The sequence below is a fragment of the Longispora albida DSM 44784 genome, assembly GCF_000379825.1.
GTDB classification, from domain to species: domain Bacteria; phylum Actinomycetota; class Actinomycetes; order Mycobacteriales; family Micromonosporaceae; genus Longispora; species Longispora albida.
The window spans coordinates 110763-166906 of record NZ_KB903837.1 but is presented as its reverse complement, the minus strand read 5'-3'; the positions used below and the strand labels follow the sequence as shown (position 1 = coordinate 166906).

Below are 56144 nucleotides of genomic sequence, written 5' to 3'. Positions count from 1 at the left end.
ATCCACTGTGGATGGTTCCGAAGCGGTAGTGCATCGGAGCTGACGGCCGAAACGCCCATCGTGACGGAAAGTTCCTGGTGGTGACCTGGCCCGCCCGGTCCGGCGTACGGTGGGGTTATGGCGCAGGGCCCGGATCGCCTGGCGCTGCTGAGCTTCGCCGGCGCCTCGGTGCTGGCGGGCGGGAACGCCGTCGGGGTCCGGTTCAGCAATCGTGAGCTCGACCCGTTGTGGGGAGCCGGGCTCCGGTTCGGGCTGGCGGCCGGGATCCTTCTCCTGGTCATGGCGGTCATGCGGCTGCCGGTACCGCGCGGCCGGGCGCTGGCCGGTGCCCTGGTGTACGGCCTGCTGAACTTCGGTGGCGGGTTCGCGCTGGCCTACTACGCGCTGGTCAGCATCCAGGCCGGCCTCGGGCAGACCCTGCTGGCGCTCGTACCGCTGGTGACGTTGCTGCTCGCCGTGCTCCAGGGTGACGAGCGGCTGCGGCTGCTGTCCGTCGTGGGTACGGTGCTCGCGCTGGCCGGGGTCGCCGTGGTGTCGAGTACGCCGCTGCGCGGTTCGGTACCGGCGCTGTCGCTGCTCGCCGCGCTCGGCAGCGTGCTGTGCCTGTCCCAGGCGGCTGTGCTGGCGCACAGGTTCCCGGCGGCGCATCCGGTGGCGGTCAACGCCGTCGGCATGACGACCGGGGCGGCCGCGTTGCTGGCGGGTTCGCTGGTCGCCCGGGAGTCGTGGAGGCTGCCGGAGCGGGCTGAGACGTGGCTGGCGCTGGCCTATCTGGTACCGGTCGGCTCGGTGCTCGTCTTCGTGCTCTACCTCGTCGTGCTCCAGCGCTGGGCGGCGTCCCGGGCGGCGTACGTGGTCGTGATCGCCCCGATCTTCGCCATAGCGTTGTCCGCGTGGCTGGACGACGAGCCCGTCACGTCCTCGCTGGTGATCGGCGGGCTGCTGGTGCTGGCCGGCGTGTACACGGGAGCGCTCCGCCCCGCCCGGGACAAGGACGGGGCTGACGACCTCCGCTAGCGGATGTTGCTGGTGTGGCCGAGGGAGAACCGGCCGGGCTGCGGCCAGTACGTGAGCCCGTGCGGGCCGGAGCCGACCGGAATCCTGGCGAGCAGCCTGCCGTCCTCGGTGCTGAGCACGTACACCTCGTCGTGGTACCTGCCGCTGAGCCACAGCTGGGTGCCGTCCGCTGACACCGAGCCCATGTCGGGGCTGCCGCCGCCAGGGATGCGCCACTTGGTGAGGACCTGGTACGTGGCCGGGTCGACGACGGTGACGCTGCCCTCGCCCCGGTTGGTGACGAACATGCGCTTGGAGTCGCGGGAGAAGTACGCGGCGTGGGCGCCCTTGCCGGTCGGGATGAAGCCGGTCTGCTTCGTCGCCTGGCCGTCGAACATGTACACCCCGTCGGCGTGCATGTCAGCGACGAAGAACGTCTTGCCGTCGGGTGCGAGGCGGGAGTCCTGCGGCATGCCGTTGGGTACCCGGTCGAGCTGGAAGGTCTGCACCTGTTCCAGCGTCGTCATGTCCACGGCGATGAGCTTGTTGGCGAACTCGCAGGTGACCAGGGCCCGTTTGCCGTCCGTGGTGAAGTCCATGTGGTTCACGCCCGCGCACTCCGGCACGCTGAGCTGCTTGTGGAGCTTCCAGGTGCCGAGCTCGTAGAAGTCCAGCCGCTTGTACCACTCGGCGACGACGATCGCGTACTTGCCGTCCGGCGTGAAGTACAGGTTGTACGGGTCCTGGAGCATGATCGCCTCGCCGGGCTTGCCGGTCTTCGGGTCGATCGGGATCAGCGAGCCGGCCGGCACCTTGTCGGCGGTGACGTACAGCGTCGTCATGTCGTACGAGGGCACGATGTGCTGGGGTTCCTCGCCGCCGTAGTACTTGTCGATCACCTGGAACGTCTTGGGGTCGATCACCCAGACGTCGTTGGAGTTGTTGTGCGGCACGTACACCAGTTCCCTGGCGCCCTTGACCGCTTCGGAGAACTTGCCGGGTGCAGAGGCCGCGTAGACGTCGGCGGTGCTGACCGGCGGCGGCATGCCCGGCAGGCCGTCGAAGGCCGGTGATGGCGAGGCCGACGGCGAGGGGCTGGGGCTCGGCGAGGTGGCCGCTGGCGGGGCGACGGTCGCCTTCGGCTCGTTCGAACCGCAGCCGCTCAGCGCGGCCAGGCCAGCCATACTCCCCGAAGCAATCACCCAAATAACCTTTTTAAACACATATGCACTGTACCTGGGCGCCGATCAGTACTGTCTGCGCGACCGCAGCACCGCGCGCAGCTCCCGGGCCAGCCCGGCCAGGTCCTCGCGCATCCGCTGGGCCGTGACGTGCAGGACGAGCCAGCCGGCGGCTGCCAGCCGGTTGAGCCTGCGCCGGTCGGCGTGCAGCTGGCGCGGGTCGCCGTGCCAGAGCGCGTCGTACTCGGCGGCCACCCGGTACTCGGGCCAGGCGAGGTCGACCCGGCCGAGGAACTCGCGGCCGGTATGGATCTCGAACTGGGGTACCGGCACGGGCAGCCCGGCCAGGATCAGCCGGACGCGCAGCCGGGACTCCTGCGCCGACTCGGCTCTCGGGTCGACGAGCGGGGCTGCGAGCCGGAGCCGCCGGCCGCCGCGCCGCCCGGCCAGCCGGATCGCGTACCGCTCCAGCGCCTGCCGGTCGAGGACGCCGAGCCCGGCGAGCGCGTCGAGGTACGCGACGGCGTCGGCGGGCGGGAGGTCGCGGGCGAGTTCGAGGCCGGTGCGCTCGGGCGTGGTCACGGGGATGCGCCCGTGTTCCCGGAAGTCCACTTCGGAGGCCGGGACGGGGTACGTGCGGATGGCCAGGCCCGCGACCGGCCCGAACCGGTACTCCGGCGGGGTCACCACCTCCACCTCCGCCTCGTCGGCGAGCAGCTGGGCGCCGTAGAGCCACGCGGCAGACCGGCCGGTGACCGCCGCGCCCGGCGGCAGGAGCATCGCGGCGGCGAGGCAGCGGTGCCGGTGGTCGATGACCAGGTCGGCGTCCGCGTACACACCACGGAAGATCCGCTGCCAGCCGGCCCCGCGCAGCTGCGCGCCGGTCAGGCCGCACCGCCGGGCGTGACCGACCGGGAAGATCTTGCCGACCAGTTCGGGTGGCTTCCGCGCCGCACGAGCCATGCATCCAGAGTGACCGATCGATCACGCAGTTGCGCGCATTGCGGCGAAAGAAAGTCCACAGTCGGCACTGCGCTTTCGGGGAAAGTAAGCGTTCCCCGCCTTTGAATAACAGCACTTTCCGGGAAAGCGTGAAGCCTGACCAGGGCTTTACCGGCCAAAAGATCGACTGATAGAGATATATCGGCGGTCATTTGCCAACTCGGGCCGCCTCCCCTCGGCTAGGAGAATCGAATGCGAAAATCCATTGCCGTTTCCGGGGTACTGACGCTCGTCGCTGGGCTGCTGGCCACCGTGGCCACCACAGCCCCGGCGGGCGCCTCCCCGGCCACCAGCCAGGACCAGGCTCTCGCCGCCGCCACGGCCGCGCTGACCGCGCACCGGGCGGAGATCGCCGGTTCGGCTGGTGACGGCTATGTCGTGGCGCGGACGAGCGTCGACCCCGACGGCGCCTCGCACGTCCGGTACAACCGGACGTACCGCGGGCTGCCCGTGATCGGCGGCGACTTCGTCGTCCACAACGCACCGGGCGGGGCCTTCGCCGGTGCCTCCAGCGGCCTCGCGGCCCCGATCAGCGCGAACACCACGCCCGGCGTGCAGTCCGGGCAGGCTGCCGCCAGGGCGAGGCAGGAGTTCACCGGGCAGGTCAGCGGCGTGTCCGCGCCCCGGCTGGTGATCGACGCGACCTCGGGTACCGGCAGGCTGGCCTGGGAGACCGTGGTCTCCGGCGTGGCCGCGCAGACCCCGAGCCGGCTGCACGTGCTGACCGACGCCCAGACGGGCGCCGTGCTCGGCAAGGCTGACGCGATCAAGACGCTCGGGTCGCGGACGGCGAGCACGGGGACAGGTGACAGCGCGAGTGGTGGCGCGCTCGTCGCCGGTACCGGTAACAGCATCTACGCTGGCTCGGTCACCATCGACACGACGCTCAGCGGCAGCACCTACACGATGATCGACCCCTCGCACGGCAACGGCAACACCTGCGACATGAACCAGGGCACGTCCACCTGCACCAACTTCACCGACCCCGACAACACGTGGGGCAACGGCACCCAGTCGAACCGCCAGTCCGCCGGCGTCGACGCGCACTACGGCGCGGCTCTGACGTTCGACTACTTCAAGAACGTCCACGGCCGTAACGGCATCTTCGGCAACGGCCAGGGCGTGCCGAGCCGGGTCCACTACGGCAACGCGTACATCAACGCGTTCTGGGACGGCTCACGGATGACCTACGGCGACGGCGCGAGCAACCAGCGCCCGCTGGTCTCGATCGACGTGGCCGGGCACGAGATGGCGCACGGCGTGACCGAGGCGCTGTCGGGCCTGGTCTACTCCGGCGAGTCCGGCGGCCTGAACGAGGCCACGTCCGACATCTTCGGCAACATGGTCGAGTTCTACGGCGGCAACGCCTCCGACCCGGGCGACTACCAGGTCGGCGAGAAGATCAACATCAACGGGAACGGCACGCCGCTGCGGTACATGTACAACCCGGGGCTGGACGGTTCCTCGCACACCTGCTGGTCGACCTCGACCCAGAACGTCGACGTGCACTACTCGTCCGGCGTCGGCAACCACTTCTACTTCAACCTGGCCGAGGGTACCGGCGCCACCCCGTACGGCACCTCGCCCCTGTGCGGTTCGAACCCGGGCACCGTCGGCATCGGCCGCGCCAAGGCCGAGAAGATCTGGTACCGCGCGCTCGACCTGTACTTCACCACGACCACCCGCTACGTGCTGACCAGCAACCCGGCCAACACGTCCCGCGCGTACACCCTGACGGCCGCGAAGGACCTGTACGGGCTGTGCAGCACCGAGTACAAGGCCGTGCAGTCGTCGTGGACCTCCGTGAACGTCGCGGGTAACGACGCGCCGTGCACGAGCAGCCAGGACTTCTCGATCGCGGTCAGCCCTGGATCGGGTAACACGAACCCGGGCGGCACCCTCACGGCGACCGTCACCACGACGACCACTGTGGGCGCTCCGCAGGCCGTGACGCTGTCCTCGGCTGGCGCGCCGTCCGGCGTGACGGTGGGCTTCAACCCCGTTTCCGGCAACTCCGGTTTCACCTCGACGATGACGATCTCGACGACGGCCGGGGCGGCTCCCGGCACGTACACGATCACTATCACCGGCACGGGCACGGCAGTGACCCGGTCGACCTCCTACGCGCTGACCATCAACGGCACGGGTGGCTGCGGCAGCCCGGGTCAGAAGCTCGGCAACCCGGGCTTCGAGGTGGGCTCGGCACCGTGGACGGCGACGGCCGGCGTGATCGGCGCGTGGGGCGGCACTGGCGCTCCGCGCACCGGCACCCGCAGCGCGTGGCTCGACGGCTACGGCACGACGCACACCGACACGCTCTCGCAGACGGTGAGCATCCCGCAGGGCTGCGCGAACTACACGCTCAGCTTCTACCTGAAGATCACGACCTCGGAGACGACGACCTCGATCCAGTACGACCGGCTGACCGTGCAGCTCGGCGCGACGACGCTGGCCACGTACTCGAACCTGAACGCCAACAACGCCTACGCGCTCCGCTCGTTCAACGTGTCCGGCTTCGCAGGGCAGACGGTGACGCTGAAGTTCACCGGTACCGAGGATGTCACCCTCCAGACGTCCTTCGTCATCGACGACACGGCGCTGAACGTGTCCTGACCTGAGAGCAGTGCTTGACCGGAGGCCGTGGCGAGGAGTCTCATTCTCGTCATGGCCTTCGGCGTAGCGCTCATCATCGATGTCCTGCGGGTCTGGCTGCCGTCACTGATCACTGTGTACGGTTCGGCCGGAGCCACGCCAGCCGAGCAGATCGGGCTCTTCGCGCTCGTTTGCTTCGCGGCGGCGTTCGTGGCTGTCCCGCTGGCGAGGCGGGCCGGGCCGTCGTTCGCGCTGCTGTCGGCGCTGGGCCTGGTCGTGGCCAGGATCGTCCTCCAGGGCACGCACGGCGGCACGCCCCAGCTCGTCGCGTCGACGGCGGCGCTGGTCTTCGGCCTGTGGTGGCTGGTGAGCCTGGCGGTGGGCGGGCTGGGCAGCCGGTGGGCCGCGGTCGGCCTGGCTGGCGGTTTCGGGCTCAACGCGACGGCGCACGCGCTGCTCGGGGGCGTCGACCTGCAATGGCGTACGGGATGGTGGGTGTGGGTCATCCTGGTCCTGGCCGGGCTGATCACCCTCGCCGCGACCTCGGCGGTCCCCGAGCGTTCCGGGGCCGATCCGGCACCCGCGCGTTTCTGGCTCGCTGCCGGCCCGGCTCTCGTCCTGGCCACCATCGTCACCAGCGCCCCGATGGCGACCGGCGCGCTGGTCGGCCTGCCTGAACGCCCGCTCGCGATCGCCGCGACCGTGGCCGGATGCTCCCTCGGCGTCTGGGTCGCCTCGATCACGCACCGCAAGGGCCGGTGGGGTGTGGCCATCGCCGGGGCGCTGCTGCCGTTCTCCCTGAGCGCGCCACCCGTCGCCGCCGTCCTGCTGGGAGCGTGCCTCGGCGCGATCGCCCGGCCCAGCCGGGGAGCGAGGCTCGCGGTGCCCGGCGACGCGGTCCCAGGCCAGGGGTCCGGCCGGGTCCGGGGCGGTCTGGCCGCCGCCGGGGGCCTGCTCGCCTTCATGATCATGCTTTTCCTGTACTACGCCAGCTACGACCTCGACCTCCCCTTCCCGAACGTGGCCGTCCTCTTCGCGGCAGCGCTCTGGCTGACGGCGACCGTCGTCCTGGCCGGCCCGCCAGCCGAGTCCGCCGAACGTCCACGATGGACACAGCACGCCATCCGGCTCAGCCAGGCGGCCGCACTGGCCGTGGCGGTGTTCCTCGCGTCCTCCGGTGCCGTACCCGACCCGGAGGACCAGCAGGCCTCCCGCTCCGTCCGCCTCGTCACCTACAACATCCGGATGGGCTTCGACCTGACCGGCCGCTTCGCCGTCGACGACCTGGCGGCCACGATCCTTGACCAGAACCCCGACATCGTCCTGCTGAGCGAGGTGGACCGGGGCTGGTTCCTCAACGGCGGCCACGACACGCTCGTGCTGCTCGCCAAGCGCCTGCGCATGGAGTACGTGTTCGGCCCGGCAGCCGACGGGCTGTGGGGCGACGCGATCCTCGCCCGGGTACCGCTGCGCTCCGTGCGCCGCGTGCTGCTCCCGCCGGCCGGCCCGACCGGGGCACAGGCACTCGGGGCCGTGGCCGAGCTCCCCGGTGGCCGCAAACTCGCCCTGATCTCGACGCATTTCCAGCCGGACGGCAGCAACCCGCCGGCCGAACAGGCGCGCGTGGCGGCAGGCCTGCTCCGCGAGTACCCCGGCCTGCCCGTCGTCCTGGCCGGTGATCTCAACATCGAACCGGGCTCGTCGGCCTTCACCGTCCTCACCGACGCCGGCTTCCGCGACGCCTTCGCGCCCAGCCGGCCCGTCCGCACCTTCCCGAGCGACACACCCCGCGAGCAGATCGACCACGTACTCGTCACCGAAGGCCTCACAGCCTCAGGCGTCATCACCCCGGACAGCCAGGCCTCCGACCACCGGGCCGTCGCGGTGACCCTGCTGCTGCCGTAGGTGCTCCGAATCTACAAGCAACGGGTGCCTCGACCGGAGACTCCGAGATTCGCCCCCTGACGCCAAGGGCGTCCCAACCTGCACAGATGCGAATCACGAATCAATCTCGCGAACGAGCTCGAATTGCCACCCCCTGGATTGATCTGTGCTCCACTGGAATTGCAGGGTGACCCAGCGATGAGCTTGGAGGCCCACAATGTCTCTCGATAGAAGCTTGTGCGCACTCATCGGCAATGGCGCTAGCCTTGTGTACAGCCAGAGGCTGAGCTGCAGTCATCTGTCGCAACATCTAGACGCCACTCTTGATTGCTCCGAAAGGCTCAAAAGAGCCGCAATGCACCTGTGCGTAGATACCCAAAGACCCCCTAGAGGCGGATTCGAGGAGCTACTAGGCCCGCTTGACCGCCTTGTGGACACTCTAGTTGAATTGATGGCGATAGAGGGGATTTTTAGGCAAAGAAAGCGCAAGCCATTCCGACTCACAAGCAGTCGTATAGCAACTCTATACAGACATGGGGCGGGAATCGTACTAGAGGAAGTCGCAGAAGCTTCCATCATCAGGAAGTCTTCACCCGAATGGCTTCGATACCGGGCTTTTATTGACTGGATGGAAAATGTCCGCGATAGCAGAAGGCTAAACTGCTTCACTCTAAACTATGACGCCCTCCTAGACGGAGCCTTTTTAGAACGTGACTCGGACATGGCCGACGAGGCCGCACCCTTTAAGCCCACTATCTTGACGGACCGGCGCCACGGCAGTATTCCCGTGTTCAAGCTTAGAGATCCGGACAGGTTTTCAGCTGTACCGCCTAAAACGAAGGTGTTGCTGAATCATCTGCATGGCAGTGTGCAATGGGTAGAGCACGCGGGTGAAATCTATAAGGCAGGTAACTTGCAGGAGCTCAGGAGTGCCAGAGTTTTCCAATACGACCCGAATGGGGATGCTTTCTATAATCCCGCAGTGGTCCTTACGGACAGGAAATCCCAGATCGTGCGACGGCAGCCATTCGAATCCGCATATCGCAATTTCAGCGCATCCCTGGAACGAGCCGAAGGCATTGTCATAGCCGGGTATGGCTTGGGCGACGTTCCAGTGAACGTGACTATCAGGAAGGCATTGACGGCGAAGGTTCTCAAAGACGAAAAATTCAAAATTGTCGCCATCTGCCCCGAGGGTAAGCAGGCATTTCTTGACGCTATCGCTCCGCAGGGAGAGGCGGATACCCTACGAGGCTACCTTGACGACCCCCAGACCTTCTACCTCACAGATCAGTCTCTACCGGGCGCAATACAAACCGACCCGCTTGCATCATGGAATTGGTAGTAATTCCGGCTCACACTGCGGGCCCGGGGTTACATGATTGACCAAGCCGGAAATTCATATCTAGACAGGCCCGATCGACCCTAATCAACACGAAGAACCCGGAGCACCATCTCCACCAGTGCATCCACATCGGACTCAGCCATCGGCTCGCCGGTCATGCCCATGCGGTGGAGCAGGGTGCCGGTGACGACGTCGATCAGGAACAGCACGCGGTGTTCCGGTTCGCCCAGCCCGGCCTGGAGCGCACGCAGGTACGGGGCCTGGAACTGGGTGGCGAGGATCTCGCGGAGCGCCGGATCGCTGACGGCGTCGCTGAACACGCCGGCGAAGGCCCCTCCGACGCCCGGTTCACCGATCTTGCCGGCGATCCACCGGATGGCGGAGGACAGCAGCTCCGCCCGCCCGGCGCTCTCGATCGGTACCGGGCCGAAAGCGTCCAGCAGACCCTCCACGACCAGCGCGCCCCGGGACGGCCAGCGCCGGTAGATCGTCGTCTTGGCGACCCCGGCGGCCGCGGCGATCCGGTCCATCGTCGCGCCCGCGTACCCCAGCTCCCGCACGGTGCGGAACATCGCGGCGAACACGGTCGCGTTCAGGTCCGAGCGTGGCCGCCCGGCTCCGGCTGGGCTGGATATCTGCACGAGCGCAGGCTATCTTACCGGAATACGCTACCGTCAGTAGCGTATTCCGGAGCGGAGGACACCATGACAACCAAGGCCCCGCTGGGCGCCCGGCTCATCCTCAGGAACTCGGTGGACTGGGAGTCGATGACCCCGGAACAGGTCATCGCCGCCCGCGTGAAGACCAACAGGCTGCGGTCGTCGCGGGCGACCCGGTTCATCACCGGGCTCCCGGACCGGCGGGCCAGGATCGAGGAGCGCACGATCGAGCTGCCTGGCCGCAGGCTGACGCTGCGCGTCCACCGCCCGAAGGACGCCGGGACACGGCTGCCGCTGGTCCTGTCGTTCCACGGTGGAGGGTTCATGGTCGGCACGGCGGCGCAGAACGACTGGCTCAACAGCCATCTCGCCGCGCACTGCCCGGCCGTGGTCGTGTCGGTCGAGTACCGGCTGGCGCCCGAGCATCCGCTGCCCGCCCCCGTGGACGACGGCTACGACACGCTCGTCCAGCTGATCGGGGACCACCGGCGCTGGGGCATCGACCCGGAGGCTGTCGCGCTCTTCGGCGAGAGCGCGGGTGGTTCGCTCGCCACGCTCCTCGCGTTGCGGGTCCGCGAGGCCGGGCCGGCGTTGCGCGCTCAGGTGCTGGGCTATCCAGGTACGGACTGGTCGGAGACGATGACCGAGTACCCGTCGTTCATCCGGAACGCCGGCCATCCCGGCCTCTCGCTGTCCGAGCTGCGCCTGGCCCGCAGGCTGAGCGTGCCGCCGGCCCTCGACCCGCGCACCATCTCGCCCGTGAAGCTCGACGACCTGGCCGGGCTGCCGCCGACTCTCATCGTCACCGCCGCGCTCGATCCGCTGGACGACCACGGCCGCCATTACGCTGAACGGCTCCGGGCGGACGGCGTCGACGCTCAGGTACGGACATATCCGCGTGCCATCCACGGCTTCCTCAGCATGCCCGGCCTGATCCCCGACGCCCGGCCCGCACGCCAGGACATCCTCACGTTCCTCCGGCGTCACCTGCACCCCGCGTCCTGAACGGGCAGCCCAAAGGTTTCAGGGCCCTGACTCCTTCACCGGTGTTCTGAGTGCCCGGGCCATCCGACCCGGGCACTCACGATGCCGCGATGATGGACGCGTGCGGATCATTCGAGGGTACGAGGAGCGGATGGCCGGGTACCGGCGAGCGCTGGAGGCCAGGTCGATCCGGACCCCGGCGGCACGGCTCCGGGAACTGGCCGTTGACGAGATCCGGCCGGTACGGGTCTGGACGGCCCGTAATCACAACACTCCGCCGGACGCCCTCGACAGCCTCGCCGACGACGGGGACGAGATCGTGCGGTGGAACGCGCTGCTCAACGGGCGGATGCCGGCGACGGCTCTGGCCCGCGTGGCCCGTGACAGACATCGCCGGCGGTACGTGGTGCGCCGCCTGATCGCCCACCACGGGAACACGCCGGGCGAGCTGCGGCGGGAGCTGCGTGAGGACGGGGTGTGCGAGGACTGCTCACCCGAGTGTCCTGGGTGGAGTGTCTACGGGGGCCAGATCGCGGTGCGGCGATCCAGGTACGAGGCAGCGGGGCTGTTCCGGCGCACGGAAGCCGAGCGCGCCGACCAGCTGCTGTCGTGGCAGCGGGACGACCACGCTTTCTTCGCGGCGGGCGCCTGTCACATCCTGGCGTGGGCGTTCACGGCCTCGCCGTGGGGCGCCGGATTCGAGATCCGGGTGATCTTCGAGCCGGGCGCCGCGTACCCGGTGCACGTGTACGCGAGCGACGGCCGATGGGCGTTCGACCACTGTGGATGGACGCCGGAGAGCTGGCTGCTGGCCGCGTACGAACACGAGCGCGTCATGACCGTCGACGTGAGCCTGGAGGAGTTCTGCGCGCGGTACTGGCACCGGCTGCCGGAGCAGTACGCGCACTCGCCGTGGGAGCGGGCCCGGGCCTACGTCGCCAGGTACAACGCATGAGAACGCCCCTCCCCCGGCTGACTGGTTCACCGAGGGAGGGGCGGAAGGCGTTACGGGAGCGGGATCCTGGCGACCTGGGGTTCGTGGTCGCTGATCTGCGCCGCGAACTCGGAGTTCACGTGCACCACGTCGTAGCCGTACGCCTTCGCGGCGAGCGAGGGCGACAGGAGGATGTGGTCGAGGACCTGGGAGTTGCCCTCGTACACGTAGGTGTAACGCTCGGCGTCCGGCAGCGTCGCCGGCAGGTCGGTCATCCCGGCGCTGACCAGTGTCTGCACGGCCGTCGAGTACTCGAAGTCGTTCAGGTCACCGGCCACCACGACGCGGGCCTGCGGGTCGATCGCGAGGAGCGAGGACACGAAACCCGCCACGACGTTGCCCTGCTGGGTGCGCTTGACGGCGCTCGGCTGGGCCGGCGGCTGGGCGTCACCGAACAGCGGGTCGTCGCCACCCTTCGACGACCAGTGGTTCGCGATGACGAAGACCGGCGCGCCCGCGTACCGGAACTCGGCCACCAGCGCCTTGCGCGTCGCGGCCCACGCCGCGTTACCCGGGTCGATCCGGCCGGGGTTGTGCGTGAGGCCGACCTTGTCGGTGCCACCCACGTTGACCACGCCGACAGCGGTCGCCGGGGAGCCCGGCGTGCCGGAGACCAGGCTCAGGCCGATGTCGGTCCGGTACAGGAAACCGACGCGGATGTTGCCGCCCGGCTCGCCGCCGTCCTGGTCGTCGACCGGGTTGATCTGGACGAAGGCGTAGGACGGGCCGCCAGCGGCCGAGATGGCCGCGATCAGCTTGTTCCAGGTCTGGTCGGCGGCGACAGTTGCCGTGTTCGCGGCGCCGTCGTTGTCCTGGATCTCCTCGACGACGATGATGCCCGGCGAGGCCAGGTTGTGCACGATGGTCGAGCCCAGGCCGTTGAACTTGCTCTGCGGGTCGGACGGGTCGAGGTTCTCCACGTTGAACGTGGCGATGCTGAGCTGACCCGGGCCGGCCGGCGCGGTGGTCTCCGGCGCGATCGGGCCCGCGACCCGGCTCAGCGGGCTGGTCAGTTCCAGCTTGTAGTTGTTGAACGAGTAGTCGAGGACGCCGACGGCCGGTCCGCTGAAGCCGTCGCCGACGTTCACGCCGGACGGCGTCGAGCCCGCCAGCACGAAGTCGTCGAGGATCAGGCGCTCGGGGTTCGGGTCGTTCTGCCGGAGGACGATGCCGCCCCGGTTGGTCCGGACGGTGGCGGTGTCGCCGACGACAGGGATCTCACCGAAGCTGCTCGACGGGCCGACGGCCTTCGGGCTCGTGATCTGGACCCGCATGCCCTCCAGCGACTCGTAGAAGTCGCAGCCGTCGTTCACCGGGTCGAAGGACGCGCCGGACTCGATCACAGTGGACGGTGGTATGCGGCCGCCGGAGCCGATCACGACCGGGGCGGGCAGCGGCTTGCCCGTGCTGACCGTCGTCACGGCCGGCGCGGTGATCTCCGTGACGGTCAGGCTGGTCGGCGAGCCCTGGTACTCGGTCACCGTGCCGCTCACCGAGACCTCGGTGCCGGTGGTGACGGCCGGGGCGGCGTTCAGGTACACGAGGATCGCTTCTGAGGTCGCGATGCTGGTGTCGGTGCACGGGTCCTGCATCCAGAAACCCTTGGGGCCGACGGCGGTGACGATGCCCTTCACGCCGGAGACGGCCTGGCCGGCCTTCGGGGAGGTGTGCGAGGCACCCTGGATGTCGCGGATCTTCGTACCGGTGCCGCAGCCACCGCCGCCGCTGACGGCCTTCGGGGTCGGGGCGGCCTTCGCGAACTCCGTGCCGTTGTTGTCGGCGTCGGCGTTCACGTTCGTCCGGGTCAGCGACTGGGTGTTGGTACCGGCCGGTGCCGGGGAGGTCTCGTAGTCGTTGGCCGTGCCGTAGCCGAGGAAGTCCTTGGCGACCGTGTCGCAGTTGCCGCCACACGTGAGCGGGCTCGTGCCCTGGACCAGGGCTACCTTGCCGCTGGTGGCGGACAGGTTCGTCGTGCCGGTGGCGTCCGGGGTGGGCAGTGCCGCTCCGCCGCTGCCGCCCGCCGCGAGCTTGACCAGGTACACCCCGCCGGGGGCGATGCTGCCGGTGAGCGTCGTGGCCAGCCACGTCGTGCCGGCCGCCGAGGCGTACTGCACGGACCAGCCCGACAGGCTCACCGTCGTGGTGCCCCGGTTGTACAGCTCGACGAAGTCATTGGCGTACGGGGCACCCGTGTTGCCCCCGCCGCCGTACACCTCACTGATGACCACTGTGGGCGAAGAGGCCTGGGCCGGGACGGCGGCCGTGGCCAGTGCCAGGCCCGCGGCGAGTGCCGCTGCTAACCGGTACCTCATGGGAGTCTCCTTCGGACGGTGCGTGCCCGACGGAATCTAGTGGCTTCCCAGCGAATAAGACAGTCTTGCCAGGTAAACAAACCAGGTAAACAAAAAGGACCCTCACTGTCCGGTTTTCACCCGGACAGTGAGGGTCACTTACCAGCGGATCAGCCGACGTTGAGGGAGACGTCGTCGATCACGAAGCTCGTGGCGAGCGAGGAGTCCTCGACACCGGTGAACTTCAGGGTGACGGTCTGACCGGCGAAGTTCGCCAGGGAGAACGTCTTGAGCACGTAGCCGCTCGCCGCGTTGACGTTGCTGTACGTCGCCAGGGTGGTGGTGCCAGCCTGGACGGTCAGCCGGTCGTACACGGTGGAGCCGGTCTCCTTCGTGTCGATGTGCAGGTAGAAGGAGAACGTGGCCGTGGTGCAGCCCGCCGGGATGCTCACGGTCTGCGACAGCGTGTCGGTGTGGGCGCTGCCGTAGCCGTCCAGCCACGCCTTGTACGAGCCGGTCCGCGCGGCCTGGCTGGCCGAGTTCGTGATGACGCCGGAGGAGGCGGTCCACGGGGTGGTACCGGACTCGAAGCCGCCGTTGCCGATGAGCTGGGCAGCGGTGCAGCCGCCGCTGACGGCGCTGATCGTCCACGTGAAGGTCGCGGTGCCGGCGAGGTTGCCCGGGTCCTTGGCCGTCACGGTGACGTTGTAGGTGCCAGCGGTGGCCGGCGTGCCGGTGACCAGGCCGGAGGCCGAGATCGACAGGCCGGCCGGGAGCCCGGTGGCGGAGAAGGTGACCGCGTCGCCCTGCGGGTCGGTGGCGCTGACCTGGAGGCTGACGGCGGTACCGACCGTGCCGGTCTTGCTGCCCGGGTTGGTGACGACCGGGGCGCCCGACGGGGCGGTGGCGCAGGCGGGCTCGCCGGTCTGCGCCGCGACGCTGACGGCCTTCCAGGCGGCCTTGACGGCGTTGCACTCGGTCGCGCCGTACAGGTCGTTGGCGGCCTTGATCGTGGAGATCCGGGCCTTGCCGTAGGTCTCGGTCGAGGTGAAGTACGTGGTCAGAGCCTTGTACCAGATCTTGCCGGCCTTGTCGTTGCCGATGCCGGTGACAGCCGGGGCGCCGGCGCAGACCGGGCTGTTGCCCCACGAGGAGGAACCGGAGCCGACAGCGAGCTGGTAGAAGAACTTGTTGCCGACGCCGGAGGAGTAGTGCACGTCGACGTTCTTCGTGGTGCTCGACCAGCAGCCGTGCGACTTGCCGTCCTTGGTCGGGTCGTCCATCCAGCGCAGCGGCGTGCCGTTGCCCCGGATGTCGATCTTCTCGCCGATCAGGTAGTCGGGAGCGTCGGCCGCGGTGTTCGCGTAGAACTCGACCAGGGTGCCGAAGATGTCGGAGGTGGCCTCGTTCAGGCCGCCGGACTCCGCGGAGTAGACGAGCCTGGCCGTCGCGCCGGTGACGCCGTGCGCCATCTCGTGGCCGGCCACGTCCAGCTGCGTGAACGGCTTGGAGCCCGGGGCGCCGTCGCCGTAGATCATGCAGAAGCAGGAGTCGGACCAGCCGGCGTTGTCGTAGTCCACGTAGTAGTGCACGTAGGACTTCGCGCCGACGCCGTCGCCCTTGATGCCGTTGCGGCCGTGGACGTTCTTGAAGTAGTCCCACGTCCACTGGATGCCGTAGTGCGCGTCGACAGCCACGGTCGCCCGGTTGGTCAGCGTGTTGTCGCCGAAGGTGCCGGTGGTGCTGGTGAACGCGGCGGAGGTCGCCACGGTCGGGTCGGTGTTGCCGTTGGCGTCACCGTTGTTCAGCGCGTCACGGGTCTCGCCGTTGCCACGGCTCGGGTCCTTCAGCTCGTACCCGGAGCCGGTCGAGTTCACGCCCAGCGTCACGTCGCCGACGTGGTAACCCTTGCCGTTACCGGTGGCGGAGGCCGTCACGACGTTCGTCGCGGCGGTACCGGCCGAGCGGGTGCCACGGGCCGCGAAGGTCCGCACGCTGTCCCACTGGTTGCGGATCAGGCCCGACTGGGCGTCGATCACGACGTTCATCTGGGAGGCGCCGCCATCGGCTGCCTTGCCGTTGACGGTGACCTTCCAGGAGAGGGCCGGCTCGCCAGCGGTCGCGTCGACCACCAGCTCCGGAGCCGAGGAGCCCGGCTGGCCAGCGAAGCCGCCGACCGCGAGGGCCGCGGCGCGCTGCGGGGTGACAGCCGGGGTGACGGACAGGTTCAAGGGCGCGGCGAGGCCGACAGTGGCCTCCTTGAACTGGCCGTTGGGGGCGTTGTGCACGACGACGTCGCCGCCGAGGACCTTGAGGCCCTGGTACGTCCGGTCGAACCGCACGTGCCGGGTGCCGTTGGCGTCCACAGTGGAGCCCGTGGCCTGGAACCTGTCGGCGGCGCCGGCCTTCAGCGCGCCGGAGTTGGCGGCAAGGCTGTTGCTGGCGTCACGGACGGCGACATCGGCAGAAGCCAGCCCCTGGCCGCCGGGCACCGCTGGGGGAGCGGCGACGGCGAGGGCTGGCAGTCCGATGAGCGCGGCGCTCACACCTGTGGCGAGCAGCGCATGACGGATCATGATTCCTCCGAGGGGTAGTACCGCCGAAGCGGCTACCGCGGAGTATCAAGATCTTTATCTGAAGAACGCCCGAACCGAGCAATAAAACTTGCTTAACAGGTTTGTTACTGGATTTCGCCTGGTAGTTCCGTGATCACCGTCGGCGACAAGCCATGCGGCGGGCCGGCTGGCGCTACGTCCCTATCTTGATCGGGTGAACAACCTCACCGACGCCGCGCATCCGAAGGTCGCGAGCGCGATCCTGTACTACCTGGCCATCATCACGCTCATCGCGACGTTCTTCCTCAGCTGTGCGGCTTTCGTCGGCTCCGAGACGGCGGGCACCAACAACACCACCAGGGCGGTTGTCACCTTCCTCGGCGGGCTGATCGCCTCGGCGCTGCTCTACGGCTTCTCCTCGGCCCTCGCGTGGCTGTCCGACTACGGCGACGTGCTCGTCAACCGGCAGCAGGGCCAGCAGAACCCGCCGCCGGACCCGGAGGAATAGCCAGCGTCACGGTGAGCCCGCCGCCAGGCCGCGCCTGTGCCCGTACCGTCCCGCCGTGCGCCTGGGCCACCGAGCGGACGATCGACAGCCCCAGTCCCGCTCCCCCGCCGCCGAGCCTGCTCCGGTCGCCCCGGTGGAACGGCTCGAAGAGCTGCGGGACGACGGCCGGGTCGTAGACGGGGCCGGTGTTGGCGACTTCGAGTCCCGCCGGCCCGGTCCGGACGGTCACCGTACCCGGGGAGCTGTTGTGCCGGACGGCGTTCTCGACCAGGTTTCCGACGGCGCGGGCCAGGAGGGTGACGTCACCCCAGACCGGGGCTGGCGCGAGGTCGGCAGTGAACCCGATGCCCCGGCCGGCCGCCTCACGCCGCACGGCGTCGATCGCCTCGGCGGCCAGGTCGGCCAGGTCGTCGAGTTCGCCGTCGCGTACCTGCTGCTCGCTGCGCGCCAGTGTCAGGAGGCTGTCGATCAGCCGGTCGGCGCGCGCTGTCGCGGTGCGGACGTTCTCCCCCATCGCGCGGAGCTGGGCCTCCGAGGGCGCGGGCTTCGCCAGGGTCACGTCGACTGCCGTCCTGGCGACCGTCAGCGGGGTACGCAGCTCGTGCGAGGCGTTCGCCACGAACCGGCGCTGCCCCTCGAACGCCGCGTCGAGCCGGGCGAGCATCGCGTCGAACGTGTCACCGAGTTCCTTGATCTCGTCGCGCGGGCCGGGCAGCGCGAGCCGTTCGTGCAGGGTGGTCTCGCTGGCCCGGCGCGCGGCGTCCGTGACCTGGCGCAGGCGGCCGAGCGTACGGCCAGCCACGAGCCAGCCAGCGCCGCCGGCCAGCAGGACCAGGCCGGACAGTGTGCCGACCGAGATCAGGGTCAGCCGGTCGAGCGCCTCGGCGCGCAGCCGCTGCCGGATCAGCTCCTCCGCCTCGCTGCTGTGCACGCCCGAGGCGCTGGCCTGGGCGTGCAGCTCAGCCGTCGAGGGCTGGTCGAGCACGTCGCCCCGGACGAGCGCCACCATCACCGAGATGAGCAGCAGCCCGCCGAGCAGGAACAACGTTCCGTAGAGGATGGTCAGCCGCGACCGGATCGTCAGCCGGCTGACGGTGATCAACGGGCTCACGGCAGCCGGTACCCGGAGCCGACCAGTGTCTCGATGACCGCCGGATCGCCGAGCTTGCGCCGCAGCCGGTTCATGGTGACGCGGACGGTGTTGGTGAACGGGTCGACGTTCTCGTCCCAGACCCGTTCGAGGAGCGCCTCGGTGCTGACCACGCCGCCGTCTGCCGACAGCAGCGCCTCCAGCACGGCGAACTCCTTGGCCGTCAGCCGGATCTGCCGCCCGGCCCTGCGTACCGACCGGCGCAGCGTGTCCATCTCGATCGTCTCCCGGCGCAGCACCACCGACTGGCCACGGCCGCGCCGCCCCAGCGCCCGGACCCGCAGCACCAGCTCGTCGAACGCGAACGGCTTGCCGAGATAGTCGTCGGCGCCCATCGTCAGCCCGTCGAGCCGGTCGGCGAGGTCGACGAACGCCGTCAGCATGATGATCAGTGGCGCGCCCGGCCGGCCGGCCAGGGTCCGGCACACCTCGTCGCCGTGGATCACCGGCAGGTCCCGGTCGAGGACCAGGACGTCGTACGCGTTCGTCTGGATCTTGGCCAGCGCGTCGAGGCCGTCCGGCGCGAGATCGACGGCCATGCCGGCGTCCCGCAGCCCTTCGGCGATGTGCTCAGCCAGGATCGGCTCGTCCTCGGCCACCAGTACCCGCATGGCGTCCAGCCTGCCCTTCCGGGGATAACACCAGCGTTACAGTAGGGCACCATGACGACCGAACGTGTGACAGCAGACATGTGGTTCGACCCGATGTGCCCGTGGGCATGGGTGACGTCCCGCTGGCTGCTGGAGGTCCAGAAAGTCAGGAACGTCGACTTCCGATTCCATGTGATGAGCCTCGCGGTGCTCAACCAGGGCCGCGAGCTCAACGCCAAGTACCAGGACTTCCTGGTCCGTGCCTGGAAGCCCGTCCGGGTGTGCATCGCGGCCGAGCAGCAGTTCGGCAACGAGGTCCTGCTCCCGCTCTACACCGCCCTCGGCGTGCGGATCCACACCCCCGATCCGATGGACGACCCGGACATCATCCTCGAGGCCCTCGCCGAGGTCGGGCTGCCTGCCTCCCTGGCCAAGGCGGCCGAGACCGACTCCTACGACGAGGAACTGCGCGCCAGCCACCACGCCGGCATGGACCCGGTCGGCGACGAGGTCGGCACCCCGGTGATCCACGTACCGGGCGCCGACGGCCAGACCATCGCCTTCTTCGGGCCGGTCATGACCCCGGTCCCGCGCGGCGAGGAGGCCGGCAAGCTGTGGGACGGGGTGCTGCTCGTCGCCGGTACCAGCGGATTCTTCGAGCTGAAGCGCTCCCGCGGCGACATCAGCCCCAGCCTGGAATAGATGGGCCTGATTTTGATCTGACTGAGGTGGCCCGCTGAGGGCGACGAGGCGAAGGCGGGGAGTCTGCATACCGGTGTTGTATGCAAGGTCTTGCAGCGTTCGTTGCCCTTGGGGTCGATCCAGCGGGCGCGGTACTTGATGACGGGCTTGCCCCGGGTGCCGTTCTTGCGCTTGCGGCCGGAACGCTCGACGGGCTGAATGTGAGACATCTAGGCTTGACCTCGGCTCGTCTGTGTTCTGTGGAAGGTTCGCGGTGGGTCGTACGGCCGGCGGCGGGGCTGCAACCCTGTCGCCGGTTGTCTTTCCGGACCCTCCAGGCGACGGCACTCGGGCACCCCACGTAAGGGAACTGAGCCCATGAAACACAGCGCCCCGGCGCTCTCCCACGCGACGCGGGAGCGAGCCGGGGCGCTGCCGTGTCTGGCTACTGCGGGCGCGCGGGCCTGTCGGAGTGGTCGTGCTCAGCGGGGTACGCGGCCATGACGTCGTAGTCGTTCTGCCAGTAGAGTCCTGGCACTGGCTCGGGCTTGTCCATCGAGTAGATCAGGCGGACCTTCCAACGGTCCCTCCCGTCTGGTGGCCGCAAGCCCAGCGACAGCGCGTACGCGGTGAGCCCTCGCGTGCCGACAACGGGGATCTGCTCCATGACATCGGAGATGACTTCCGGGGACGCCACTAGCGGGTACTCCGTCGCGTTGAACTCTTCGCTCATGGCGCTAGCCCTTCTCCTGTCCCGTTGAACTCGTCGACCCTCACGCCTCCCGATCGGCGGTCGGTGCTGTACACGTACAAGGTGTAGCCGACCGGGAGCACAGCCTCTAGGTTCTCTTCGCACCCATCATCTCCCAAACACGGCGCGGCGTTGATGTACAGCGACGCGCGCCTGATCCGGCGCCGCCTCATGATCGCCGCCGCGTGGCCTTCCACGTGCCACGTCATCGTGGAATCAGAAAGCCACGGCTCCTTGATGCCCGCCCCGTCTGAGGCTGGCCCCTCGCCTGCCCGGTACACGTCAGTCAGGGCCTCACCTGTGACACTCCACAGCTTGCCCTGCGCCCGGCCACGACCCGAGTACGGCGGGATCTCGGCAGCCTTGGCGTCGTCGGGCGGCGGAGGCGGAGGATTTGGCGCTACCGGCCTTGCCGGGGGCAGAGTTCCGGCAACCGGTGCCGCGCTTCAACCGATCAGGTTCGCCGCCGCGTTCAGCGCGTCGCGGGTGCGTTCGATCAGGGCGTTACCCATGCCCGCCGCTTCCTCGATGATGCCCCGGATGTGCAGGGCTTGCTGCACGGCATCACTGTGCCCACCGGCCTGGAAGTTGTAGACGGCACTGTCGCAGTTCTCCATAGCGCCACCCAGGATGCTCATCAAGTCTTCTTCCATGAGGCGCACGACCGCGCCGCAGCCCTCAGCGACATCTTCCATGTAACTCAAGACAGGTCACTCCCCGGTTGCTAGAGGCGCTTTATGGACGGCTGGGCCTTGCGGGGTTCAGCGAAGGCGTCAAGCTTGCCGGGGTCGGCGAGGTCGCCCGGCTGGTAGCCGTGGCCGGTCATGAGCTGTTCGATCCCGGCCCGAGTGACGATCAGCTTGCAGCCGGCCGGAGTGTCCTCATGGTTCGGGTGGGCGTAGAACGTCAGGAAGTCCCTGATGCGCTTCCCGAGCTTCTTGCGCTGTGCGGGGGTTGAGTTCAGCATGGCCCTCAGTCCTTTCAGGATCAGAGGGGCGGGGATGAGCCCTGACAAGCTCCCTGCCCTTCGCTCCGGCCTGTGCCGGAACTATGGTTCTGGCGTCCGCTGCTGCGGCCCTGCGGCAAGCGCAGCAGCGGAGCCTGTCCACGTAGGGTGTCTGAGCAGGCACGCTCGGGGAATCGGACTGTCCTATAGGGTCACCAATAGGGCTACGCTGATCTCATGTCAGGGCGCGGGGTAGAACCACTGACAGTGCCGGGTGAGTTCTGGCACCGGGCGGACGTGCAAGACGCTGTTTCCCGTCGTGCCGTGGGTGAACTCTTCCGGCTTGTGCGGCGGCATACGGGTGCCAGCCAGACGCGCATTGCGATCGCGGTGAGTGCCGCTCAAAGCGACGTCAGCCAGTACATGTCTGACCAGCGGCTCGTGCGGGACATCGGCGTACTGGAGCGCATCGCGGCAGGGCTGCACATGCCCGATCGTCTCCGCCGCCGCTTCGGCCTTGCCCCAGCGGAAGACAGTGAGGCTGAAACGCCTCTGGCCCCCGATCCCGCTTTGGAAGAGTTGCACGAGCGGCTATCGGCGGGAGCCGCGATTGACTCTGAGCTGGTCACGCTGCTGGACACGCAGACCGATCATCTCCGGAAACTGGATCGGCGACTGGGTGCTCCTGTCGTCCACGCGCAACTTCGTGAGCACGTTGCGACCGTGACAACCCTGTGGTCTCACGCTGTCCTTGAACGTCAGAGGCAACCTGTAGCCGCTGTGCTGGCCGACGCCGCCACGCTGGCCGGTTGGCAAAGCCTGGACCTGGGTGACCTCGCCGAGGCGTGGCGCTTCCACGAACTGGCCAGAGCGGCGAGTAAGGAACTCTGGTCACCTGAGCTGCTGTCGCACGCGATGGCGCAGCAGGCGTACATCCTGATCGACGCAGGCCACCGCAATCTGGCGCTGGAACTGGCCGAAGAGGCGCGAGCGATCGCCCGACCTAGCGTCGCGCCCCTGCTCGGGGCATGGCTGCTGGGCGTTGTCGGTGAAGCCCGCGCTGAGACTGGAGACGGCGGAGGGAGTCGCAGGGCGTTTGACGAAGCCGCTGCGGTTCTCGATGCACTGCCCGAGACCGAAGAGATCCCGTACCTGTCGCTCGACCCCGCCCACCTGGCGCGCTGGCGCGGTAATGCCCTGGTCAAACTCGGTGATGCTGCTGCGGTCGGCCACCTCAACGAGGCACTTGCCGAGATGGGTGGCGAGTTCTCCCGCGCGCGAACGAGCCTTCTAACCGATCTGGCCTACGCGCACCATGCAGGCGGCCGTACCGAAGACGCGCGGACGCAGATCGGCAACGCCCGCGCTCTCGCCAGCAAGATCGGTTCCCGCCGCCAGGTACGCCGGATAGACCAGCTCGACGGGCTACTGCGATCCGCGTAGCGCCAGCAGATGCAGCAGTCCGACGAGTGACCCTGAACCGGCGATCTCGCCGCGCTTGATCAGGTCCGGCACGTCGGCGAGGGGAACCCAGTCAACGCGGCCGGCTTCCTCAAGGTCGGTCGGCGGGGCGATGAACGACGCGCCGTGGCCCACGTAGACCTCATGGGGAGTGTCAACCATGCCCGGCATCGGCTGGAAGGACACAAGGTGCTCCAGCGGCCCCGCCGGTCGCCACCCCGTCTCTTCCTCAACCTCACGAGCTGCGGTCTGCGCGCCCGTTTCGCCCTTGTCCAGGATTCCGCCCGGCAGTTCCCACCCGAACGAGTCAGTGACGAACCGGTGCCGCCACAGCATGAGTACCCGGTCCTGGTCATCGAGGATGGCCGCCGCCGCGACGACCTGGAGCCGGACCACGTGATGCCAGAAGCGGCTACCGTCCGGCGGCTCCACGTCCACCTGGACCAGGCGCACCCATCGGTTGTCGTACACCATCCGCTCGCCGTGGACGCGCCACCGCGATTGCTCATCGGAGTAAGTCACAGCGACGAGCCTACGCAGTCGCCACGCCGAGCAGCACCGGACAACTGCGCTCCAGCAGCGCGGCAGGGAGCCCGCCGGTACGCCGGAACCGGGTCGCCAGGTCGTCCTCACGGCCCGGTCCTTGCGTCCGTCGCGTCCGGATAATCTGGAAAACCGACCGGGACAATGATCAACGACGGTGTACGTTCACGCAGGGTTGTGTGCAGACGACCCTCCAACGCGCGCATCGTCGTTCTCAGCGGGCCGGCACTAGCTGGTGTGGCCGTCCACATCCGGCCACAGTGGCTTCGGCCAGGTGTCGACGTAGAGCAGTGAGGCGTCGCTGAGCGCGTGCTTGTAGATCCGCCGCGCGGCCGTCCCGGTGTACACCCAGTCGTCGCAGTCGTCGTACACGACCCGGTAGAGGCCGGTGTCCGGGTCGACGCCGCGCTCGGAGGTCGTCCAGCCGACCAGGGCGGCCCTGCGGACCAGCAGGCCGGGGCGGGGCAGCACCCACCAGGCGCACCACCAGGACACCTGGCTGCCCCGGCCCTCGTATGCCCAGTAGCTCAGCAGACGCGGGAACCGGGTCTCGTGCCGGTACCGCAAGCTGGTGGCCCGCTCGTCCCCGGTGAGCAGGGCACGCAGGTGCTCGTACCGCTCATCCGCCTCCGCAGACATCACCCCAGAAAGCTAACGCCTGACACCCCACCGGCGATAGAGCGAAGCTAGGCCGGGACGAGTTCCCAGTCGGCCGCGCGCTGGCCGAGTGCCTTGGCGATCTGGGCGCGCCAGCTCGTGACCTCCGGGTGCTTGCGGCGCAGTGCGCGCCGTTCGCGTTCGGTCATCCCGCCCCAGACCCCGTACTCGTCGCCGCTGTCGAGCGCCTCGGCGAGGCAGCGGAACCGCACCGGGCAACCGGCACAGACCCGCTTGGCCTCGTGCTGGGCAGCCCCCGTGACGTACAGGGCGTCAGGATCACCGTTCCGGCAGGCCGCTCTGGTGAGCCATACGACATCGCCGCTCATGATCTTCCCCCCTCGGTAGCCGGGTACCGGCAGGCCGGGCAGCACCACCCCCTGGCGCGCCCGGCCGTGCCGCTTCCCCGGCGGCACCACTCCCTGACCCCCCAGAGGTGTGCCGTGCAGACCACGGTATGGCCCGAACGGATGACCCGGAATACGTCAGCCAACCCATTTACATAGGAAGGGATCTGAACAGATTTTCTTGACACTTGCCCTCTGAGCTGGGCATTCTTGCGGGGCATGGGCCGATGACCTAGGGGAGGCACCCATGTGGCGCGATGAGCTGGTCGAGATCGGCTGCGTGGCGGGCGGGACTCCCGACCCGGCCGACGCCGCCGCGGAGGTCCTGTCCGTCCTCCGCCGGATCGTGCCCTACGCCGCGGCCTGCGTCAGCCGGTACGACCCGCTGACCGGCCAGCACAGCACCCTCGCGAACTCCGGGTACCCCGAGCGCGTCCTGCACCACCTCGACACGTGGTTCGTCGACAACGACCAGGGGTACCAGGTGATGCGCGGGACGGACACCCGGCCGCTGCGGTGGCGGGACGTGGCGGCGTTCGAGTACCACGACTCCTACTCCGCGCAGGAGGTCTTCATCCCGGCCGGGTTCGCCGAGGGGGTGACGACCTGCCTGTACACGCGGAGCGGCCGGTACACCGGCAGCCTGCACATCTCGGTCGACGACCAGCGCGAGCCGGCCGACGAGGTGATGCCGGCCCTGGTCGTGCTCCAGACGATGCTCGCCGGGGTGGCCGACGGCATGCGCTCGGTCGCCGACCCGCTGGCCACGCTCCGCGAATCAGACAACGTTGCCATTGTGGCGATGGACGGGCGGATCCTCCCGATACCGGGCCGCGAGCCGGGCGAGCACCTGGCTCCCGGTGGCGCGCTGTCGTTGATCGACCCGGTCCGCATCCCGCCACGGTTCTGGTGGGACGCCCCGGACGGCAGCTGGCACCGGGTCCGGGTATACCCGGTGGCCGGCGGCGCCGCCGTCGTGGAGAGCCCCGAACAGCTCCCGCTCGAACTCACCGCCCGCGAGCTGGACGTGCTGACCCTGATGGTCAGCGGGCACACGAATCCGCAGATCGCCGCCGAGCTGGTCGTCGCCCCGAAGACCGCGGCGAAGCACGTCGAGCACGTGCTGGCCAAGCTCGGGTGCGCCTCGCGGACCGAGGCCGCGGTGATGGCGATCCGCGAGGGGCTGATCCGCTGGCCGTCCCCGGCCCGCGGGCCCCTGCACGCTGTGGCGGCCTAAGAGGTCCTAACTCAATGGCGGTGGTGCTGTGGCGAGGTCCAGGAGGCGAGCGGCAAGCAGAATTCAGGGCCGGATACCGGTGTTGTATCCGGCCCTGAATTCTGCGCAGTCCGGTCGTCTTCTGGGGCCGCCAGAGCGCCGCCAGTCATTGAGTTAGGACCTCTAAGTAGTCCGGCCACCCCCTACCGGAGAGGTAGTACCCCGGCGGGATGGCAACCGGGGTCCGCGCCCGTAGGGTCGGTAAGCGTGAAAGCTGCATGGACTGCCCTGCTCAGGACCGCACTGACCGGCAAGGACGAGCCCTGGCCCGTGTCGAAGTGGCGCACCCGGTTCGTCTACGCCAGTTACGCCGCCGCGTTCCTCCTCGGGCTGTCCGCGCAGAAGTTCGTCGCCGACATGCCGGACTATCCGCGGCACGAGATGTCGGTCGTCATCGCCTTCTGCAGCGTGTTCCCGCTCGCCTTCGTGCTGACCCGGCCGCTGGTCGCCTGGCGGCTGGCGTGGTGGTTCGCGCTGCTCATGGCCCCGATGAACGCTGTCGGCTCGCAGATGCCCTGGCCGTGGAATCCGGTGCAGATCATCGTGCTGCTCGTCGTCCTGTTCGGCGTGGCCTTCAGGCACGAGGCCGGGGTCGTGGCCTGGATCGGCGGCCTGACCGGCCTGCTCGTCCTGGTCTTCGTCGACAGCGGCAACATCGGCGGCGTCCTCCTGGTCGTGGCGGTCCTCCTGGTCCTCGGGCACCAGATCGGGCTGCGCGTCCGGGCCCAGCGCAAGCTGGCCGTCGAGGAGGAGCGCTCGGAGCTGGAGCACGCCAGGCGGGCCGTCCTCGAGGAACGCACCCGGATCGCCCGCGAGCTGCACGACGTCGTCGCCCACCACCTCTCGCTGATCACGATCCGCGCCCAGAGCGCCCCGTACCGGCTGCCGGGCATGCAGGACGACACCAAGGCGGAGTTCGGCGAGCTGGAGAACGCGGCGCGGGAGGCGCTGACCGAGATGCGCCGGCTGCTCGGCGTCCTCCGCAACTCCGAGGACCAGGGCCAGCGCGCCCCGCAGCCCGGGCTGGACCGGCTGGACGACCTGCTGGGCACCGCACGGGACGCCGGAGTGCAGATCGACTCCTATGTGAACCTCGCGGAGGCCGGTGGGCCGGAGCGGAGGGCTCTGCCGGCCGGGGTGAGCCTGACCGGTTACCGGATCGTCCAGGAGGCGCTGTCCAACGCGTCCCGCCACGCTCCGGGGCAGCCGGTGCGGCTGGCGGTCACCGCGACGGCGGGTGCTGTCACGATTCTCGTACAAAATAGGCTTCTGGATGATGGCGCTGGCAGCACGGGCGCGTCCGGGCACGGGCTGGTGGGGATGCGGGAGCGGGTCGCCATGCTGGGGGGCGAGCTGACCGCCCAGCCGGAGGACGGCCACTGGCTGGTCCGGGCCGATCTGCCCACGCAGGGCCAGCAGGCCGAACTCGGAGAATGAGCCGGCCGGGCTCGGAGAGTGAGCCGGGAAACGGATGAACAGCAGTGAGGGATGGGCGGCAGTCGATGGGTGAGGGCCGATGATCAGGGTCATGATCGCCGATGACCAGGCGATGGTCCGGCAGGGTTTCGGGGCGCTGCTGGCCGCGCAGCCGGGGATCACGATCGTCGGCGACGCGGAGAACGGGGCCGCGGCGATCACCGTCGCCAAGCAGACCCGTCCCGACGTGGTCCTGATGGACGTGCGGATGCCGGTGATGGACGGCATCGAGGCGACCCGGATCATCGGCGACCAGGTGCCGGAGGCGCGGGTGCTGATCCTGACGACGTTCGACCTCGACGACTACGTGTACGAGGCGCTGCGGGCCGGGGCCAGCGGTTTCCTGCTCAAGGACGCGCCGGCCGCCGACCTGATCAGGGCGGTGCAGGTGGTCGCGGCCGGTGACGGGCTGCTCGCGCCGCAGGTCACCGGGCGGCTGATCGCCGAGTTCGCCCGCAGGCCGTCCGGGCCGGCTCCGGCGGCGCTGACCGGGCTCACGCCCCGCGAGACCGAGGTGCTGGTCCAGGTGGCGCGCGGGATGTCCAATGCGGAGATCGCCGCAGAGCTGGTCGTGGCCGAGCAGACGGTGAAGACGCACGTCGGCCGGATCCTGGGCAAGCTTGGCCTGCGCGACCGGGCGCAGGCGGTCGTCGTGGCATACGAGAGCGGCCTGATCACCCCGCAGGGCTACGGCAAGGACCGCTCCGCGGGGTGACGTGCTCACGGGGGCTGCCGGGCGAGCCTTCCGTGCATGTTCGGATTCCTTTTCCTGTTACTAGCCTTCCTCCCGCCCCACCTGCCGGCTGCCACCGTCTCGTCCACAGGGGACATGGCGACCGCCTCCCGGATCGTGGTCCTGGTGCCCGGCGCCGGGGTGACCCCGGCGAACTTCGCGACCGGGCTGGGCGGCGTGGCCCGCCGCTCCCCCGTGCAGTGGGCCTCGTGGCTGTCTGCGGAGGTCGGCCGGTCCGATGTGGCGGTGGTCGCCTGGCTCGGGTACGCGCCACCGAGCGGCTCCGGTGTGGGTGGCGTCGTGACGGCAGCCCGCCCCGAGGCGGCCAGGGCCGGGGCTCGCGCCCTGGTCAGGTACCTCGGCACGCTGCCACCGTCGGCCAGGGTCACGCTGGTCGGGCACAGCTACGGCTCGGTCGTGATCGGCGAGGCGGCCCGGCTGGGCGGCCAGGGCTGCGGCGGGCGGGGTTCCGGGGCCGGGTCGTGCGGCGCGCTGCCGTCCACAGTGACCGATGTGGTCGCCCTCGGCAGCCCCGGCATGGGCGTGGCCTCCGCGCGGGACATCCCGGCCCGGGTGTGGGCTGGCCGGGCGGCCGGCGACCCGATCGCCTGGGTACCGTCCGGCAAGATCTTCGGCTTCGGCCACGGCACCGACCCGATGTCGGCGGAGTTCGGCGCGTACCGGCTGCCGACGGCCGGGACGCAGGGCCACGACGGGTACTTCGTCCCGGGCAGCGGCTCCCTCACCGCGCTGGCCACGGTGATCCGCGACAGCGACGCCGCCATCGGCGCGCGCCTGTGATCCGCGACCCGGCCGCGGCCCCGTCCTCTAGGGTGATCTTCATGCGTGAGCTGGTGGTACTCGGCACGGCCTCCCAGGCCCCGACCAAGACCCGCAACCACAACGGGTACTTCCTCCGCTGGGACGAGCAGGGTTACTTGTTCGACCCGGGCGAGGGTACGCAGCGCCAGATGCAGCACGCCGGGCTGGCCGCCAGCGACATCACCCGGATCTGCGTGACGCACCTGCACGGCGACCACTCCCTCGGGGTACCGGGCATCGTCCAGCGGCTGTCCCTCGACCGCGTGGCGCACCCGGTCATCGCGCACTACCCGGCTTCGGGCAAGGACTACTTCCACCGGCTGCGGTACGCGACGGCGTTCCACGAGGTCGCCACGCTGATCGAGGAGCCGGTCGACGCGGACGGCCCGATCGGTGGCGGGCTGACGGCGATGCGGCTGGACCACACGATCGAGGCGTACGGGTACCGGCTGGCCGAACCGGACGGTCACCGCATGCTCCCGCACAAGCTCCGCGAGCACGGGATCACCGGCCCGGCCGTGAGCGAGCTGATCCGCGACGGCAGGTACGGGGATGTGACGATCGGCCAGGTCAGCGAGCCGAAGCCGGGGCAGAAGCTCGCGTTCGTGATGGACACCCGGCTGTGTGACGCGGTGTACGCGCTGGCCGACCGGGTGGACATGCTGGTGATCGAGTCGACGTTCCTGTCGGCGGAGTCCGCGCTGGCCAGGGAGTACGGGCACCTGACGGCCGCGCAGGCTGCCAAGGTCGCCGCCGAGTGCGGGGTACGGCGGCTGGTGCTGACGCACTTCTCGCAGCGGTACCGGGACCTGCACGCGTTCGAGGCCGAGGCCCGCGAGTACTTCGACGGGGACCTGGTGGTCGCGCACGACCTCGACCGGATCCCGATGCCGAAACGGCTCTGACGCCCCAGCGGAGGGCGTGAAGCAGATCACGTGAGCGGGTGGCCGGATGGCTGTCACATCTGGCGCGGTGGCCGGGTCGACCAGGCAGAGACCACGGAAACACCCACCCTCCCAAGGAGCGCCCCATGTCCACCGCACACGTCATCGTCACCGTCATCGCGGCCCTCTGGATCGGCTTCTCGGCGTTCTCCCTTGCCCACAAGGCCGAGTTCGTGGCGCAGCCGCTGATCGAGTACGGCGTCCCGCGCGGCTGGTGGGGCTGGCTCGCCGCAGCCAAGGGCGCGGGCTCGCTCGGCCTGATCGTCGGCCTCTTCGTCCCGCTGATCGGCGTCGCGGCGGCCATCGGCCTGATCCTGTACTTCACCGGAGCCGTGATCACCGTCCTGCGCGCCCGGTCGTACAAGACCGCCGTCTTCCCAGTGCTGTACCTGCTGCCGGCCGCCGCGTCCCTCACTCTCGGTCTCCTCTCCTGAACGGGTACCACCGGGCTTGACTTCAACCGGGGTGGAGGTGGCAGGGTGCGGCGCGTGACAGCCATCGCCACCACCTCCACCACAGCCGGGACGTACCGGCAGGTCTTCGGGCACCCCGTGTTCCGCAGGATCCTCCCCGGCATGCTGGTGTCCTCGCTCGGCGACGGCATGACCTTCGTCGCCGTGTCCTGGCTGGCCCTGACCCTCGCCCCGGCCGGGGAGCGCGGCCTGTGGACGGGCCTGGCCGTCGCGGCGTACGCCCTGCCGGCCAGCATCGGTGCCGCTGTCCTCGGCCCGCTGGTCCGCCGGTTCGACGGGGCCAGGCTCGTGCTCGTCGACTCGCTGCTGCGCTGCGGGGCCCTCGGCACCATCGCCTTCCTGGCCCTGGCCGGCTGGCTCAGCGCGCCGGGCTACGTCGCGCTGCTGGCCGTGTCGGCGCTGCTGCACTCGTGGGGCAACGCTGGGGCGTACACGCTGGTCGCGGAGCGGCTGCCTGCCGAACACCACGTCACGGGCAACGCGATCCTGTCCGCCATCGCCCAGGCGACGTTCATCATCGGCCCTGGGATGGCCGGTCTGGTGATCTCGGTGGCCGACCCGGGCTGGGTGATCGCGGCCGACGCCGCGTCGTTCCTGGTCCTGGCTGCCTGCGCCTGGACCGTCCGCCACGTGGCCAAACCGTCCTCAGCAGACACTGCCCGGCCGGCCAGCACCGGAGGCACCTGGCACACCCTGCGCCGCAACCCGATGCTGCTCGGCGTCATTGGAGTCAGTTTCGGGTTCTTCTTCCTGTACGGGCCGGTGGAGGTCGCCCTGCCCGTCCACATCGCCGACGAGCTGCACGCCTCGGCTGGCCTGCTCGGCGCGTACATGATGGCGTACGGGGTGGGCGCGGTGATCGGATCGTTCGGTACCGGGCTGCTCCGCCGCCTCCCGCTCTGGCCGGTCGTCGCCGTGATCATCGTCGGGTGGGGCGTGTGCCTGCTGCCGAGCGGGCTCAGCGCCTCGCCGTGGCCCGGGGTGATCGGCTTCGGGCTCGGTGGCGTGATCTACGGCCCGTTCCAGGCGATGTGCATGGCGCTGTTCCAGCGGGTCGCCCCGCCCGACCAGCTCAGCCAGCTCCTCGCGCTGCGCAGCGCTGTGCTGATGCCGGCCGCGGCTCTCGGTACGGCGCTGGGCGGCCCGCTGGTCGGCGCGATCGGCGGCCAGCAGACCCTGGCCTGGTCGGCGGTCACCACGATCGTGCTGGGTGTCCTGCTCGGGCTGGCCACGTGGCGGCGTCGCGCCTGACGTGTTGCTGAGAGGTCCTAACTCAATGGCGGTGGTGCTATGGCGGCACCAGTCATTGAGTCAGGACCTCTTAAGGTACGGGCCGCACCGGCGCGTTAACGTGTCCACTATGGCTATCAGTCACCTGCTGCACGGCTCCGGCGAGCACAAGGTCATCGCGTTGCACGGCTGGTTCGGGTCGGCGGACGAGTGGGGTTCGCTCCCCCGGTACCTCGACGGCGACCGCCACACCTACGCGTTCCTCGACTACCGGGGCTACGGCACCCGCAAGGAGGCCAGCGGCGACTACACGCTCGAGGAGATCTCGGCCGACACGCTGGCCCTCGCCGACCAGCTCGGCTGGGACCGGTTCTCGCTGATCGGGCACTCGATGGGCGGGGCGGCCGCCCAGCGCGTCCTGGCCGACGCGCCGGACCGCGTGCGCGGCATCGTCGGCATCGCCCCGATCCCGGCCAGCGGGTTCCCGTTCGACGAGGCTGGCTGGGCGCTGTTCGACGGCGCTGCGGACGCCCCGGAGAACCGGCGGATCATCATCGACTTCACCACCGGCAACCGCAACAGCGCGCTGTGGCTCGACGGCATGGTCCAGCACTCGGTGACCTCGTCTGCCCGGGACGCCTTCGCCGCGTACCTGCCGGCCTGGGGCCGGGCGTCGTTCGTCAAGGAGATCGAGGGGAAGCCGCAGCCGGTGCACCTGATCATCGGCGAGCACGACCCGGCCGTCTCCGCCGACCTGATCCGCCAGACGTGGCTGGCCCACTACCCGAACGCCGACCTCACAGTGCTGGCCAACGCCGGGCACTACCCGATGCACGAGACCCCGGTGCAGCTCGCGACCCACGTCGAGCGGGCCCTCGCAAACCACTGAGACACCAGCGCCGGGGTACCTGAGGTACCCCGGCGCTTTTCTTATCCCCTACGGCAGCCGGAAGCGCTCGCCGTACTTCTCCGCCAGTTCGGCAGCTCGCGCGTCGAAGCCGGGCACCTGGTCGCGGTACCGCAGCGGGCCGCCGGTCCACGCCGGGAAGCCGATAGACAGGATCGCGCCGACGTTCACGTCGGGCCCCGGCTCGACGACACCCTCGGCGACGCATCGCAGGGTCTCGGCCACCTGGGCGTACAGGAAACGCTCCTGGATCTCGCCGAAGGCGCATCCCGGCCCGGTGAAGGCCGACAGCCCTGGCCACAGGGTCTTCTGCTCGTCCTCCGGATAGTCGTAGAACCCGCCGCCGGCCGCGCGCCCCTTGCGCCCGAACTCCTCCACCATCCGGGTCAGCACCTGCTCGCCCGGGTGGTGCGGATGGTCGAAGCCCTCTGCCTCCGCAGCGGCCAGCGTCTCCTGGCGCAGCTTGTACGGCAGGGTCAGCGTGACCTCGTCCGTGACGGCCAGCGGCCCGACCGGGTACCCGGCCTGGAGCGCCGCCTGCTCGATCGTCGCGGCCGGCACGCCCTCGCCGAGCAGCGCCATGCCCTCCAGAACGAACGCGCCGAACACCCGGCTCGTGAAGAACCCGCGCCGGTCGTTGACGACGATCGGCGTCTTCCTGATCTGGAGTACGACGTCGTATGCCCTGGCCAGAGCGGCGTCGCTCGTCTTCGCGGCGCGGATGATCTCGACAGGCATCATCTTGTCCACCGGGGAGAAGAAGTGCAGGCCGACGAAGTCCTGCTGCCGCTGGACGGCCGTCGCGAGCGTGGTGATCGGCAGCGAGGACGTGTTGGACGCGAGGAGTGCGTCCGGGGCGACGATCGGCTCCAGCTCGGCGAAGAGCTTCTGCTTGAGGGCCGTGTCCTCGAAGACGGCCTCGATCACCAGGTCACAGCCCGCGAGATCCGCCAGTTCGCCGGTCGGCGTGACCAGCTCGGCGATCTCCGGCTTGCGCCGGGCCATCTTCTTCACGGCGTCGAGCCCGCGCGTGGCGGCCTCCAGCGAGACGTCCTTCAGGATCACCGGCAGGCCGGCCTTCGCGCAGGCGTAGGCGATGCCGGCACCCATCATCCCGGCCCCGAGGACGGCGACCTTGCTGGCCTTCCACCTGGGAGCCTCCGGCCGGGACGCGCCGCTGCTGATGGCCTGCAGGTCGAAGAAGAAGGCTCCGGTCATGTTCTTCGCGATCTGGCCGGTGGCCAGGCTGACGAAGTACCGGGTCTCGATGCGCTGCGCCGTCTCGAAGTCGACCTGCGAGCCCTCGACCGCCGCCGCCATGATCGCGCGCGGGGCCGGGTAGTGGGCGCCCTTGAGCTCCTTGCTGAGCGTCGCCGGGAAGGCGGGCAGGGTCATCGCCAGCTTCGGGTTGGACGGCGTGCCACCCGGGATCTTGTACCCGGGCCGGTCCCACGGCTGCGCGGCACCGGGGTTGGCCGCGATCCACGCCCGCGCCGCGTCCAGCAGGTCCTCCGGGGCGGCCAGCTCGTCCACGATGCCGGCGTCCACGGCCCGGGCAGGCGAGTGCCGCTGCCCGCGCAGGAGTACCTGCATGAGCGCCTCCTGGATGCCCAGCATCCGCACGACGCGCGTGACACCGCCCCCACCCGGCAGCAGGCCGAGCATGACCTCGGGCAGCCCGTACTCGACGCCGGCGCGGTCCACGCCGATCCGGTGGTGGCAGGCGAGCGCGAGTTCGAGGCCGCCGCCGAGCGCCGTGCCGTTCAGCGCGGCGACGACGGGCCGGTCGAAGGTCTCCAGCCGCCGCATGTCGGCCTTGATCCCGCTGACCATGCCGAACAGCTCGGCCGCCGGCGGGGAAGCTGCGAACTCGGTCAGGTCGGCACCGGCCAGGAACACCTTCGCCGCCGAGGTCACGATCACGCCGGAGATGGCGTCGCGGTCGGCGTACAGCCGGTCCACACTGGACTTCAACCCGGCGCGGAACCCGGCGTCGAGCGTCGGCACGCCGGAGTCAGCCGTCAGCGTCAGGGTCGCGATGCCGTCGGTCAGGTCGTACAGGAAATCAGTCGTCATCGGTGATCAGATCCGCTCGATAATCGTCGCGACACCCATCCCGCCACCGGCGCACAGGGTGATCAGGGCGTAGCGCGCTCCGCGCCGTTCCAGTTCGTCGAGTGCCGTGCCGACCAGCATCGCGCCGGTCGCGCCGAGCGGGTGGCCGAGGGCGATCGAGCCGCCGTTCACGTTGACCTTCTCCGCCGGGATCTTCATCTCCCGCATCACGCGCATCGGCACGGCGGCGAACGCCTCGTTGATCTCGACGATGTCCATGTCCTCGATCGTCAGCCCGGCCTTGTTCAGGGCCTTCTCGATCGCCGGGCCGGGGCCGGTGAGCATCACGGTCGGCTCGGCGCCGCTGATCGCCGCCACGACGATCCGGGCGCGGGGACGCAGGCCGAGCTGCTGCCCGACCGCCTCGCTCCCGATCAGCACCAGCGCCGCACCGTCCACGATCCCGGACGAGTTGCCAGCCGTGTGCACATGGTCGACCCGCTCCAGCTGGTGGTACTTCTGGAGCGCCACCGCGTCGAAGCCGCCCATCTGCCCCATCGCCTCGAACGACGGCGCCAGCTTGCCCAGCGACTCGGCCGTCGTGCCGGGCCGGATGAACTCGTCCTCCGCCAGGATCGGCAGCCCGTTGCGGTCGGTCACCGGCACGACCGACTTCGCGAAGTACCCGTTCTGCCGGGCCGCGGCCGCCTTGGCCTGCGACTCGGCGGCGAAGGTGTCCACATCGGACCGCGTGAAGCCCTCGATCGTCGCGAGGAGGTCGGCGCTGACGCCCTGCGGGATGAAGCCGGCGGTGTAGGAGGTCTCCGGGTCCAGGTACCAGGGGCTGCCGTCGGAACCGAACGGCAGCCGGGACATGGACTCGACGCCGCCGGCCAGCACAAGGTCGTCCCAGCCGGAGCGGATCTTCGCTGCGGCGGTGTTCACCGCTTCGAGGCCCGACGTGCAGAACTGGTTGAGCTGCGTCCCGCCCACCGTCGGCGGCAGCCCGGCCGCGATCGCCGCGACCTTCGGCAGCACGCCGCCCTGGTCGCCGACCGGGGAGACGATGCCGAGGACCAGCTGGTCGATCCGCGCCGGGTCGAGGCCGGGATTGCGGTCGCGCACGGCGGCCAGCAGCCCCGTGACCAGGGTGATCGGCTTGACCTCGTGCAGCGAGCCGCTCGCCTTGCCCCGGCCGCGCGGGGTGCGCAGCGCGTCGTAGATGAACGCTTCAGTCGTCACAGGAACCTCGCAATGAGCTCTTTCATGATCTCGTTCGTCCCGCCGTAGATCTTCTGTACCCGGGAGTCGACGTACGCCTGCGAGATCGGGTACTCGGCCATGTAACCGTAGCCCCCGAAGAGTTGCAGGCACTCGTCGACGATCTTGCACTGCTGCTCGGTGGTCCAGTACTTCGCCATCGCCGCCGTCGGCACGTCGAGCCCGCCGTCGAGATGCTTCGCGACGCAGTCGTCGACGAACACGCGCGCGATCCGCGCGGCCGTCGCGCACTCGGCCATCGTGAACTTCGTGTTCTGGAATCCGAAAATGGGCCGCCCGAAGGCCTCCCGCTCCTTCACGTATTCCAGCGTGTGCGCGACGACGGCCTCGATCGTCGCGACGGCCACCACGGCGATGATGAGCCGTTCCTGCGGCAGCTGCGTCATGAGCTGCGCGAAGCCCTCACCCTCCTCGCCGAGCCGGTTGGCGGCCGGCACCCGGACCCCGTCGAAGAACAGCTCACACGTGTCCTGGCCGTTCATGCCGATCTTCTTGAGCGGCCGGCCTTTCGTGAACCCGTCCTCCACCACGAACAGCGTGATCCCGCCCGGAGCCTGGGCGACGACGATCACCAGGTCGCACAGATAACCATTCGTGATGAACGTTTTCGATCCGGTCAGCACATATTCTTCGCCGTCGGGCTCGGCCCGCGTCGTCACCGACTGCAGATCCGACCCGGTGCCCGGCTCGGTCATCGCGATGGCGCCGACCAGGTCACCGCTGGCCATCCCGGGCAGCCAGCGCCGCCGCTGCTCTTCCGTGCCATAGGAATGCAGATAGTGCGCGACTATTCCACTGTGGACGGCCTGGCCCCAGCTGCTGTCCATTCCACGCGCCTGTTCCTCCAGCAGGACAGCCTCGTGGGCGAAAGTCCCGCCGCCTCCCCCGTACTCCTCGGGAATGCTCAGGCACAGCAGCCCCGCCGCGCCGGCTTTCCGCCAGAAATCGCGGTCGACATGGCCCTGTTCGCGGAATCTCTGCTGATGCGGCGCCGATTCTCTCGCGAGGAAAGTCCGGGCCAGATCGCGCAATGCGGCGAGGTCAGACATACAAACCCTCAATTTCTTTCCTGTACCTGCCGAGAATGGCCGCCCGCCGCAGTTTCAGCGTCGGCGTCAGTTCCGCGCTGGACGGCTCCCACGTCCCGGGCAGAATCGTCCAGCGCCGGATCTGCTCCGGTTTCGACAGGCGCTCGTTCGCCAGGCCGACCGCCTCCGCGACGGCCGCCTCCACGTCCCCGGCCGCCTCGGCCAGATCCGGATCAAGAACGATCAGAGCCACGTTGTACGGCCGCCCGTCCCCCACGCACACCGCGTGCCCGATCAGCGGGCTCGCGGCCCTGAGCTGCCCCTCGATCAGCGCCGGGGACATGTTCTTCCCCGCCGAGCTGATGATGAGGTCCTTCTTCCGTCCCGTGATCGTCACGTACCCGTCCGCGTCGATCGCCGCCAGGTCCCCCGTCCGCAGCCAGCCGTCGTCCGTGTACAGCCCGCCACCTCCGCCCCGGTACCCGCTCACGCAGATCTCCCCCCGGCACAGCAGCTCACCGTCCTCAGCGAGCCGGACCTCGACACCGTCGTAGGGCACCCCCACCGTCCCGATCCGTACCGCGCCCGGCCGGTTCACGCACGCGCCGCCCGAGGTCTCCGTCATGCCCCAGCCCTCAAGGATCTCGATCCCGAGCCCGGCGAAGAACTCCAGTACCTCTCGCGGCGTGGGGGCGGATCCGAGGATCAGCCACCGGCACTCGTCCAGCCCGAGCCGCTCGCGGACCACCGGCCCGAGTTCCGGGGTGACGCCCATGCCGTCCAGCGTCGCCTTGAGCTTCTGCCACAGCCTCGGCACGGTGAACAGCACCGTCGGCCGGACCTCCGGCACGATGCCGACCAGCTGGTCGACGGCCGGGCAGCAGGTCACGGTGCCACCGTTGACGCAGATCGCGGTGTAGTGGGAGATCCAGCGGTCGGCGAGGTGCGCCATCGGCAGGTACGAGATGGTCCGCCCGCCCGGCGTCAGGCCCAGCGCGGCCTCGGCGCCCCGGATCTGGGCCAGGATCGTGCGGTGGCTGATCTCGACGCCCTTCGGCTGCCCTGTAGTCCCTGACGTGTAGATAAGAGTCAGCAGGTCATCAGGCTGCACATCGGCCTCAGCGAAACCATCGGCTTCCGGCAGCTCGTCCACCAGGACGATCGTCTCCGCAGACTTCACCTTCTCCAGGAACTGCGGCTCGGTGACGACGATCCGGTTACCCGCGTCAGCGAAGAGCTGCGCCACCTGCTCGGCGGAGCTGGAGTTGTACACGGAGAACGGCACGGCCCCCAGCAGCATCGCCGCGATGTCGACGACGTGGAACTCCGGCCGGTTCACCAGCATCACCGCGACGGTGTCCCCTGCCGACACGCCGAGCCCCGCCAGGCCGGCCGCGACCCGCTCAGCCCTGGCCAGCAGCTCCCCGTACGTGTACGCAACGGCGCCGTCGGCCGTCCGTACCGCGATCTCGTCCCGCCTGGCCCCGGCCGTGATCCGCAGTGCAGCGTTCAGGGTCGGTGCGGCCAGCGCCGCACGGTACGCCTGCTCCTGATCCATCCGCGCTCCGTTCCCGGGACTCGTTACCGGCGCTCCTCATTCACAAACAGTCTGGACTGCATGTAACTTGTAGCACAGCCGCCTGAGTGGGAGGAAGACATGCCCGGACCCTTGGCCGGATTGAAGATTGTCGAAATCGCGGGTATCGGCCCCGCCCCGTTCGCCGCGATGCTGCTGGCCGACCTCGGCGCGGACATCATCCGGATCGACCGGCCAGGCGGCACCCTCCGGCTCGGCGCGGCAGAACACGACCTGCTCAACCGGGGCAGGCCGTCCGTAGCCGTCGACCTCAAGCACCCGGACGCCGCAGCACTCGTCCTCGACCTGGCCAGCCGGGCCGACGCGCTCATCGAGGGCTTCCGGCCCGGCGTCGCCGAACGCCTCGGCTTCGGCCCGGAAGCGTGCGCCGCCGTCAACCCGAGGCTCGTCTACGGCCGGATGACCGGCTGGGGCCAGGACGGGCCCCTCGCACAGACAGCGGGCCACGACCTCACGTACCTGAGCCTCGCCGGAACCCTGCACCCGATCGGCCGGGCAGGCGGCCCGCCGCAGGTCCCCGTGAACCTGCTCGGCGACTTCGGCGGCGGGGGCCTCTTCCTCGCCCTCGGCGTACTGGCCGCCGTCTTCGAGGCCCGCACCTCCGGCCTCGGCCAGGTCGTCGACGCGGCCATCGTCGACGGAGCCGCCGTACTCTCCACGATGCTCTACGGCATGCTGCACGGCGGCCACTGGCGCGACGAACGCGGCGTCAACCTGCTCGACACCGGCGCCCCGTTCTACGACGTGTACGAGTGCTCCGACGGCGGGCACGTGTCCGTCGGCGCCCTGGAACCCCAGTTCTACGCCGCGTTCCTCGACCGCCTGGGCCTGCCAGCCGACATCGACCGTTCCTCCTGGGACGACCTCCGCACAGCCATCGCCACCCGGTTCAAGGAACGTACCCGCGACGAGTGGGCCGCCACCTTCGACGGCTCCGACGCCTGCGTCGCCCCGGTCCTCTCGCTCCTCGAAGCCCCCAGCCACCCCCACCTGGCCGCCCGCGGCACCTTCGTCACCCGCGACGGCGTACTCCAGCCAGCCCCGGCCCCCCGCTTCTCCCGCACCCCGGCAACCCTCACGACCCGCCCGCCCCAGCCCGGCGAACACTCCCGCACAGCCCTCGAATCCTGGGGCATCTCCGAAGTCGACACCCTGATCACGTCCGGCGTCGTCCTCTGACAGCAAAAGCGGCCCGTGCACCCAGATCCGGGTACACGGGCCGCCGTTTGCCATCGAGCCGTCTACTCCTCGGCCCATCCTTCCTCGCTGTCCGGTCCACGCAGCTTGTCGCGGGCGATCAGGATGTTCAGGCTGTCGGCGATCAGGGCCATGCCGGCCCGCAGCTCGGCCTGACCAGCCTGCAGCTCGGCCTGACCAGCTTCGAGCCGCGCCTGACCAGCTTCCAGGTTCATGACCCGGTGCTTCAGGTCCTGCGTGTCTCGCTTCAGGTCCTGCGTGTCCATATGGATCGCCTGGATGAGCTTGAAGTCTGCGCGCCGCTGCTGTTGCAGCAGGTAGATCTCGGCGTCGTGCGCCCTCACGATCTGTTCGATGGGCATGGGGGAGCCAGGGGCATTGGGGCTTTTTGCCATGGACAGAGCGTAAGCACAACCCGGGCAGTTTGTCGCGCTCAGTCCTGTGTGCACTCTTGGCATCTCTGACACTGCTTTTGTCCCCTCCCTACGACCTGTGGCTTCTCAGTCCGTGCTCGGCAGAACCCGCAGAAAATTACGGGTCCTATCCGTCTGCTATAGCCGCCCTCGCCATCGTCTTCCACGTGTCCAGCAGGTGCTTCCGGCGCTTCGGGTCGCCGCCGAGCATCTCGTCCACCGCGAGGCCACGGTGCAGGTCGATGGTCAGCCAGCCGATCGTCTCGACGGCCTTCTGGCCGGCGTCGGCACCCGCGTACTTGCGGCACAGCTCCAAAGTGGCGTGTGCGAGCCCCCGCTCGACCGGCAGCATCACCTCGCGCAGCTCGGGATCGTTGGCGCACGCCACCCACAGCTCGATCGAGGCCTTGGCGAGCGGGCCGGAGAACCCTTCCCACATCAGGTCCAGCAGCGCGTCGATCCGGTCGGCTCCGGCCGGCAGCGTGGACTCGGCGGCCAGTACCCGCTCGGTCTGCTTGCGGGTCAGGTGCGCGATGGCTGCGGCCATCAGCCCGGCCTTCGTCGGGAAGTGGTGGAGCTGTGCCCCGCGCGAGAGTTCCGCGCGGGTACACACCTCCTGCATCGACGTGCGGGCGTAGCCGATCTCGATCAGGCACGCGACGGTCGCGTCCAGCAGCCGTTCCCGTGTCCGCTCGCTGCGTTCCTGCCGGGGGGTCGTCATCCAGCCAGTATTACGCCTCTGCCCGCTCCGCGCCGCTCAGGCGGCGACTGCTGTCCGGACCCGGCGGGCGGCGACGTCGTCGGCCGGGCAGCGGCCCTGGGCCGGGTACCGGGCAGCGAACGCCGCCACCGCGTCCACGATCGGCCCGGGCGCACCCATCCGGTCCAGTGCCCGCAGCGCGATCTGGAAGCAGCCGTACGCGGCCTCGGCCAGAGCCGGCTCGCGCAGCCCGCGCCGGGCAGCCGTGACCCAGTCGTGGTGCCTGCGCAGCGAGCGGAGCGGCGCGACGAGCGCGGCGGCCTGCTCGGCGGCGACCGGGTCGTCCAGCAGCGCCGTGACGAGGGCGACCGGCACGATCCAGTTCTCGCCGTCCTGCTGGTCGATCATGCGGAACTCCAGGTACCCGCGCGGCCTGACCGGCGGCACGAGCGTCCCCAGGTGCAGTTCCAGGTCGGTGTACGTCACCGGCCGTGGCCCGGCGCCCCGCAGCCAGGCGCGCATGGTCAGGCCCTCGGGCGCCGTCCAGTCCGCGGTCTCCGCGTCGGCCTCCGGGCTGGCGACGACGGCGACCTTCGCGGCCAGCGCGTACCGGGCCCATTCCTTGCCCGGGTCGTCGGTCAGCCGGGGCGCCCGCGTGCGGGAGCTGTCCATCGCGAACCGCAGTACCTGCCGGGTGGACCGCCACCGGTGCCCGCCAGCCGTGCCCGGGGAGTTGGCGAAGGCCGCCAGGAGCATCGGGCCCATCGCGTCGGACAGCCACCAGCGCCGCCGGTAGCCGCTCCAGGAGTCGGTGTCGTCGCCGGCGTCGAGGCAGACCTGCACGGAGGCCGAGTTGCACGCGACCACGCGGCCCTCGGGGCCCTGCCGGTCGTTGAAGCGTTCGAGCGCGACGTAGCGGGGCGTGTCGAGCACCCGGTACGCCGGGCGGAGCATGTCGAGCCCGCCGCCCTCCAGCCGCAGCCCAGCGGCCTCCACGGCGGCGGTGAGCAGTGCCATGTCCGACTGGACGGCCGAGACGCACTCGGCGAGGGAACCGCTGACGCCAGAGCTGAGCTCGAGCTGCCCGCCGGGCTCGATGGTGATCCGGCCCCCGCCGGGCAGGGGGTCCGGCAGGCCGGCCACGGCCTCACGCAGCCGGGCCGGATGGGGGCGGCTCAGCGGGTCCTGCGGGTCACGGACGATCCATTCCAGTTCCGCGCCCACGGAGCCGACCGGGCCGGCCCGGAACCCCGCGCTGGCCACATAGGCCATAGCTTCCTTCTCGGACAGCATGCTCTCAAGCAGCACTGCGCTCACCGCCCCCTCCTGCGGACCGAAAAAATAGCGACAACGACATGTAGCAACGACGACATGACGCCTCACGGCACACGACGTGAGAGGTGTGCTCTATTAGCGGACTCCCGAGCCATTTTGTCCAGCGACAGCGCCGATAACGGCGCGTCAGCCGGTTCGTACCCTCAAGCGTCGCTCAAAGGTCCCTCAGCTGCCACCTGTCATTGGCCCAACTGTTGGCCTAGTTGGCAGTGGCAGCAGTGCAGCGTACCTTGCCTGTAATGAGGCGTAGGTTCGTGCTGGTCGCTCTCGCGGTGGGGACTCTTGTCACCCTCGCGTGGGCCGTCCCGCTCGCTACGGTCGCATATCACTCGACCCGGAACAATGCTCTGTTCCAGGCTGAACGGGAGGCCGACGCGGTGGCGGCCGTAGCCCGGGTCAGCACGGAGCCCGAAGACCTCCGCCAGGCGCTCGCCGCCCTCCCGGAGGAGCGCAGGGGACGGATCGGGGTGTCGCTGCCGACCGGGGTCATGCTCGGCGCGGAACGCAGGGCACCGATTGCGGCTTTCGAAGCGGTCAGGAACAAGGGCACAGCGGAGACATTCGACGTACCCGGCGGAGCCGCATACCTGCGCCCGGCGGGCCGCGTGGTGATCGAGGCCTACGTCCCCTCAGAGGAACTCAACCGTGAACTGCGCCTCGCCTGGGGCGGCCCGGCCGTGCTGGGCCTGCTGCTGCTCGTCGCGGCCGGGTTCGTGGCGGCGTGGATGACCAGGAGCGCCGTGAAGGCCAGCGAGGAACTGGCCGCCGCCGCCGACCGGCTCGGTGGCGGCGACACCTCGGTACGGGTCGAGCCGGGCGGGCCGCCGGAGATCAAGACGGCCGGCGCGGCCTTCAACGACATGGCCGACCGGATCCAGGCCCTGCTCGCCAGCGAACGGGAACTCATCGCCGACCTGTCGCACCGGCTGCGTACGCCGCTGACGGCGCTCCGGCTCAACGCCGAGGCCCTGCCGCCCGGCCCGGAACGCAACCGGGTACTCGACGCCGCCCGGCAGACCGAGCAGGAGCTCACGTCGATCATTCAGGACGCCCGTGAGCCCCTCCACGACATCGAACCCGCCCGGTGCGACATCGCGGCCGTGGCGGCCGACCGGACGGCGTTCTGGGCCATCCTGGCCGCCGACCAGCACCGTGCCTGGACGGCCCAGGGCCTCGGCGTGCAGGTACCGGTGGCCGTCGGGCGGGCTGACGCTGCCTCGGCCCTCGACACCGTGCTGGGCAACGTCTTCCAGCACACGCCGCCCGGCACCGCGTACCAGGTCTCCGTCCTGCCGCGCGGCAGCCAGGTCCAGCTCGTGGTCGACGACGCCGGCCCTGGGATCGAGACACCCGACAAGGCGATGCTGCGCGGCGCGAGCGGGGCCGGCGGCTCAGGCCTCGGCCTCGACATCGCCCGCCGGGTCGCCGAGTCCACCGGCGGCGAACTGACAGTCGAGCCCAGCCCCTTGGGCGGCGCCAGGATAACCCTCGTCTTCCAGCGCTAGGCCGTTTGGACCCGCTGAGGACGACGATGCGCGCGTTGCAGAGAACCCGCCATACAACACCGGTATGGCGGAACCTCTGCGCCTTCGCCTCGCCGCCCTCAGCGGGCCACTTCAGGTCAGATCAAGTACAAAGATCAAGAGAAATGATCACCGGCCTCTTCACCGTGCCGGCATCTCCCGGCTACTCGGGGGCTACCAGCTTGACGCCTACGCCGCGCACCGTGTGCAGGTAGCGGGGCTGGGCCGCTGACTCGCCTAGCTTGCGGCGCAGCCACGACACGTGCACGTCGATGGTCTGGTCGTCCCCGCCGTAGGGGGTGTGCCAGACCTCGGTCAGGAGCTCACGGCGGCCGACCACGCGGCCAGGGCGGGCCGCCAGGTAGGCCAGCAGGTCGAACTCACGCTTGGACAGGCGGAGCGGCTCGCCGTCGAAGGTGGCGTCCCGCGCGCCGAGGTCCAGGCGGAGCCCGCCGACCTCGATCAGCTCCGCCGGGTGCTCGCGCGGCGTGGCCCGGCGCAGCACGGCCGAGATCCTGGCGGCGAGGTGGTCGGCGGAGAACGGCTTGATCAGGTAGTCGTCCGCCCCGGCGTTGAGCATCCGGATGATCTCGTACTCGGTGTCGCGCGCGGTCGCGATGAGCACCGGCACCCGGGACACGGCCCGGATCATCGACAGCGTCACCGACCCGTCGAGGTCGGGCAGCCCGAGGTCGAGCACGACCACATCCGGGTCCCACCCGGTGACCTCGCGGATCCCGGTCATCGCCTCGCCGACGGCGCGGACCACATGATCACGCTGCGTCAGGGCACGAACCAGCGCCACGCGGATCTCCGCGTCGTCCTCTACCAGCAGCACCCTCGCCATAATGTGACCGTACTCAAGGGTTGCCTTTGGGCCAAGGTTCGGGAGAATAACGACGTGCGTCGCGCTCTCGGCATCTTGGCCGCCTGGGGCACCGTGACTACGGTCGCCGTAACGGTGGCGTGGCTCGGTGTGCGCGCCTCCGAGCCACAGAGCCTGGCGGAAATTCCGAATCTTCCGATTCCTGCCCCGAGGCCGACACTCACCGTAGTCGCAGCACTGCCACCCGTGATCCCCCAGGCGACCTCGCCGGCGTCCGGAACGACGCGGCCATCGCCCCGGGTTTCCTCCGGTTCGGCGAGCGCCACGCCGCCCGGGCCGCCCCCGGGTGCCCCGCCGATCCAGGCACAGAACACCCGGGTGGAGACCACAGGGACGCCGGGTGCCACACCGGGCCCACGCGACATCTTCAGCACGCCGCAGTCGCCAGCCCCCTCACCCTCGCCGTCCGCGACCGTCATGGTCGCGACCGCCACCCCGGGCACGAACACCAAGAGCACCGGTGGCAGCCCGGCCCCGACCACGCCGCCACCGCCCACCACCGAGGGCGCACAGGTCCGCAAGGCCGCGACCAGCGGCGGGACGGCCCGGTTCTCGTACACGAAGGGCTATGTCGACCTGCTCGAGCTGCAACCGGGTGCCGGCTACACCTGGGAGGCCTACCGGCTGGCCAACGACTATGTCGCCGTCCGGTTCACGAGCTACTACCACGTAAGCACGATTTACGCTTACTGGTCGACGAACAAGATGCCCTGCATAGTGGTGTACGAAGAAACGTATTAAGCCCGATTTCCCCGGGTTGGCCGAATTCTCGGCAGGCGAGCAACTTCCCCGATCGGCGTGACCTCCCCTCGCGGGTGCCGTTGAGTCCCACGCACACGGCACAACCCCACAATTGGGAGGTCTGTCTCATGTCGACGGTTCTCATCCGTCGCACCACCCCCCTGGCCCGGAGCGTCCGCCCGGGCCGCCCCGCCGGCCGGATCGTCCCCGTGGTCCTGATGTTCGGCGCGCTGGTCAGCGCCCCCGCTCCGGCACTGGCCGAGCCCGTCTGCCACCCGGCCCCCTACCAGGCCTCCGCGGGCGCCACCCTGATCCGGCTGGGCCTGCTGGACCTGAGGCCCCTCGGCGTGAGCCTGCCGCCGCTGCTCGACGCCCGGGTCGCCACCGCGCACAGCGCCGTGGACACCACCAAGCCGGTGATCACCACGGCGGAGGCGCACTACGCCGACGCGAAGGTGCTCGGCATGTCCGCCCTCCCTGCGGCGCCAGCCAAACAGGCCGCCCCGCCGGAGAACGGCACACCCGCGACGGCCAAGCTGCCGGCGCTCAACGCGGCCGGCCTGGCGACCGTCAACCTCGCCGAGTCCTCGGCCGCCGCCAAGTGGAAGCCCGGCTTCGGGTGCGGTGAGCCCGCCTCCCTCGGCCATGCACGTACCCAGGTCGCCGAGGCCACCGTCCTGCCCGGTGGCACGCCCGCCCTGCCGCTGCTGGAGACACTGCTCGGCAGCCTGCGCCCGGCCCCGCTGGTCAAGGCAGGCGTCGCGAGCGCCGAGGCGCGTACGTCCACTGTGAACGTTCACGGCAGGACCGCCGTGGCGGCGCAGGCATCGACCGGGCTGGCAGAGGTCAGCCTGCTCGGCCAGATCACCGTCCGGGTACTGCACCAGCCGAGCCTGACGGTGGTGTCCACCGGGGACGTCCAGTACACGGCTCCGCTGCTGGAGGTCGTGCTGCCGGGCGGGCAGGTGCAGCGGATCGGCACGCCGGACGTGTCGGTGGACGCGACCGTGCCGGCCAAGCTCGGACCCGGAACTCCTGGCCTCGTGAGCATCAGGGTCAGCACCGTGGCACTGAGCAAGGAGACCAGCCCGGCCGGTGCGGTGCGGGCCGAGGCTGTCACCATCCGTGTCCAGGTCACCGCGGCCGGCGCCACCGTCGCGGACCTCGGCATCGGCCTGCTGTCCGGCACCGTGACCGCGCCGGGCCAGCAGGGCAAGCCGACCCCGACGCCGCAGGCGACCAGTACGCCGCACGTGCCGAGCATCGAGCCGACCTTTGGCGGGACGCCGTCGCAGCGCCCGGCCGGGGGTTCGGCTGGCGGGACGAAGGAGAAACCGTCCGGTTCGGACACCGTGCTGCTGGCGAGCGACGGGGACAGCGAGCCGCAGGCCAAGGGGCTGCCGGTGACGGGGCCGTGGCTCGCCGGGTACGTCATCGGGGCTTTGTTCCTGGCGGGTGGCGGTTTCCTGCTCTACAGGCTGTCCCGCAAACAGGTCGAGTTCGACGCCTGACCACCACTGGGCTGACCGTGAAGCGCCGGCAGGCGTCGTGCGGATAACGGCGCCCGGGCACGGGTTGGGTGGAGCCGTCCTGGTTCGCTTTGTGTTCCGGCCCCCAGGCCGGGGCGCAAAGGGAACCTGCTGGAGGACGGCTCCACCCAACCCCAAACGGCTCTGCCCGGCCCCAGAAATTTCCTCTTGGCGGACACGATGTGCGCTTGTCCGCACCGCCCCGGACATATCGTTCGGCTGATCATTCAGCAGACGATGTGAGGGGAAGCCATGCCGGAGCTACGTCCTGCCGGGCTGATCGGCTCGGTCGAACGGGCGCTCGGGGTGCTGGAGGCGATCGCTGACTACGGTGAGGGCGCCAGCGCAAAGACCGTGGCCCGCCGGGCCGAGCTGCCGCTGCCCAGCGCCTACCGGATGCTCGGCACCCTGCACTACCACGGGTATCTGACCAGGCACGACGACGGCGGCTACGGCCTGGGCGAGCAGCTCGCCTCGCTCTACGAGCACTGGTGCCGCCGCCTCGACCTCGATCCGGCCGTGCGGCTCGTCCTGCGGGACGTACACGACCGGGCCGGGGTCGCGGCCTGTTTCGGCAGGCTGAAGGACGGCGAGGTCAACATCGCCGACATTGTGGACAACGGCGCGCCGATCCGCTCGCAGTACACGGCTGCCCGGCTGCGGTCGAGCGGGTTCCGCAGCGCGGTCGGGCGGGCGCTGCTGGCCGCGCTGCCCGGGGAGGACCGGGCCGAGTACATCGCCGATCACCTGCCGGGGACCCGGATGGGGCCGATCCTCGACTCCGTACGGCGTACCGGCATCGCGGCCGACGTCGCCGAGTTCGCACCAGGGCTCGCCAGCCTGGCCGTCGCGATCCACGCCCCGGATGGCAGCCTGCGCGGCGCCCTGTCGGCCACGATGCCCGTCACGGACTTCCCGTACCGGCGGGCGGAGGCCGAGCAGGTGCTGCGCTACAGCGCCGTCCGGCTGACGAGGCTCCTCGCCTGGTAGCGGAAAGGACTGTCTACAGTGGTGGCTCGATCGCGCTGACCGTGAACGGGGCACCAGGGCTCGCGTTGGCGAACTGCGAGTTGACCAGCAGCAGCCGGCCACCGACCAGCCCGGCTGTCGTCGGCGTCTCGTCGAAGGGCCGCGCCCAGCGCCCGGCCAGCTCCGCCTTGCGGAAGTCGGCGTCGAGGGTGAAGGCCGTCAGGTAGAAGTTGTCGTCGTCGTTGTCGCAGGCGTAGACGACGTCACCGGCGCGGACCATGCCGTCCGCGTACAGCGTGAAGGACATGTCGACCGGCTCGGCCTGCGCCGTCGTGGTGCTGATCCGCCAGAGGTTGCCGGTGCCCTGCGCCGCGACCAGCAGGTACTCGCCGCCGGCCACCGGGATGATCCCGTTCAGGAACGGGTTGGCGTCCGCGTCCTCGCCATAGGCCGTCAGGTCCAGCCAGGCCTCCGGTTCGCCGATCCGCTCACCGGCCGCGATCCGCCACACCGTGGGGTGGCCTGAGTCGGTGACGTAGGCGTAGCCGCCGGCCACGCACACGTCGTTCAGCTTGCCGCCGAAATGCAGGCGGGCCAGCAGTTCGCCGGTCGCGGTGTCGTACGCGAAAAGGAAACCCGTCTCCCACCCGCACACCAGCAGGCGGCCGTGACCGTCGACGGCCATGCCCAGCGCCCTGGTGCGGCCCTCGGCCCCGGCCGGCTGCCAGACCTCGGCCTCGGCCCGGTCGGAGCGGCAGCGGAAGATCGTGCCCTGCCGGGCGCTGGACACGTAGAACGTGACACCGTCGGGGTCCTCGGTGATGCCCTCGGGGAACACAGCGTCACCGGGCAGTGCGTATTCATTGATCACGTCGCCGGATCGTACCGGCCGCATGTCTCGGTCAAGCAGCTAATTTGCTGGTTGTCAATGAGGGTGTAAGGATTCAGGGGTGGATCGTGTAAACGAGGACCGGTGGCCCTCGGGTAAATGGCAAGTGGTCAGAACCCGGCTGCCGCTGCACGGCGGCGAGGGCGAGCAGGTCCTGGAGTTCACCGATTTCCGGGACCGGGGCCAGGCCCTCGCCCTCTTCGACCGCTGGCGGGCCGACCCGGCCGTCGCGAGCGGCGAGCAGCGGATCAAAGTCCTCGAACTCGACCGGTAGGCCAGAAAGGGCGACACCGTTTCGGTGCCGCCCTCTTTCCTGTGTACCTGATGAGCCAGGTCAGATGAGCAGGGCGGGGCGTTCCACCCGGTCGGCGACGAAGCGGAGGAAGCCGCCGGCCACCCCGCCGTCGCACACCCGGTGGTCGAAGGTCAGGCCCATCTGGGCCACCTTGCGGACGGCGAGCTGCCCGTCCACCACCCACGGGCGGTCGATGATCCGGCCGACGCCGAGCATGCCGGCCTCGGGGTAGTTGATGATCGGGGTCGAGCCGTCGACGCCGTACCCGCCGTAGTTGTTCAGCGTGAACGTGCCGCCGGTCATGTCCTGCACGCCCAGCCTGCCCTCGCGGGCCAGCGCCACCAGCCGGGCCAGCTCGTCGGCCAGCTCGGGGGTGGACATCAGGTGCGCGTCGCGGATCACGGGTACGACGAGCCCGCGCTCGGTCTGCGCCGCGAAGCTCAGGTTGATGTACGGCAGCCGGACGACCTCGTTGCGCTCGGTGTCCACCGTCGCGTTGAGCTCCGGGTACCTGAGCAGGCCGGCCACGGTGATCCGGGCCAGCAGTGCGAGGACGCCGATCTTGTGGGCCGGGTACCCGGCGGCCAGCTCGTTCTTCGCCTGCATGAGCCCGGTCGCGTCCACGTCGACCCAGGTCGTCGCGTCGGGGATCTCCCGGCGGCTCCGCGACAGCCGGTCGGCCATCGCCTTGAGCTGGCCCTTGATCGGCACCCGCTCGTCCAGCAGCCCGGAAGCCTTCACAGCCACCGGCCGGGGCGCGGTGACAACGGCAGGAGCCTCTACGACCGGCTTGATCGCTGCTTCCACGTCCCGGCGGAGCAGGATGCCGCCGGGGCCCGTCGGGGTCAGCACCGCGACGTCCAGCCCGTTCTCCCTGGCCAGCCGCCGGACGATCGGCGAGATGACCAGCGGGGCGAGCTTCTGCTGTACCGGAGCCGGAGCCTCGACGACGGCGGTGGCGGCAGCCGCTGCCTGGCGACGGCGGCGACGGCCAGTCATCTCAGCGGTGCCGTAGCCGACCAGGACGTTGCCGGAACCCTTGCTCTCCGGCTCCTTGATCCCGGCCCGCTCTTCCTCGCGATACGTGTCCGGGCCGACCTGGCCGCCCGAGCCCGACACCGAGATGAGCGGCTTGCCCACGTCGATCACGGAGCCAGCCTCGCCGTGCAGCGCGGTGACCGTACCCGCGAAGGGAATCGGGACGTCAACGGCGGCCTTGGCGGTCTCCACGACGACCACGATCTGGTCGATGTGGACGGTGTCGCCCACGGCGACCCGCCACTCCAGCACCTCGGCCTCGGTCAGGCCCTCGCCCAGGTCGGGCAGGTTGAAGACGCTCTCCGTCATGACGCACCGGAGCCCATCGGGACGTCGTCCCACTGGAGGCGCGCGATCGTGTCCAGGACACGGTCGACACCGGGCAGGTGGTGGTGCTCCAGCTTCGGCGGCGGGTAGGGAATGTCGTACCCGGCGACGCGCAGCACCGGAGCCGCCAGCGAGTGGAAGCACCGCTCCTGCACCCGGGCAGCCATCTCGGCACCCACGCCGGCGAAACCTGACGCCTCCGTCACCACGACGCACCGGCCCGTCTTGCGCACGGAAGCGTCCACAGTGGCGTCGTCGTACGGGTTGATCGTCCGCAGGTCGACGACCTCGACGCTCCAGCCGTCCTCCACGGCGGCCTCGGCGGCGGCCAGCGCGACGGGCACGCTCGGCCCGTACGACAGCAGGGTCACGTCGGTACCCTCGCGGCGCACCTCAGCCTTGCCGAACGGGGCGGTCTGCGCGGGCAGCGACACCTCGTCCTTCGACCAGTACAGCTTCTTCGGCTCGAGGAAGACCACCGGGTCCGGGTCGTTGATCGCCTCACGGAGCAGCGAGTACGCGTCGGCGACCGTGGCCGGCGTGACGACCTTCAGGCCGGGGGTGTGCGCGTAGTACGCCTCGGAGGAGTCGCAGTGGTGCTCGACGCCGCCGATGCCGCCGGCGAAGGGCACCCGGATCACGATCGGCAGCGAGAGCGCGCCGCGCGTGCGGTTCCGCAGCTTGGCGACGTGCGACAGGATCTGCTCGAAGGCCGGGTAGGCGAACGCGTCGAACTGGAGCTCGACGACGGGCCGGAAGCCAGCCATCGCCATGCCGATCGCGAAGCCCATGATGCCGGACTCGGCCAGCGGGGTGTCGAAACACCGGTCCTCGCCGAAGTCCCTGGTCAGGCCGTCGGTGATCCGGAAGACCCCGCCGAGCGTGCCGACGTCCTCGCCGAACACGACCACCCGGTCGTCGTCCTTGAGCGCGTCGCGCAGCGCGGTGTTGATGGCCTGCGCCATGGTGGTGCTCACTGGTTCTCAGCCTCCAGTTCGGCGGCGAGCTGCGCGCGCTGGGCGGCGAGCTGGGGGGTCGGGGTCGCGTAGACGTGCTCGAAGAGGTCGAGCGGGTTGAGCACCGGGTCGGCGTTCATCCGCTCGCGCAGGGAAGCCGCGTACGCCTCGGCCTCGGCCTTGATCTCCGCGTCACGCGCGTCGTCGAGCGCGCCGGCCGCGCGCAGGTACGCGCCGAGCCGGGCGATCGGGTCCTTCGACCGCCAGTCGTCCACCTCGGACGGCTCCCGGTAGCGGGTCGCGTCGTCGGCGTTGGTGTGGGCGTCCATCCGGTAGGTGTGCGCCTCGATCAGGAACGGGCCGTGGCCTGCCCGGCCGTGCTCGACGGCTGCGAGCATGACGGCGAGCACGGCGACCGGGTCGTTGCCGTCCACGCGCTCGGAGCGCACGCCGTAGCCGACGCCCTTGTAGGCGAGCGCCGGGGCCTGGGTCTGCTTGTCCAGCGGGACGCTGATCGCGTACCCGTTGTTCTGCACCAGGAAGATGGCCGGGGCACGGAACACCGCGGCGAAGTTCATCGCCTCGTGGAAGTCGCCCTCGCTGGTCGCGCCGTCGCCGATGAAGGCCAGCGCCACAGAGTCGTTGCCCTTGCGCTTCTCGCCGTACGCGACGCCGGCCGCGTGGATGGTCTGCGTGGCGAGCGGGGTGCACTGGGGCGCGGTACGCCAGGCTGCCGCGTCGTAGCCGCAGTGCCAGTCGCCGCGCAGCAGGGTCAGCGTCTCGACCGGGTCGACGCCCCGGGTGGTGATCGCGACGGACTCCCGGTAGGTCGGGAACATCCAGTCGTCGGCGCGCAGCGCGAGGACCCCGCCGACCTGGCAGGCCTCCTGGCCGTGGCTCGACGGGTACACAGCGAGCCGGCCCTGCTTCGTCAGCGCCGTGCACTGCTGGTCGAACCGGCGGCCGACGACCATCTTCCGGTACGCCTCGGCGAGCAGCTCGACCGGCGGCTCGGCGTAGCCGGAGTGCTCGTCGACACGGGCACCGTGCTCGTCGAGGAACCGGATGGGGCGCTCAGCTGGCAGGAGCGCACTGGCGGCCTTGGCCTCCGGGCTGCTGGTCCGGGTGGCCTTGGCCGTCGCCCTGGGGGTTTTGCCCCGCGTCGACGTCGTTGTCATACCCGCAGCGTCCCGCGTGCCAGACGAGTGGGCAAGTTATCCGCGGATTCCGCGACAGGCGGCTAGGCTCGGCGGGTATGAGCAGCCAATCGTCCGAGATCCCACCGGGCAAAACGGACACCGTCAGACCTCTGGACGCTCTCGACCAGAAGATCATTTCGGAGCTGTCCATCGACGGCCGCCTCTCCATGCGCGCGCTCGCCGAGAAACTGCACATCTCCCGGGCCAACGCCTACACCCGGGTCGAGCGGCTCGTGGCCGACGGAGTCATCACCGGCTTCGGCGCGCGGCTCGACCCGGAGCGGGCCGGGCTGGGCACGTCCGCGTACATCATGGTCACGATCGAGCAGAACACGTGGCGCGAGGTGTCCGCCCGGCTGCGCGCGATCCGGTACGTGGACCACATCGCGCTCGTCGGCGGCGACTTCGACGTGCTGGTGCTGGTGCGCGCGCCGGACAACGCGGCGCTGCGTCACCTCGTACTCGAAAAGATCCAGGAAGTGCCCGGAGTGAAAGGGACCAGGACGTGGCTCGTCTTCGACGAGGCGGCAGGCGCCGGCCCCGCCGACCCCCTGTAGGGAGTCAGCCCTGCTTGTTGCAGATGACGACTTCCTCGCGGTCGTAACTCCCCTGCGGGATGTAGGTGATCACCGCGCTCCTGTCCGAGTACTTGACGCTGAAGTCCGCGGCCTTCCCCGAATTCCTCGGCGTCACGTTGACCGTCACCTCACCCTTGCCCTTGTCCGGCACCCCGGTGATCAGCGAGATCGGCACGCCGGTCAGCGAGATCGTGCCGCCCTCCAGCGACCACGTCCCGTTGTGCCGGTTACCGCTGGTGTCGCGGACGACGAACGAGCCGTCCGCCACCTCGATCGTCACCGTGGCCCGGCGCGAGGAGCACGACCACGTACCGATCGCGGTGTCCTTGAAACTGCTCGCGGTGAGCAGGACGGCAGCAGCCACCAGCCCCCCACCGCAGAGCAGCACCGCGATCACGACGAAGCCCGCGATCCACATCGGAGAGAGCTTCCGCCTGGCCGGAGGTGGCAGCGGGCCACCCGTCACCGGAGCGGGGCTGAACGGTGCCGCGCTGACCGGGCTCACGGGCATCGGGCCACTCGGCGGTGCCACCGAGGCCAGATAGGACGGCAGGCCAGGCGAAGCGGCGAGTGCCGAGCGGACGATCTCCGGACCGTCGGCCTGAGCCAGAACACTGTGTACCGCGCTCACGGCGGCCGGGCCGGTGGCCGCCATCCCGAGCGAATACGTCACCAGCTCGCAGAGCTGGACGACACCCGGATCGTGGGAGGCCCGCTCCGGGCTGGCCCCGGGCCCGGTGAGGTCACGCTGAAGCAGAGCCACCAGAGCGTCGGCCGGAATCGACATCCTGCACACCTTCGGTTGAGGCGAAGTGTCCCGCGCCTGTCACCGTAACCCGGCCAGGACGGGCATCACATGCCGCGCGGAATCGCATAACCGACAGGCCTGCTGACCGCTCAGCCGAGGTCCCGGAGGTTGATCGTCAGGTCGAGGAACGGCACGTGCAGCTCCCCGGCAGGCCCGGCCACGGCGACCTGCACGTACTCCGGACGGGCCGCACCGGTGTCCTCCAGCGTGAGTACCTCACCGGACCAGCCAGCCGGTGTGTCTTCGAGCCGGATGAACCAGAGGATTCCGGCGGCTGCGTACTCGGCGGGCTTGTCATGGAAGTCCGCGTACTCCGAGCCGGGCGAGACCAGCTCCGCGACACAGATCGCTCCGGCGGCCGGAACGGCTATTGGGTCGCCGACAGGTATGGACGTCAGGATGGTCACGTCGGGTTGCCGGGAAGTGTCGGCAGCCAGCACCAGGTTGATCGGCGGGTACACCTCCCAGCCAAGCCCGGTGACGGCACCGTGCAGGGCACTGCGCAGCTGACCGCAGGCGTGCTGGTGGCGGGGGCCAGGTGCCGGGATCGCCGTCAGCGCGCCCCTCGCCAGTTCGAGCCGGTAGCCGGGGGGATCCAGCAGGGAGAGGTAGTCCTCCAGGCGATACACGCCGGTGCGGGGGTACACAGTGGCCATTGGCATCATCCTTGCCGAGAGTGCGCAGAGTGACGGCGCCAACGCTACCCGACTGCCAGGAAAATCCGGAGATTACGTACCGGGGAGCTTCAGGCTGTCGAGTGCCAGGAGGACCGAGTCCTCGACGGAGGCCTTGGTCAGGCCGGCGGTGCTCAGCGGGCCTTCGCCGTCTTCGAGTTCGAGGAGGGCGAGGAGGATGTGCTCGGTGCCGACGTAGTTGTGGCCGAGGCGGAGCGCCTCGCGGAAGGTGAGCTCCAGGGCCTTGCGGGCCTGCATGTCGTAGGGGATCAGGTCGGGGACATCGTCCACTGTGGCCGGAAGGGTGGCGGTGGCCGCGTCGCGTACGGCGCCGACCGTCACGCCCTGGGCCACGATCGCCATCCCCGCCAGGGACTCGGGCTCGGCGAGCAGGCCGAGGACCAGGTGCGTCGTGCCGATCTCGGCGTTGCCGGCCTGGCGGGCCTCGTGCATGGCGGCGACCACGACGCTGCGCGCCCGCTCGGTGAAGCGCGCGAAGCCCTGGCTGGCCAGGTCCTCGCCCGGGGCCTTGGGCGGGACGAACCGCTTCTGCGCGGCCTGTTTCGTCACGCCCATGCTCCGGCCGATGTCCGTCCACGAGGCACCGGAGCGGCGGGCCTGGTCGACGAAGTGGCCGATCAGGTGGTCGGCGACGTCGCCGAGGTGGTCGGCGGCGATCACGGCGCTGGAGAGCTGGTCCAGGCTGTCGGCCGAGGTCTTCTTGATGGCTTCGATCAGGTCGTCGAGCCGGATCGGGTGCGTCATACCGTCAACCCTAGGTTGACGACCATGCGATCGTCAACCTTAAGTTGACGCCAGTTTTCGCGGCAGTGTATAGCCTGCAGTGCATGGAGTTCCGGGTGCTGGGTACCGTCGAAGCGTTCTCCGGAGGCCGGCCCGTCCCGATCGGGCAGCGGCTCGAACGATGCCTGCTGGGCATCCTGGTCGTCCACCTCAACACCGTCGTGCAGACCGAACGGCTGGTCGGCCTGCTCTGGGGCGGGGCTGCGCCTGCCCGGCCACGGGCCGCCCTGCAGGTCCACGTGTCCCGGCTGCGGAAGGCCGGGTTCGAGATCGGCACCCGGCACGGCGGGTACATCGTGGAGGGTGATCCGCAGCTGGTCGACCTGCACCGGTTCCAGAGCATCGGGGCGCAGGCGCGCGGGCTGGCCGGTGACGGGGAACGGGCCGCCGGATTCCGCCGGGCCCTCGCCGAGTGGGGCGGGCCGCCGCTCGACGGCGCGCTGACCGACGACGTGCGGGACCGGCTCGTCGCGCCGATCGTCGAGGCGTACCACTCCACATGGGACCTGTGCTTCGCCGCCGAGGTGGCGGCTGGCCAGCACACCGCGATCCTGCCAGAGCTGGCCGCCCAGCGCGCCGAGCGCCCCTTCGACGAGCGGCTCGCCGAGCTGCACATGAGGGCGCTGCACGGTTCCGGGCAGCGGGTGGCGGCACTCGACGCGTACCGCGCGTTCCGCGAGCTGTCGCTGGGCGAGCTGGGCCTGGAGCCCGGTACGCAGATCCAGGCCCTCCACCAGGCGATCCTCCGGGGCGACGTGCAGCAGCCGGAGCCGGCCATGCCGGTGCCAGCCCAGCTGCCGGCCAGCATTCCCGACTTCACCGGCCGGGCAGGGCTGCTCGCCAGCCTCGACGCGCTCGTACCGGAGACGAACGCCGTGGTCATCACGACCCTGGCCGGCGGAGGCGGAGTCGGGAAGACCGCGCTGGCCGTCCACTGGGGACAGCAGGCCCGCCACCACTTCCCCGACGGCCAGCTGTACGTGAACCTCAACGGATACTCCGCCGGCTCGCCGTCCGAGCCTGCCGCCGTGCTGGGCCGGTTCCTGCGGGCGCTGGGCGTGCAGCCGTCCCAGGTACCGCACGACGCGGAGGAGGCTGCCGCGCTGTACCGGACGCTGCTGGCGGGCAAACGCGTCCTGGTACTCCTCGACAACGCCCAGCACGCCGGGCAGATCCGCCCGCTGCTGCCACCCGGCGCCGGCAGCCTCGCCCTGATCACCAGCCGCGACAAGCTCGCCGGGCTCGTGGCGCGGGACGGCGCCCGCCGCCTGGCCGTCGGCGCGCTGCCACCCGCCGAGGCCGCGGCGCTCCTCAGCCAGATCATCGGCCAGGTGCGCGCCGCAG

Annotated in this window: 55 protein-coding genes (2 of these 55 cut by a window edge); 26 read left to right on the top strand and 29 right to left on the bottom strand. The window is 69.9% G+C overall.

The features are described 5' to 3' along the window. Both A3G1_RS37360 and A3G1_RS0128945 read left to right on the top strand, forming a co-directional pair. Nucleotides 1–43, top strand: partial view of a hypothetical protein gene (locus tag A3G1_RS37360; protein WP_018353005.1) — the 3' end only. It extends 1247 nt beyond the left edge of the window; 43 of the gene's 1290 nt are visible here — the last part of the coding sequence; the start codon falls outside the window, past its left edge; it ends in the stop codon at nt 41–43. Nucleotides 44–117: 74 nt separating this feature from the next. Continuing rightward, nucleotides 118–1017, top strand: coding sequence for a DMT family transporter (locus tag A3G1_RS0128945; protein ID WP_018353004.1), 900 nt, complete (start codon nt 118–120; stop codon nt 1015–1017). Here A3G1_RS0128945 and A3G1_RS0128940 read toward each other — a convergent pair. Together A3G1_RS0128940 and A3G1_RS0128935 are read right to left on the bottom strand one after the other, a co-directional pair. After that, a complete protein-coding gene (locus tag A3G1_RS0128940; protein WP_245563619.1) occupies nt 1014–2198 on the bottom strand; it encodes a YncE family protein in 1185 nt (394 codons plus the stop codon). The genes A3G1_RS0128945 and A3G1_RS0128940 overlap by 4 nt on opposite strands. 45 nt (nt 2199–2243) lie before the next feature. Further along, nucleotides 2244–3140, bottom strand: a complete 897-nt coding sequence (locus A3G1_RS0128935) for a hypothetical protein (protein WP_018353002.1) — start codon at nt 3138–3140, stop codon at nt 2244–2246. 231 nt (nt 3141–3371) lie between these two features. On the opposite strand from A3G1_RS0128935, the gene A3G1_RS0128930 reads away from it, so the two are divergent. The 3 genes from A3G1_RS0128930 to A3G1_RS39925 all read left to right on the top strand — a co-directional run bounded on the left by A3G1_RS0128930 (nt 3372) and on the right by A3G1_RS39925 (nt 9000). Beyond that, nucleotides 3372–5792 (top strand): M4 family metallopeptidase, encoded by a 2421-nt coding sequence (locus A3G1_RS0128930; protein WP_018353001.1) that lies wholly within the window; start codon nt 3372–3374, stop codon nt 5790–5792. 51 nt (nt 5793–5843) lie between these two features. Continuing rightward, nucleotides 5844–7676, top strand: a complete 1833-nt coding sequence (locus tag A3G1_RS0128925) for an endonuclease/exonuclease/phosphatase family protein (RefSeq protein ID WP_018353000.1) — start codon at nt 5844–5846, stop codon at nt 7674–7676. Nucleotides 7677–8010: 334 nt separating this feature from the next. Further along, complete coding sequence (locus A3G1_RS39925) at nt 8011–9000, top strand: SIR2 family protein (protein ID WP_157641474.1); 990 nt, start codon at nt 8011–8013, stop codon at nt 8998–9000. 80 nt (nt 9001–9080) lie between these two features. Here A3G1_RS39925 and A3G1_RS0128920 read toward each other — a convergent pair whose 3' ends face one another. Further along, nucleotides 9081–9641, bottom strand: coding sequence for a TetR/AcrR family transcriptional regulator (locus A3G1_RS0128920; protein ID WP_211216399.1), 561 nt, complete (start codon nt 9639–9641; stop codon nt 9081–9083). 63 nt (nt 9642–9704) lie between these two features. Between A3G1_RS0128920 and A3G1_RS0128915 the strand changes: the two genes are divergently transcribed. Further along, a complete protein-coding gene (locus tag A3G1_RS0128915) occupies nt 9705–10664 on the top strand; it encodes an alpha/beta hydrolase (RefSeq protein WP_018352998.1) in 960 nt (319 codons plus the stop codon). A 100-nt stretch (nt 10665–10764) separates the two neighbouring features. Then, a complete protein-coding gene (locus A3G1_RS42000) occupies nt 10765–11598 on the top strand; it encodes a hypothetical protein (RefSeq protein WP_245563618.1) in 834 nt (277 codons plus the stop codon). A gap of 50 nt (nt 11599–11648) precedes the next feature. Here the strand turns inward: A3G1_RS42000 and A3G1_RS0128905 are convergent, their stop codons facing one another. Next, nucleotides 11649–13949 (bottom strand): lamin tail domain-containing protein, encoded by a 2301-nt coding sequence (locus A3G1_RS0128905; RefSeq protein WP_018352996.1) that lies wholly within the window; start codon nt 13947–13949, stop codon nt 11649–11651. Nucleotides 13950–14098: 149 nt separating this feature from the next. Continuing rightward, entirely contained in the window at nt 14099–16504 is a 2406-nt protein-coding gene (locus A3G1_RS0128900; protein WP_018352995.1) for a M4 family metallopeptidase, read from the bottom strand. 193 nt (nt 16505–16697) lie between these two features. Between A3G1_RS0128900 and A3G1_RS0128895 the strand changes: the two genes are divergently transcribed. After that, a complete protein-coding gene (locus tag A3G1_RS0128895) occupies nt 16698–16991 on the top strand; it encodes a hypothetical protein (protein ID WP_018352994.1) in 294 nt (97 codons plus the stop codon). Here A3G1_RS0128895 and A3G1_RS37355 read toward each other — a convergent pair. Beyond that, nucleotides 16942–18102 (bottom strand): sensor histidine kinase, encoded by a 1161-nt coding sequence (locus tag A3G1_RS37355; RefSeq protein WP_040480109.1) that lies wholly within the window; start codon nt 18100–18102, stop codon nt 16942–16944. The two genes, A3G1_RS0128895 and A3G1_RS37355, sit on opposite strands and share 50 nt — an antisense overlap. Then, nucleotides 18099–18752: a response regulator transcription factor gene (locus A3G1_RS0128885; RefSeq protein WP_018352992.1), complete on the bottom strand. Its 654-nt coding sequence runs from the start codon at nt 18750–18752 to the stop codon at nt 18099–18101. Before A3G1_RS0128885 ends, A3G1_RS37355 begins: the two co-directional genes overlap by 4 nt. 51 nt (nt 18753–18803) lie before the next feature. On the opposite strand from A3G1_RS0128885, the gene A3G1_RS0128880 reads away from it, so the two are divergent. Continuing rightward, nucleotides 18804–19433 carry a mycothiol-dependent nitroreductase Rv2466c family protein gene (locus A3G1_RS0128880; RefSeq protein WP_018352991.1) on the top strand — a complete coding sequence of 210 codons (630 nt, stop codon included), beginning with the start codon at nt 18804–18806 and terminating at the stop codon, nt 19431–19433. Nucleotides 19434–19857: 424 nt separating this feature from the next. On the opposite strand, the gene A3G1_RS0128875 is transcribed toward A3G1_RS0128880, so the two are convergent. The 4 genes from A3G1_RS0128875 to A3G1_RS0128860 all read right to left on the bottom strand — a co-directional run bounded on the left by A3G1_RS0128875 (nt 19858) and on the right by A3G1_RS0128860 (nt 21130). Beyond that, entirely contained in the window at nt 19858–20145 is a 288-nt protein-coding gene (locus A3G1_RS0128875) for a hypothetical protein (protein WP_018352990.1), read from the bottom strand. Continuing rightward, nucleotides 20142–20585, bottom strand: coding sequence for a DddA-like double-stranded DNA deaminase toxin (locus tag A3G1_RS39915; protein WP_483804260.1), 444 nt, complete (start codon nt 20583–20585; stop codon nt 20142–20144). The genes A3G1_RS0128875 and A3G1_RS39915 overlap by 4 nt, the downstream gene beginning before the upstream one ends. Before the next feature lie 24 nt (nt 20586–20609). Next, nucleotides 20610–20801 carry a hypothetical protein gene (locus A3G1_RS40935; RefSeq protein ID WP_157641473.1) on the bottom strand — a complete coding sequence of 64 codons (192 nt, stop codon included), beginning with the start codon at nt 20799–20801 and terminating at the stop codon, nt 20610–20612. An 86-nt stretch (nt 20802–20887) separates the two neighbouring features. Further along, the gene (locus A3G1_RS0128860) at nt 20888–21130 is read right to left on the bottom strand and encodes a hypothetical protein (RefSeq protein ID WP_018352987.1); all 243 of its coding nucleotides are present in this window, start codon (nt 21128–21130) and stop codon (nt 20888–20890) included. Nucleotides 21131–21433: 303 nt separating this feature from the next. On the opposite strand from A3G1_RS0128860, the gene A3G1_RS37345 reads away from it, so the two are divergent. Next, nucleotides 21434–22552, top strand: coding sequence for an NsdA family TPR-like regulatory protein (locus A3G1_RS37345; protein ID WP_157641472.1), 1119 nt, complete (start codon nt 21434–21436; stop codon nt 22550–22552). Here the strand turns inward: A3G1_RS37345 and A3G1_RS0128850 are convergent. From A3G1_RS0128850 to A3G1_RS0128840, 3 genes are all read right to left on the bottom strand, one after another. Beyond that, on the bottom strand, nt 22535–23092 hold the full coding sequence (locus tag A3G1_RS0128850; protein ID WP_026212636.1) for an NUDIX hydrolase: 558 nt from the start codon (nt 23090–23092) through the stop codon (nt 22535–22537). The genes A3G1_RS37345 and A3G1_RS0128850 overlap by 18 nt on opposite strands. 249 nt (nt 23093–23341) lie before the next feature. Further along, nucleotides 23342–23755, bottom strand: coding sequence for a hypothetical protein (locus A3G1_RS0128845; RefSeq protein ID WP_157641471.1), 414 nt, complete (start codon nt 23753–23755; stop codon nt 23342–23344). 44 nt (nt 23756–23799) lie between these two features. Further along, nucleotides 23800–24099 (bottom strand): WhiB family transcriptional regulator, encoded by a 300-nt coding sequence (locus A3G1_RS0128840; RefSeq protein WP_040480192.1) that lies wholly within the window; start codon nt 24097–24099, stop codon nt 23800–23802. Between the two features lie 265 nt (nt 24100–24364). Here A3G1_RS0128840 and A3G1_RS37340 point away from each other — a divergent pair, with 265 nt between their 5' ends. From A3G1_RS37340 to A3G1_RS0128800, 8 genes are all read left to right on the top strand, one after another. Then, nucleotides 24365–25354 carry a helix-turn-helix transcriptional regulator gene (locus A3G1_RS37340; RefSeq protein ID WP_018352982.1) on the top strand — a complete coding sequence of 330 codons (990 nt, stop codon included), beginning with the start codon at nt 24365–24367 and terminating at the stop codon, nt 25352–25354. 246 nt (nt 25355–25600) lie between these two features. Then, nucleotides 25601–26830: a sensor histidine kinase gene (locus A3G1_RS37335; RefSeq protein WP_018352981.1), complete on the top strand. Its 1230-nt coding sequence runs from the start codon at nt 25601–25603 to the stop codon at nt 26828–26830. A 79-nt stretch (nt 26831–26909) separates the two neighbouring features. Continuing rightward, nucleotides 26910–27584, top strand: coding sequence for a response regulator (locus A3G1_RS0128825; protein WP_018352980.1), 675 nt, complete (start codon nt 26910–26912; stop codon nt 27582–27584). A 36-nt stretch (nt 27585–27620) separates the two neighbouring features. Beyond that, a complete protein-coding gene (locus A3G1_RS37330) occupies nt 27621–28403 on the top strand; it encodes an alpha/beta hydrolase (protein ID WP_083937166.1) in 783 nt (260 codons plus the stop codon). Between the two features lie 35 nt (nt 28404–28438). Further along, nucleotides 28439–29329 carry a ribonuclease Z gene (locus A3G1_RS0128815; RefSeq protein WP_026212634.1) on the top strand — a complete coding sequence of 297 codons (891 nt, stop codon included), beginning with the start codon at nt 28439–28441 and terminating at the stop codon, nt 29327–29329. 125 nt (nt 29330–29454) lie between these two features. Beyond that, nucleotides 29455–29802, top strand: coding sequence for a DoxX family protein (locus A3G1_RS0128810; protein WP_018352977.1), 348 nt, complete (start codon nt 29455–29457; stop codon nt 29800–29802). A 54-nt stretch (nt 29803–29856) separates the two neighbouring features. Continuing rightward, on the top strand, nt 29857–31092 hold the full coding sequence (locus A3G1_RS0128805) for an MFS transporter (RefSeq protein ID WP_157641470.1): 1236 nt from the start codon (nt 29857–29859) through the stop codon (nt 31090–31092). 109 nt (nt 31093–31201) lie between these two features. Next, nucleotides 31202–31960: an alpha/beta fold hydrolase gene (locus A3G1_RS0128800; protein ID WP_018352975.1), complete on the top strand. Its 759-nt coding sequence runs from the start codon at nt 31202–31204 to the stop codon at nt 31958–31960. Nucleotides 31961–32008: 48 nt separating this feature from the next. Here the strand turns inward: A3G1_RS0128800 and A3G1_RS37325 are convergent, their stop codons facing one another. The 4 genes from A3G1_RS37325 to A3G1_RS0128780 are packed head-to-tail and all read right to left on the bottom strand — an operon-like array spanning nt 32009 to nt 37900. Then, nucleotides 32009–34054, bottom strand: coding sequence for a 3-hydroxyacyl-CoA dehydrogenase NAD-binding domain-containing protein (locus A3G1_RS37325; RefSeq protein WP_018352974.1), 2046 nt, complete (start codon nt 34052–34054; stop codon nt 32009–32011). Nucleotides 34055–34060: 6 nt separating this feature from the next. Further along, nucleotides 34061–35275: an acetyl-CoA C-acetyltransferase gene (locus A3G1_RS0128790; protein WP_018352973.1), complete on the bottom strand. Its 1215-nt coding sequence runs from the start codon at nt 35273–35275 to the stop codon at nt 34061–34063. After that, on the bottom strand, nt 35272–36363 hold the full coding sequence (locus A3G1_RS0128785; protein ID WP_040480103.1) for an acyl-CoA dehydrogenase family protein: 1092 nt from the start codon (nt 36361–36363) through the stop codon (nt 35272–35274). The genes A3G1_RS0128790 and A3G1_RS0128785 overlap by 4 nt, the downstream gene beginning before the upstream one ends. Further along, nucleotides 36356–37900 carry an AMP-dependent synthetase/ligase gene (locus A3G1_RS0128780; protein ID WP_018352971.1) on the bottom strand — a complete coding sequence of 515 codons (1545 nt, stop codon included), beginning with the start codon at nt 37898–37900 and terminating at the stop codon, nt 36356–36358. The genes A3G1_RS0128785 and A3G1_RS0128780 overlap by 8 nt, the downstream gene beginning before the upstream one ends. 99 nt (nt 37901–37999) lie before the next feature. Here A3G1_RS0128780 and A3G1_RS0128775 point away from each other — a divergent pair, with 99 nt between their 5' ends. Then, complete coding sequence (locus A3G1_RS0128775; RefSeq protein ID WP_026212631.1) at nt 38000–39118, top strand: CaiB/BaiF CoA transferase family protein; 1119 nt, start codon at nt 38000–38002, stop codon at nt 39116–39118. Between the two features lie 62 nt (nt 39119–39180). Here A3G1_RS0128775 and A3G1_RS0128770 read toward each other — a convergent pair whose 3' ends face one another. From A3G1_RS0128770 to A3G1_RS37320, 3 genes are all read right to left on the bottom strand, one after another. Then, nucleotides 39181–39531, bottom strand: a complete 351-nt coding sequence (locus A3G1_RS0128770) for a hypothetical protein (protein WP_157641469.1) — start codon at nt 39529–39531, stop codon at nt 39181–39183. 145 nt (nt 39532–39676) lie between these two features. Continuing rightward, complete coding sequence (locus tag A3G1_RS0128765; RefSeq protein ID WP_018352968.1) at nt 39677–40270, bottom strand: TetR/AcrR family transcriptional regulator; 594 nt, start codon at nt 40268–40270, stop codon at nt 39677–39679. Between the two features lie 36 nt (nt 40271–40306). Beyond that, a complete protein-coding gene (locus A3G1_RS37320; protein WP_018352967.1) occupies nt 40307–41566 on the bottom strand; it encodes a glutamate-cysteine ligase family protein in 1260 nt (419 codons plus the stop codon). A gap of 257 nt (nt 41567–41823) precedes the next feature. On the opposite strand from A3G1_RS37320, the gene A3G1_RS0128755 reads away from it, so the two are divergent. Continuing rightward, nucleotides 41824–43089 (top strand): sensor histidine kinase, encoded by a 1266-nt coding sequence (locus A3G1_RS0128755; protein ID WP_026212630.1) that lies wholly within the window; start codon nt 41824–41826, stop codon nt 43087–43089. Between the two features lie 181 nt (nt 43090–43270). On the opposite strand, the gene A3G1_RS0128750 is transcribed toward A3G1_RS0128755, so the two are convergent. Continuing rightward, entirely contained in the window at nt 43271–43954 is a 684-nt protein-coding gene (locus A3G1_RS0128750) for a response regulator transcription factor (protein ID WP_018352965.1), read from the bottom strand. A 357-nt stretch (nt 43955–44311) separates the two neighbouring features. Between A3G1_RS0128750 and A3G1_RS0128745 the strand changes: the two genes are divergently transcribed. The 3 genes from A3G1_RS0128745 (at nt 44312) to A3G1_RS0128735 (ending at nt 47253) form a co-directional block, all read left to right on the top strand. Beyond that, nucleotides 44312–44734 (top strand): hypothetical protein, encoded by a 423-nt coding sequence (locus A3G1_RS0128745; RefSeq protein WP_018352964.1) that lies wholly within the window; start codon nt 44312–44314, stop codon nt 44732–44734. A 128-nt stretch (nt 44735–44862) separates the two neighbouring features. Next, nucleotides 44863–46245, top strand: coding sequence for a hypothetical protein (locus A3G1_RS0128740; protein ID WP_157641468.1), 1383 nt, complete (start codon nt 44863–44865; stop codon nt 46243–46245). A gap of 270 nt (nt 46246–46515) precedes the next feature. Then, on the top strand, nt 46516–47253 hold the full coding sequence (locus A3G1_RS0128735; protein ID WP_018352963.1) for an IclR family transcriptional regulator: 738 nt from the start codon (nt 46516–46518) through the stop codon (nt 47251–47253). A gap of 13 nt (nt 47254–47266) precedes the next feature. Here A3G1_RS0128735 and A3G1_RS0128730 read toward each other — a convergent pair whose 3' ends face one another. Then, complete coding sequence (locus A3G1_RS0128730) at nt 47267–48103, bottom strand: SMP-30/gluconolactonase/LRE family protein (RefSeq protein ID WP_157641467.1); 837 nt, start codon at nt 48101–48103, stop codon at nt 47267–47269. A 79-nt stretch (nt 48104–48182) separates the two neighbouring features. Here A3G1_RS0128730 and A3G1_RS40930 point away from each other — a divergent pair, with 79 nt between their 5' ends. After that, the gene (locus A3G1_RS40930; RefSeq protein ID WP_157641466.1) at nt 48183–48395 is read left to right on the top strand and encodes a hypothetical protein; all 213 of its coding nucleotides are present in this window, start codon (nt 48183–48185) and stop codon (nt 48393–48395) included. Between the two features lie 60 nt (nt 48396–48455). On the opposite strand, the gene A3G1_RS0128720 is transcribed toward A3G1_RS40930, so the two are convergent. From A3G1_RS0128720 to pdhA, 3 genes are read right to left on the bottom strand one after another with little or no spacing between them, the layout of a single operon-like run. Further along, a complete protein-coding gene (locus A3G1_RS0128720) occupies nt 48456–49763 on the bottom strand; it encodes a dihydrolipoamide acetyltransferase family protein (RefSeq protein WP_018352960.1) in 1308 nt (435 codons plus the stop codon). Then, nucleotides 49760–50746: an alpha-ketoacid dehydrogenase subunit beta gene (locus tag A3G1_RS0128715; protein WP_040480183.1), complete on the bottom strand. Its 987-nt coding sequence runs from the start codon at nt 50744–50746 to the stop codon at nt 49760–49762. The genes A3G1_RS0128720 and A3G1_RS0128715 overlap by 4 nt, the downstream gene beginning before the upstream one ends. Before the next feature lie 8 nt (nt 50747–50754). After that, nucleotides 50755–51915, bottom strand: coding sequence for a pyruvate dehydrogenase (acetyl-transferring) E1 component subunit alpha (pdhA, locus tag A3G1_RS0128710; RefSeq protein ID WP_018352958.1), 1161 nt, complete (start codon nt 51913–51915; stop codon nt 50755–50757). Nucleotides 51916–51992: 77 nt separating this feature from the next. On the opposite strand from pdhA, the gene A3G1_RS0128705 reads away from it, so the two are divergent. Then, nucleotides 51993–52493: an Lrp/AsnC family transcriptional regulator gene (locus A3G1_RS0128705; RefSeq protein WP_018352957.1), complete on the top strand. Its 501-nt coding sequence runs from the start codon at nt 51993–51995 to the stop codon at nt 52491–52493. A 4-nt stretch (nt 52494–52497) separates the two neighbouring features. Here the strand turns inward: A3G1_RS0128705 and A3G1_RS0128700 are convergent, their stop codons facing one another. The 3 genes from A3G1_RS0128700 to A3G1_RS0128690 all read right to left on the bottom strand — a co-directional run bounded on the left by A3G1_RS0128700 (nt 52498) and on the right by A3G1_RS0128690 (nt 54761). Beyond that, nucleotides 52498–53301 carry a hypothetical protein gene (locus tag A3G1_RS0128700; RefSeq protein ID WP_018352956.1) on the bottom strand — a complete coding sequence of 268 codons (804 nt, stop codon included), beginning with the start codon at nt 53299–53301 and terminating at the stop codon, nt 52498–52500. 110 nt (nt 53302–53411) lie between these two features. Beyond that, complete coding sequence (locus A3G1_RS0128695) at nt 53412–53978, bottom strand: Uma2 family endonuclease (protein WP_018352955.1); 567 nt, start codon at nt 53976–53978, stop codon at nt 53412–53414. 72 nt (nt 53979–54050) lie between these two features. Beyond that, nucleotides 54051–54761 carry a Clp protease N-terminal domain-containing protein gene (locus tag A3G1_RS0128690; RefSeq protein ID WP_018352954.1) on the bottom strand — a complete coding sequence of 237 codons (711 nt, stop codon included), beginning with the start codon at nt 54759–54761 and terminating at the stop codon, nt 54051–54053. Nucleotides 54762–54844: 83 nt separating this feature from the next. Between A3G1_RS0128690 and A3G1_RS37315 the strand changes: the two genes are divergently transcribed. Beyond that, nucleotides 54845–56144, top strand: the beginning of a protein-coding gene (locus tag A3G1_RS37315) for an AfsR/SARP family transcriptional regulator (protein WP_018352953.1). 1769 nt of this gene lie beyond the right edge of the window; the window shows 1300 of its 3069 coding nt (coding positions 1–1300); it begins with the start codon at nt 54845–54847; its stop codon lies beyond the right edge, outside the window.

Bases quoted from the DNA above. Each gene is read 5' to 3' on its own strand.
- A3G1_RS0128945 (WP_018353004.1), top strand. From the start codon at position 118: ATGGCGCAGGGCCCGGATCGCCTGGCGCTGCTGAGCTTCGCCGGCGCC.
- A3G1_RS0128935 (WP_018353002.1), bottom strand. From the start codon at position 3,140: ATGGCTCGTGCGGCGCGGAAGCCACCCGAACTGGTCGGCAAGATCTTC.
- A3G1_RS0128930 (WP_018353001.1), top strand. From the start codon at position 3,372: ATGCGAAAATCCATTGCCGTTTCCGGGGTACTGACGCTCGTCGCTGGG.
- A3G1_RS0128925 (WP_018353000.1), top strand. From the start codon at position 5,844: ATGGCCTTCGGCGTAGCGCTCATCATCGATGTCCTGCGGGTCTGGCTG.
- A3G1_RS39925 (WP_157641474.1), top strand. From the start codon at position 8,011: ATGCACCTGTGCGTAGATACCCAAAGACCCCCTAGAGGCGGATTCGAG.
- A3G1_RS0128915 (WP_018352998.1), top strand. From the start codon at position 9,705: ATGACAACCAAGGCCCCGCTGGGCGCCCGGCTCATCCTCAGGAACTCG.
- A3G1_RS0128905 (WP_018352996.1), bottom strand. From the start codon at position 13,949: ATGAGGTACCGGTTAGCAGCGGCACTCGCCGCGGGCCTGGCACTGGCC.
- A3G1_RS0128900 (WP_018352995.1), bottom strand. From the start codon at position 16,504: ATGATCCGTCATGCGCTGCTCGCCACAGGTGTGAGCGCCGCGCTCATC.
- A3G1_RS0128885 (WP_018352992.1), bottom strand. From the start codon at position 18,752: ATGCGGGTACTGGTGGCCGAGGACGAGCCGATCCTGGCTGAGCACATC.
- A3G1_RS0128880 (WP_018352991.1), top strand. From the start codon at position 18,804: ATGACGACCGAACGTGTGACAGCAGACATGTGGTTCGACCCGATGTGC.
- A3G1_RS0128875 (WP_018352990.1), bottom strand. From the start codon at position 20,145: ATGAGCGAAGAGTTCAACGCGACGGAGTACCCGCTAGTGGCGTCCCCG.
- A3G1_RS40935 (WP_157641473.1), bottom strand. From the start codon at position 20,801: ATGAGCATCCTGGGTGGCGCTATGGAGAACTGCGACAGTGCCGTCTAC.
- A3G1_RS0128860 (WP_018352987.1), bottom strand. From the start codon at position 21,130: ATGCTGAACTCAACCCCCGCACAGCGCAAGAAGCTCGGGAAGCGCATC.
- A3G1_RS0128840 (WP_040480192.1), bottom strand. From the start codon at position 24,099: ATGAGCGGCGATGTCGTATGGCTCACCAGAGCGGCCTGCCGGAACGGT.
- A3G1_RS37340 (WP_018352982.1), top strand. From the start codon at position 24,365: ATGTGGCGCGATGAGCTGGTCGAGATCGGCTGCGTGGCGGGCGGGACT.
- A3G1_RS0128825 (WP_018352980.1), top strand. From the start codon at position 26,910: ATGATCAGGGTCATGATCGCCGATGACCAGGCGATGGTCCGGCAGGGT.
- A3G1_RS37330 (WP_083937166.1), top strand. From the start codon at position 27,621: ATGTTCGGATTCCTTTTCCTGTTACTAGCCTTCCTCCCGCCCCACCTG.
- A3G1_RS0128810 (WP_018352977.1), top strand. From the start codon at position 29,455: ATGTCCACCGCACACGTCATCGTCACCGTCATCGCGGCCCTCTGGATC.
- A3G1_RS0128800 (WP_018352975.1), top strand. From the start codon at position 31,202: ATGGCTATCAGTCACCTGCTGCACGGCTCCGGCGAGCACAAGGTCATC.
- A3G1_RS37325 (WP_018352974.1), bottom strand. From the start codon at position 34,054: ATGACGACTGATTTCCTGTACGACCTGACCGACGGCATCGCGACCCTG.
- A3G1_RS0128785 (WP_040480103.1), bottom strand. From the start codon at position 36,363: ATGTCTGACCTCGCCGCATTGCGCGATCTGGCCCGGACTTTCCTCGCG.
- A3G1_RS0128780 (WP_018352971.1), bottom strand. From the start codon at position 37,900: ATGGATCAGGAGCAGGCGTACCGTGCGGCGCTGGCCGCACCGACCCTG.
- A3G1_RS0128775 (WP_026212631.1), top strand. From the start codon at position 38,000: ATGCCCGGACCCTTGGCCGGATTGAAGATTGTCGAAATCGCGGGTATC.
- A3G1_RS0128770 (WP_157641469.1), bottom strand. From the start codon at position 39,531: ATGGCAAAAAGCCCCAATGCCCCTGGCTCCCCCATGCCCATCGAACAG.
- A3G1_RS0128765 (WP_018352968.1), bottom strand. From the start codon at position 40,270: ATGACGACCCCCCGGCAGGAACGCAGCGAGCGGACACGGGAACGGCTG.
- A3G1_RS0128755 (WP_026212630.1), top strand. From the start codon at position 41,824: ATGAGGCGTAGGTTCGTGCTGGTCGCTCTCGCGGTGGGGACTCTTGTC.
- A3G1_RS0128750 (WP_018352965.1), bottom strand. From the start codon at position 43,954: ATGGCGAGGGTGCTGCTGGTAGAGGACGACGCGGAGATCCGCGTGGCG.
- A3G1_RS0128740 (WP_157641468.1), top strand. From the start codon at position 44,863: ATGTCGACGGTTCTCATCCGTCGCACCACCCCCCTGGCCCGGAGCGTC.
- A3G1_RS0128735 (WP_018352963.1), top strand. From the start codon at position 46,516: ATGCCGGAGCTACGTCCTGCCGGGCTGATCGGCTCGGTCGAACGGGCG.
- A3G1_RS0128720 (WP_018352960.1), bottom strand. From the start codon at position 49,763: ATGACGGAGAGCGTCTTCAACCTGCCCGACCTGGGCGAGGGCCTGACC.
- A3G1_RS0128715 (WP_040480183.1), bottom strand. From the start codon at position 50,746: ATGGCGCAGGCCATCAACACCGCGCTGCGCGACGCGCTCAAGGACGAC.
- pdhA (WP_018352958.1), bottom strand. From the start codon at position 51,915: ATGACAACGACGTCGACGCGGGGCAAAACCCCCAGGGCGACGGCCAAG.
- A3G1_RS0128705 (WP_018352957.1), top strand. From the start codon at position 51,993: ATGAGCAGCCAATCGTCCGAGATCCCACCGGGCAAAACGGACACCGTC.
- A3G1_RS0128700 (WP_018352956.1), bottom strand. From the start codon at position 53,301: ATGTCGATTCCGGCCGACGCTCTGGTGGCTCTGCTTCAGCGTGACCTC.
- A3G1_RS0128695 (WP_018352955.1), bottom strand. From the start codon at position 53,978: ATGGCCACTGTGTACCCCCGCACCGGCGTGTATCGCCTGGAGGACTAC.
- A3G1_RS0128690 (WP_018352954.1), bottom strand. From the start codon at position 54,761: ATGACGCACCCGATCCGGCTCGACGACCTGATCGAAGCCATCAAGAAG.